The following is a 52,964-nucleotide window of genomic DNA, read 5'->3' on the forward strand; positions in this document are numbered from 1 at the left end:
CAAATATTATTGACCAATGTGTTGCTCAAGGTGTACCTTTTGCACGTGAGTATGGTGGATTATTAGATAATCGTTCGTTTGGTGGAGTACTAGTATCACGTACGTTTTACGCAGCTGGACAAACAGGACAACAATTATTATTAGGAGCATATTCTGCTATGAACCGTCAAATCGGTCGTGGTAAAATCAAAATGTACAACCGTCACGAAATGTTAGACGTTGTTAAGGTTGATGGAAAAGCTCGTGGAATTATAACACGTAATTTAATTACTGGAGAAATCGAAAGACACTCAGCTCACGCTGTGGTTTTAGGTACTGGTGGTTATGGTAACGTTTTCTTCTTGTCAACAAACGCGATGGGAAGTAATGTAACAGCAGCTTGGAAAGCGCACAAACGTGGTGCTTATTTTGCTAATCCATGTTACACACAAATTCACCCAACATGTATTCCTGTTTCTGGAGATCATCAGTCTAAATTAACTTTGATGTCTGAGTCTTTACGTAACGATGGACGTATTTGGGTACCAAAACATATGAAAGATGTTGAGGCTATTAAAGCAGGAACATTAAAACCAAAAGATTTAGCAGAAAGCGATAGAGATTATTACTTAGAGCGTCGTTATCCAGCTTTTGGAAACTTAGTGCCTCGTGATGTTGCCTCTCGTGCAGCAAAAGAGCGTTGTGATGCAGGTTATGGTGTTAATGCAACAGGTGAAGCTGTATTCTTAGATTTTGCTTCGGCAATTCAACGTTACGGTAAAGAAGCTGCTCATGTTAAAGGATTAAATGAAAATGATACTGCTCTTGTTACTAAATTAGGACAAGAAATTATCAAAAATAAATACGGAAACTTATTCCAAATGTATGAGAAGATTGTAGATCAAGATCCATACAACACACCAATGATGATTTATCCAGCGGTTCACTATACAATGGGTGGAATTTGGGTAGATTATAACTTGATGACTAGTGTACCTGGTTTATATGCAATTGGAGAAGCAAATTTCTCTGATCATGGTGCAAACAGACTTGGTGCTTCAGCATTAATGCAAGGTTTAGCAGATGGTTATTTTGTCTTACCGTATACAATTGGTGACTATTTATCTGATGATATTCGTACTGGTCCAATTTCAACTGAAACAAAAGAATTTGAAGAGGCTGAAAAAGAAGTTCGTGAAAGAATTGAGTTTTTTGTAAATAACGAAGGGTCCCATTCTGTTGATTATTTCCATAAGAAATTAGGGAAAATCATGTGGAACAAAGTTGGTATGTCTAGAAACGTTCAAGGTTTAACTGAAGCTATTTCTGAAATCAAAGCTTTAAGAGAAGAGTTCTGGAAAGACGTTAGAGTACCAGGAACTAACGAAGAGTTTAACGAAGAACTTGCAAAAGCAGGTCGTGTAGCTGACTTCCTTGAATTAGGAGAGTTATTTGCTAAAGATGCACTAAACAGAGAAGAATCTTGTGGTGGACACTTTAGAGAAGACTCTGTAGAGTTAGATGGAGAACAAAAAGGAGAAGCATTACGTGATGATGAAAATTACGCATACGTTGCTGCTTGGGAATATAAAGGAGAACCTAGTGATGCTGTTTTACATAAAGAGCAACTAGAGTTTAATGATATCGAATTAAAACAAAGAAGTTATAAATAAGGAGAGCTATGATGAATTTAACACTTAAAATTTGGCGTCAAAAAAACGCAAGTGATAAAGGGAAAATGGTTGATTATCCAATCAGTAACATATCTCCAGATATGTCTTTTCTTGAAATGTTAGACGTTTTAAATAACGAATTAATTGAAAAAGGAGAAGAACCTGTTTCATTTGACCATGATTGTCGTGAAGGTATCTGTGGTTCTTGCTCATTATATATTAATGGTGAAGCTCACGGTCCAGATCGTTTAATAACTACGTGTCAATTACACATGCGCACCTTTAAAGACGGTGAAACTATAACTATTGAACCATGGAGAGCAACTGCTTTTCCTGTTATTAAAGATTTAGTTGTAGATAGAACTGCTTTTGATCGTATACAACATGCAGGAGGATTTATTTCTGTAAATACGTCTGGAAACACTATTGATGCAAATGCTATACCAGTTAACAAACAAGATGCAGATGATGCTTTTTCAGCAGCTACTTGTATTGGTTGTGGAGCATGTGTTGCGTCTTGTAAAAACTCTTCAGCAATGCTATTTGTTGGAGCTAAGGTTTCTCAATTTGCTTTATTGCCACAAGGACAAGTAGAAGCAACAGATCGTGTATTAAACATGGTTAAGCAAATGGATGAAGAAGGTTTTGGTAACTGTACAAATACAGGTGCATGTGAAGTTGAGTGTCCTAAAGGAATTTCTTTAGAAAACATTGCTCGTATGAATACTGAATTCTTAAAAGCATCTTTAAAAGGATAATATTCATATCTCTTATACAATAGAAAAATGCTCAAAAGAAAATTTTGAGCATTTTTTATTTTTTCAATTTCTTAAATCAACTACAACTATGAATCACCTTATTTTTGATAAAAAACGTGTAATCAGTTTTAGTGATGCTATTTTCTCTATAGCTATTACTCTATTAGTTTTAGAAATAAGTATTCCTTCTTATAAATTGATAGAACAACATGGTACTTGGGTAGTTTTACAAAGTAAAATACCTAGCTTTATTGGTTTGGTTGTAAGTTTTTTTGTTATTGCTTTATATTGGGTTACTCATATGAGAATTACCAAATATGTATCAACAGTAAATAATAAACTATTATGGCTCAATATATTTCTTCTTTTGTTTATTGTTTTACTTCCTTTTTCTACTGCTTTTTATGTTGGTAGTTTTAATTTAACTGGACCGTTTATCTTTTATTGTTTTAATCTATCTTCTATAGCTCTTATTAATTATTTAATGATTAAGTATATCATAAAAAAAGAAAATGGTCAAACGGGTTTAAAAAATACTATAGGTAAATGGGAAAAAGCAAGAGCTATGAATAGCTTTTGGGTTTGGATTTTTTCAGGAATAATGGCTTTTATATTCCCTACTACATCTAGATATCTTTTTTTGCTAATATTTCTAATTAATCCATTAATTAATCGTGTTTATATAAAAAAAGGCCTAGATATTTAGTCTTAAGTAACAGTTTTTTAATTATGATAAAATTAACTTGACAGTTTATAACATTATAATGAGCTGTATAAAACACAAAAAAATCTATTTAAATCAAATTAATTGATAGTTAAATTACTTGTCTGTATAGATTTTTTTTAGAAGGTATGAGCATAATTACTACGAAAAACCCTTTAAATAAAAAATAATCTACAGTAAAAGATTTAATTGTTGATAGAAGTGCTTTTGATCGTGTACAACATGCAGGTGGATTTATATCTGTAAACACATCTGGAAACACTATTGATGCAAATGCAACTCCAGTAAATAAAGCTGATGCTGATAAAGCTTTTGAAGCAACAACTTGTATTGGTTGTGGTGCTTGTGTAGTAACTTGTAAAAACTCTTCAGCAATGTTATTTGATGGAGCTAGTGTATCTCAATTTGCTTTATTGCCACAAGGTAAATTAGAAGCTACAGATCGTGTTTTAAACATGGTAAAACAAATGGATGAAGAAGGTTTTGTTAATTGTACTAATACTACAGCTTGTGAGGTTGAATGATCTAAAGGAATTTCTTTAAAGGACATTACACGTGTGAATCGTGAGTACCTTGGCGCAAGCCTAAAAGGATAAGCCTATACTGTATAGCAGTAAATTAAATATTTAAAAACCCATGCAACATAGCTTGGGTTTTTTAGTTACATTTATATTAAATTTAAAGATTATGAGACTCTTTTATATTCTAATGTCAGTACTTTTAGTAAGTTGTAAAACAGATACATCTACTAATAAAATATTTAAAAATACAACGCCTTTAGATATCGTTAAAGACTCTATTACTGGTTATTTCTTTAATACAGAAATACTTTTAGAAGACGTCAAAAACTTATCTTCTGATACTTTTGAAGGAAGAAGAACAGGGACCAAAGGTGCAGCCTTAGCAAGAAATTACGTCATTGATCACTTCACGTCACTAGGCGTAAAACCATTAAATAACACTTTTGAGCAGTCCTTTAGTTTTTCTGATAAAAAAATATATAATGCTGTTAATATTTTAGGTGTCATAAATGGACGAGAAAAAACCGACAAATACATTGTTATATCAGCACATTATGATCATGAAGGTATTAAAAATGGTAAAATTTATAATGGAGCAGATGATGATGCTTCTGGTGTTAGTGCTTTATTTGCTTTTGCGGAATATTTTGCTAAAAATCCACCTAAACATAACGTTATCTTAGCAGCTTTTGATGCTGAAGAATTAGGTTTAAAAGGGGCTTATCATTTTGTTGAAAACAACATTTTAACAAAACGACGCAATATAGTATTAAACTTAAATATGGATATGATTAGCCGAAGTGAAAAACAACAGCTATTTGCTGTAGGAACTAGTCATTACCCAATTTTAAAACCTACAATTGCTAATTTTAAAGATATTGGAGTAGTGGATTTGTTAATTGATCATGAAGGATTAACAAAAGCTGATGATTGGTCTTTTGCAAGTGATCATGCTGCGTTTCATAAAGCAAAAATCCCTTTTGTGTATTTTGGAGTTGCTGATCATGAAGATTATCATGAGCCAACAGATGATTTTGAAAATATTGATCAACAGTTTTATAAAGATGCAGTTCAAACTATAATTTCTGTATTTACTCAATTTGATAATTTAGATTTATAATTATAACTTTTCAAACATCTATGTGAATGTTTTGCAAATAATTTGATTATTTGTTTTTAAATGTAACAGAATTATTTATGTAATGTCCAATTTTTTTACCCTGTTCAAGGCCTAATTTTACAGCAGACATATAGTGAATACCTCCGTAAAACCTGCTTAATGCTGCTTCATTTGCAGCGTCTCTAAATGATGAAAATGTTCTAACTCCTAATCCATAAGGTAATTCTGTAGTATCATCAAACTTAAAATTATCACCAAAAATTTTGGTTAATATTTCAGAGGCTGCACCAGAAACTACAGAGTGACCACTGGTATATTCTGGAAAGGGTGGTGTCTGCAATAATGGTAACCAATTATCGTCTATATAATTATTAATTAAAGTTTCTGGTCGAACTAAATTGCTTCTATATTTTTCATCCCAGCAACTTATAAAAGCATCGTTAATTGCTATGGCTGTTTTCGTGTAAGCATAAATGGTTTTTTCAAAACTGCTATTAGACTCCTTACAAGCTATTTTACATATTCCTATCCAGTGTGCACCTGGTGTTATTTTTTTTTCAGCAAACATAAAATGTCCTTTATTAACAGAAACGTAGGGATTACAATCCCAAAATTTGGCAATATTCAATTTTTCAGAGGTGTTACCTTCTTTTATAATTTTATTTCCAATATTATAAACACCTATTAACTCTTTATAAAAATCACTAGATTTTTCAAAAGATGGTGTTGGTGGCTTTTCAGGCTTAAACTGATCAGCAGATTTCATAATTAATGGTCTGATTTTATTCCAGTGTGGTTCTATTCCAGGCATAAAAGCCGGTGGAGTTGGGACCCAACTAAAAGGGTCTTTTGTTAACACGTTGTGAATAGGCATATTTCTTGTTTCGATGTATTTATCATCATTCATCCATAGTTTTACGTGATTAGCTACTTCTTTTCCAAACATTTTAGCCTCATTAAATTCGTCTTTATTAATGTTAATCCAATTGCTATACAAGCTGTCTTTGTAAGTTATAAGCTTTTGTTTGGAAAAAACTAACTCTTCACTTACTTCCATGTAAGCAATTAATGCTGCTAATTTTTTATTTAAAGTGTTGTTTAACTTTATTTTTGGAAGTGTTTTGAATTCGTTTAATTGCTTAGATAAGGTTTTATAACTTTTATTGTTGTAGCTTAAAACCTCATAAGCTGCTATATTAGGATATACATAAATTCTGCTTGCAACAGGAGGTGAAAATACATCGTGTATCATTATTTTAGTAAGTTGATCCACTGTATTATGTATATGATTTGTTGTTATGTTTATTGATGCTTTTTTTTCTTTACATGAAATAAAAATCAAATTTAACAAAATGATAACTCTAATATGTTTGCGCATAATAATGAAAATATTTATCTAAATGTGTATGTTTTAATAGCTTCATTATTAGTAAGAACAAAAAATAAATTTTTGTTTTTCATTTTAATGACACCGGTTTGTTTTACTTGACCGTTAAATGCATCTATACCATAATTTGATAATTGATTTATTTGATTATCTGTTTCTAAAAACATGCCTTTTAATGCTAAATAGGCGCCATGATATGTCCCTGTTTTGTTAGAATTACCACTTACAACTAATCCCTTTTTGTTATTTATTGTTATTTCTGCAAACGAATTTATTGGAGCTAATTGTAATTGATAATTAAACTCAATAAATGTATTGAAATTACCATTATTATTTTGAATATAACCTGATGATAAAGTTTCAACTTTATAAATTTTTCCTTTTTTCAAAGATTCATATGTTAAAACATCTTCTATCGGTTTAGATGAAAAATCTTTATAGTTTATAAATCTTTTACTTATAATATTCATTTGTGAGGCTAATTCGTCTTTCGAGTTTACTGGATAATAATTATTGTCTTTTTTGTAGGCTAAAACAGTTTCTTTAGTACCATTTGAGTCAAAATCTGAATAGTAAAGTTTTAATGGTGCATCAGATGAGACTTCATTAAAGCGGGTATTTTCACCCCAGTTACCAAGTAATATATCTAAATCCCCATCATCATCAATGTCAAAAGTAGTTATAGATTGCCAAAGTCCATTTAAATGGTTTGGAATGTCTAAGGGTTTTAAATTTCCTTTGTTATTGATATATATTTTTGGAGAATCCCATTCTGAAGCGATAAGTAGATCTTTAATACCATCGTTATTTATATCGCTCCAAGTTGCAGCAGTAGCTTTAATATTTAGGTTGAATTCTTTATCTTTTGAAAAATTACCTTTACCATCATTTATTAAAATATAAGCGCTTGGTTTGTCACCATAACTATTGGGATTAGATAAATTACCTATAAATAAGTCTTGATCTCCATCTTGGTCGTAATCGTAAGCGACTACACTGGAAGTGTTATTAAAGTTATTTGGTATTGTGTTGTTAGATTTTTCAAAACTGTTATTATTGTTAATATATAGACGATCGTTTTCAAAATTCTTTCTTCTGAGTAATTCTATACCAGAACCAACGTATAAGTCTAAATCGGAGTCTCCGTCCGCGTCAAAGAAGGTGGCTACATTATCTTCATACAGTAAATCTTGTTCAATATGAGTAATTTTTTTTTCTTTAAAACTAAAACCATTATTTAAAAAAAGCTTTGCTTTTTTACCAGAAGCATTACCTATAAAAAAATCTTCAAACCCATTGTTGTCTATGTCGGCAATAGCAACAGCTGGTCCCTGAATCGAAACCCTATTTGGTATTAATCTTTCATGAAAGAAATCATCGTAATTATCTTCTGAATGAACAAAATCAAGGATGTTTTCTCTTTTAAAAAAGTTTTTTTCTTTTTTGTTAATGTAAGAATATGGTGTTGTATCAATTTTGTAGTCAACAGTTAGATTGGTGTTTATAGAAACATCATTAATTTTTTGTACTTTGTTATTTGGCCAAATAATGTGTAAAGAGTCAATTACATTTTTTTCTAATCCAAAATGTAACTTCCCTTCTCCAGCAGATAAAAAACCTCTAGTTTTATATAATTGTTTGAACTGTTTTAAGCCATTAGAATATACAATTGCTTTGGTTCCTAATCCCTCTTTATTTGATGGTTTGTAATTAAACTTTATTGATAAATAGTTATTGCTATTATCAGTAGTGTTTTTGAGAATAGTAGCTTTTTCGTTCAAATTGTTTGTTACAATATCTAAATCTCCATCTAAATCTAAGTCTAAGTATATAGCACCATTTGAGAAAGATGGTTTGTCTTCAATCCATTTTCCAGTTTTATCTTCAAAAGACTGGCTATTGCCTTTAAAAATTCTATTTGAAGAAGCTCCGCTGGGCATCTTGTCCAAAGATTTATATAGCCATTTTAAGCTATTATCACTACCATATTGCTTAAAAGTACTAGAAACGTATTTTCTAAAGTCTAGATTGTTTGGGCGCCTTAATATACCATTACTAATAAACAAATCTTGAAACCCATCATTGTCAAAATCAGCAAAAAGGGGACCCCAACTCCAGTCCGTATCTTCTATGTGATTATATGATGCTGTTTCTATAAAGTAAGATCCATTATTATTAATTTGAAGCATATTTCTTGATATTTGATCCTTATAACCAAGTTTTTTAAGCTGTTTTTGCATATTATACATAGCATCATCCCCTTCAGTTTGTTTTATTATAGATTCTTTTTCTGGTAACATATCTAATGTGATAATGTCTAAGAATCCGTCTCCATTAATATCAGCAGAATCACTTCCCATAGAAAATCTACTAATTGTAGAAAATGCTTCGGACATTTTTTCTGTAAAAGTACCATCTTGATTATTTAAGTAATAATAATCATCTTCATGAAAATCATTACAGACATAAATGTCATCCCAACCGTCATTATTAAAATCACCAATAGAAGCACTTAACCCATAGCCATTTGGACCACCAAAAATATTAGAAGTTTCACTTACGTCTATAAATTTTCCATTTGTGTTTTTTAATAATACATCACCTACTAAACCTACTCTTTTTTTTCTATGTGATGCGGGTCCATAAGATAGGTTTGTATGTACAGCGTGATTTACAATATATACGTCTAAATCATCATCCTTATCATAATCAAAAAAATATGATTGAGTAGAATAACCTTTAAAATCTAAACCATAATCTTTAGCTTTTTCTGTAAATGTTCCGTTTCCATTATTAATAAAAAGCTCATTACGTCCTTCGAAATCTAGTATTCCAGATACAGAGCACAAATAAATATCCATAAATCCATCATTATTAATGTCTACCATTGTAGCTCCTGTATTCCAGTCAGAAAGTGATTCGATATTTGCTTTTTTAGTAATGTCTTCAAACTTAAAATTTCCTTTATTAAGGTATAATTTATTCTCACCCTGATTGGATACAAAATACAAATCGGTTAATCCATCATTATTTATATCTCCTGCACAAAGCCCATTTCCATTATAAAAGTAGATGTAATTAATAATACTGTGGTTAGCATCTTCTTTTAATTGATTTGTGAATTTAACACCTGTATTTTCTGGAGACAGTACTTTAAAAAGGTGTTTTTTGGGTGATATATTTTCTTTTATTTGTTTATTGCAACTGAAAATTAAAAAAATTAAAAATAGTATTTTATAAAATATGCACTTATTTAACATTATTATTGCTTATAGTTTATTTAACAAATATATAATATTATTTATTTTCTCATAATTTATGGTAAAATCAAGTGAATTTTATAAAGTTAATATTGAAAATTTAGCTGGTCAAGTTACTGTGCTTCACAAAAAAATGATTAGACTAAGTGTCTCTAGGTTAGTTGTGTTTTTTTTAACCTTTTTATTAATATATTATACATTTAAAGACTGGTTATATTTTACTTTAGTTATAATTTGTGGTGTAACTATTTTTGGATTTATAGTTGCTAACTATACTAAGATTAAAAGATCGTATAAATTAACTGAAGAATTACTTAAGATTAATGAAACCGAATTAAAAATTAATTCTGGAGAGTTTCATGACAGACCACAAGGTTTGAAGTATCAAGATCCATTGCATAATTATGCTTTAGATATTGATTTATTTGGTAAAGGAAGTTTTTTTCAATTTATAAATCGTACTGCGACACAAGAAGGTTCTGATAGTTTAGCTAATAATTTAAAAGCTAATAATATCATGGCTATTAATGGAAGGCAAAATGCTATAAAAGAATTAGCTTCTAAAGCAGATTGGAGACAGAATTTTCAAGCTAATGCTAGTTTAATACAAGTAGAAACTAAAGCAAAAACGATACTTGAGTTTTTAAAATCTCACCAAAGTATATTGCCAAAATTTTTTAAGTTGCTACCCTTAGTAATTTCAGTATTATCAATTTTAATTGTGGGTTTATCTGTTGCAAAAATTATTCCTGCAGCAATCATTGGTTATTGGTTGTTTGTTGGTTTGTTTATTACAGGTCGTTTTCTAAAAAAAGTAAATGTGTTAAGTACAAACACAGATAAGATGAGAGATATCTTTCGTCAATACGCTTCACTTTTAAATGCAATTGAAAATGAAACATTCACATCCAAATTATTAATTGACAAACAGGCTAAAATTCAATTAAAAAATAAAAAGGCTTCACAAATTATTAAAGAGCTTTCAAAAGCAATGGATGCTTTGGATAACAGAAATAATTTAATTTCTGCAATTTTTGGGAATGGCTATTTCTTAACAGATTTAAAACACACTTACACCATCGAAAGATGGCTAGAAAACTATAAAGATAAAGTTGAAGATTGGTTTGAAGTAGTTACTTTTTTTGATGCTTATAACAGTTTAGGTAACTATGCGTTTAATAATCAAGATTATGTTTATCCACAAATTGTTGATAATAATACTGAGACAAGTGTCTTGCAGTTAGGACATCCATTGCTTAAAAGTAACAAACGGGTTGATAATGATTTTAAAATTCAAGATCGACAATTTTTTATTATTACAGGAGCAAATATGGCTGGTAAAAGTACCTTTTTGCGTACCGTTTCTTTACATATTGTAATGGCTAATATTGGTTTGCCTGTTTGTGCAAAAAAATCTATTTACAATCCCGTTAAATTAATTACAAGCATGCGTACTAGCGATAGTTTAACAGATGATAGTAGTTATTTCTTTTCAGAATTAACACGCTTAAAATATATTGTAGATGCGATTAAGCAGGATAATTACTTTATTATTTTAGATGAAATCCTTAAAGGAACAAACAGTACAGACAAAGCTATTGGGTCACGTAAGTTTGTAGAAAAATTAGTGGCTAGTCATGCAACAGGTATTATTGCAACACACGATTTAAGTCTTTGTGAAATTGAAGCACAATTAGAAGAGGTTAAAAACTATTATTTTGATGCTCAAATTATTAATGACGAATTGTATTTTGATTACACTTTTAAAAAAGGAATTTGTCAAAACATGAATGCTAGTTTCTTATTGAAGAAGATGGAGATTGTTTAATTTGAGATGTTTTTATAAAACACAAAAAGAAAAGTAATTTCACTCGAACTAACAATGTGTTACAATAGAAGGATATTGTTTTGTCACTTCGAGTAATTTTTGAGGTACGAGAAAATTGTATCGAGAATGATGAGTTTTTTTACTCTATAATCTTTATAAAAATTGGAGAAGGAGGTTTTATTCTATATCCAGAATTTGATTTTACCTTTAAATCGAAAATAATTACTTTATCTCCAATATTTAATGTTTTTTCTAATTTAATGCTAATATCAGTCGTGATTTGATTACCATCAACTTTAATAGTTTCTGTGTTATTTGCTTTAATTTTAAAACTAGTTACTTTAAAATAGTAAGGATATAAAAAATCATCTAAATCTGATGTTATAAGTGCATTTTTAAATTGATTTTTATTCATTAAAACATCACATTTATTGCCGCATCCAATTTCATTTATTCTTCCAATAAGTTTTCCAATATCCTTTATCCTCAACGTTTTCACATCTGTAATAATTGAACCATCAATCATTTCAGCTTTAATTGTTATATCAACAGTTTTTCCAGAACCAGGAATCATAAGATAATTTCCAATACCTTCTTTTTTACTCAGGCCAACACCAACTGCTTTAATATCTATAGCATTTGGAAATGAAATTTTAATAGGGTTACTAACACCTCTGTAAACAATATTTAAGTTACTGGTCTCTAAAACAGCTTCTAGTTTTGAATTATCAGATACTTTTAAAGCTTCAATTTTAGTTTTTAAAGCTTGATTTCTTTAAGTAATTCTTTTTTACTAAGCCTTGATGTGTTACAACTAAAAAGTAAACTACTTAATATTAATATTATTGAAAGTTTATATTTCATTTTAATGATTTTTCAAATACATAATTATTTCTTTCCATTCTTCATATTTTGTTGATGCAAAATGGTCTTCGTCAATTGGAAGACCTCTAACGTGAAACCATAAAAAAAGAGAATCTTTTTTTGAGAAATCTTTAGATTTATTTTGATGAATTGAATTGGTTGTTGAATGATATAGGTTGTTATTATAAGCGATAGTTTCAGTAGAAGTATTCAATCTATAAACCTTATGTATTAATGAAGGTAGAAAATAGTATCCAAAAATACATAGTACTAGAAAGGTAAACAATTTCTTTTTCATAATTCAAATCTAAATTTAACTAGTCGGAATTACCAAAGCCTCATTAAATATCCATTTTTTAATCAAATCATCGTTTGTAGTAATTTCAGCAAAAACATATAAATTAGATCTATAACATGGTGAGGTTTCAGCCAATTCAATTACTACTCTATTATCGCAATAACTAGAATGTATAAAGTAAATGTCTTTGTCCTTTATTAATACATAGCCAACGTGATTATCTAAACCAACAAAGTGAATACCATCTGTGTAAACAGCGTTTAGTTTTTCTTTTAATTCAGAAAATGTTTTATTGGAGTATGTTTTTAGCTTGTTTTTGGGCTGTAAAGCAATTGCTTCATACAGTCCTGCTTGTTGTGCCATTTTATAACGATTTAGATTAAACCCTAAATGTTTTAAAGTAGTCGATACAAAATAACCACAAGCTATTAAACCATCATTTGGTATGTTTGTGTGACCATTAAAATCCCAAGTAGTACCATACCAATGTGGTATTATATCATTTATTAATTTATAATATAAGTATTTTGAAGCACTATCAATAGCTTTGTTTTTATTGTTAGCATACAAGGTTTTAAAATAGGTTTTAGTGCTTTTTATTTTTGATATTATAGTCTTGTAATCACCTTTAGCCTTAAAATTAATATTCATCTTTACGCTATCAATGCCAGTGTAATAGTCTTCAGTTTTTTTACTTTGTAATTTAGTGTCTTCAGTAGTAATTAATGAGATACTTTCGGTTTTAAGTTTCTTACAACTTATAAAAATTAGAAATAATAATATTAAATGACTGTAATTTTTGATAGTTTAAAGGTGTTGGTTATCAGTGTTATAGCTTTAAAATAGCATTGTTTATTGTAAATAAATAACCTCACAAACTTAATAATTTGTGAGGTGTGAAGTATGGCGAGTTTTAAAGCTATTTAATTGTTTTTTCTAAGATGTGAATAATTTACTTGTTACAATAGACTTATAATTGTTTGGTTTTAATTTTAGCTAGCATTTCAATTGCATTTTTATCATCTGGTTTCAAACTTAAAACCTTATTATAATTTATTTTGGCTTCTTCATAATTACTTGTCAGGTAAAATGCTTCACCTAAACTATCATAAACATTTGGGTTGTATGGAAACATTTTTGTGTTTAAATCAAAAATATATAAAGCTTTAGTATATTGTTTATCTTTTAAATGCCAATAACCTAAAGTGTTTAGCTCTTTGCTTCCTTCTGAGTACTCTGGAAAATAACTCAAAAATTGATTTTCTAAAGTCATCAAATCTTCTATTGGTGTTGTGTTTAGATTATTAAAAGTGATATTAGCAACATAATATTTAGGCAAGTAACGTTTATTGCTTATTATATTATTAATGTCATTTTCAAAAGTTTCAATAGGATGTTCTACAATTCTATTAATTTCTTTTCCGTCTTTGTAAAAAATAATAGTTGGTACACGATGGATGTTATAACCTTTTTCTTCTCCATTTGGTCCTTTTTTATAGCTGTCTTTTGTATTATCTAATGCAAAAACCTCTAATTGTTCCATGTTAAATTCTGCAGACTCTAATACTTTGTAAAAACGCGGTATTTCCTTTTTGCTATCTCCACACCAAGTACCTAAAAACACTTTAATAGTATAATCATTTAACTTTGTTTTAAAAGTTTGTACTAATTTGTCATTGACTATGTAATTGTCATAATTACTATTAAACCATGTTTTATAACCTTCTTTTTGGAGTCCCTTTTTATTAATTTCACCTAATAATTTAGGTTGTCCTTTAGCGTCTAATACTTCATGGTTTAAATTTTGAGCATTTAAAATTAAAGAACAAAAAAGAAGGAGTGTTGTAGTTAAAATAGATTTCATAATATTGATTTTAAGATTGTTTAGAGTTAAAATTATATTGATAATTTTAAGAGTTCTAATTTTTTTAACCAACAACCATTTTAAAAGTATAAACAGCAAAAAAATGTTGTTTGTATAGCTTTTAAGGGCTTTTATACTTTGTTTTTTGATGGTTTTAGCTTTTTGGTTTATTTTGATGATTAATTATGATAGACCTTAAAAAACATACATCACAAATACTGGTTCACATTCTTGGTTGGATGGTATTTATCTTTGTGTCATTATATATCTTTTCTAGATATTATTGGGCCGAAAACCCGTTTTTACAATATTTGTCCATTTTAGGAGTCATTGTATATACAAACCATTTTATATTATTACCTTATTTTGTAAAACGAAAATGGTACGCCTTTTATGGATTGTTATTTATAGCAATTTCGTTTTTTGCAACACAATTATATTGCAATGCTTTTGCACAATGTGGTTGTTCTATAATGAAATGTTTAAGCGACTACCTTTGGCAAACGTTGGTTCCGTTAATTTTTTTCTCATTTATATGGATGTTATTTCGTTTTTTAGACGAAAAAAATCAAAAAGAAATTTTAGAGAAACAACATGTTGAAATGGAATTGAAGTTTTTGAAATCTCAAATCAACCCTCATGTTTTGTTTAATAATTTAAATACAATTTATTCGTATTCAATTGAAAAACCAGACCAAACACCAGAACTAATTTTGATGTTATCAGACAATTTAAAACATGTGTTGTATGAAAGTAATTCTGAATATGTAGATTTAGAAAAAGAGTTGCAGTTTTTAGATAACTATATTAAATTTCAGAAAATTAGAACCGAAGGTATAAAGCAAATAAAATATCATACAACTATTGAAAATATAAACAGTAAAATTGCTCCTTTATTGTTAATTACCATTATTGAAAATGCTTTTAAACATAGTGTAGTTAATAGTAATATTGATGTAAGTATTACCCAAAAAGATAAACAATTAATTTGTGTTTGTACTAATGCTTTTAAAAGTAAATTATCAAATCAAAATCAAGCTAAAATAGGATTAAACAATCTTAAAAAAAGACTGTTGCTATTATACCCAAATAAACATCAACTGTCAATAACAAGTACACAGCAATTTGTTGTTACTTTAAAATTAGATTTATCATGACTTGTATAATTATTGAAGATGAAATACCTGCACAAAATTTACTAAAAAATTATATAAGTAAATTACCAGATATAAACTTAATAGCTACATTTCAAACAGCTACACAAGCTCATGATTTTTTTAAAAATCAGACTACAGATCTAGTCTTTTTAGATATTAATTTACCTGATATTTCTGGTTTAGATTTTATTAAAACCATTAAAAGTCCACCAGCTATAATAATGACTACAGCTTATTCTGAATATGCTGTTAGTAGTTTTGAACTAGATACTATTGTAGATTATTTGGTTAAACCTTACAGTTTTGATCGCTTTTTAAAAGCTATTCAAAAAGCAGCAATCAGAAGTAGTAGCTTTAATACTCAAGAACAGGAGGATTTAATGTTTTTAAATGTAGATAAAACGCTCCATAAAATTGTTTTTGAAGATGTTTTATATCTAGAATCCGATCGTAATTATATTACTGTAATAACAAAAACACAAAAATTATCTTATATAGATTCACTTAAAAACTGGATACAAAAATTACCAGAACAAGATTTTATTCAAATTCATAAATCATTCATTATCAATACTAAATATGTTGATAAAATTTCTGGAAACGAAGTGTTTATAAACACACAACGCTTACCAATTGGTCGTACATTTAAACCAGAGTTACTTAAAAAATTAAGAATTGTTTAATTTGGACTAATCTTTGAGTAATTATAAATGTATATTTAATTTTAAATAAATTTTTAGATGAAATCAAAACAAATCTTATTCTCGTTAGCATTTTTAATTACAGCTAGCGTTACCATTGCTCAAGAAGTCAATCATGATAACCAAGTTTATGTTGTCAAAAACAAAAAAATAACCTTAAATGGTGAAGATGTTTCAAATACTTTGACAGAAGCTCAAACTACACAAATTTTAGATTTAGCTAAGGTTAAAAATAACGAAATTAAAGCGGTTAAGTTAGCAGAAAAAGAAGCTAAGCGAAAAGAGAAACAAGCTAAAGCTGAAGCTAAAGAGCTTAAGGCACAAGAAAAAGAGAGAAAAGCAGCCGAAAAGGAACGTAAAAAGGCGGAAAAAGCTAGGGAAAAGGCAGAAAAGGAGCAGAAAAAAGCTGAAAAAGCAATAGCTAAAAAAGAAAGTGCGAAAAAGGCTTTAGAAAAAGCAAATGACAAGTTTGAAAAAGAGACTAAAAAATTTAAGAAACTTGATGCTAAAGGTAAATTGTCTCCAAATGATAAAATTAAGTGGGAAAGTAAGTTAGAAAAATTACAGGAAAAAATTAATAAAGCAGAACAACGTTTAAATAAATTATAAACTGTGGAAGGCCTTTTAAATGTAGCAATAATTCAGTCTGATTTGGTATGGCACAATCCTGATCAAAACAGACTAAATTTTGAAAGTAAAATTGAAAGTTTAACCAATAATGTGGATTTAATTGTATTACCAGAAATGTTTACTTCTGGTTTTACAATGTCTGCTGCTACTGTTGCAGAAACTATGGATGGAGCAACCATACAATGGATGCTAAATTTAGCAAAAAGTAAGCAGGCAGCAATTGTAGGTAGTTTGGTTATAACCCAAAACGATAAGTTTTATAATAGATTAGTTTTTGTACATCCTGATCAAACTCTAGAGCATTATGATAAACGACATACTTTTACCTTAGCAGGAGAGGACAAAGTATATACTAAAGGACAGCAACAATTAATTGTAAATTATAAAGGTTTTAAAATAAAACCGTTGGTTTGTTATGACTTACGCTTTCCTGTTTGGGCTAGATTACAAGACGATTATGATGTCTTGTTATATGTTGCTAATTGGCCTGAAAAACGCATAAAGGCATGGGATACTTTGTTACAAGCAAGAGCTATTGAAAATATGAGTTATTGTATTGGTGTTAATAGAGTGGGTTTAGATGCAAATAATTATAACTATCCAGGACATTCAGCAGCTTATACAGCGTTAGGTGATTTACTAACTAATTTACCAAACAATAAAGGAGGAGTGCAACAAATAGTGTTAACTAAATCACATATTACTGTGACCAGAGATAAGCTAAAATTTTTAGATGATAAAGATACTTTTAGTCTAAAGTAAAATCAACAATAACTTCCCATCCTGATCTAATTTCTGCTACTTTTTTACTGTAGCTAACACGTTCTGCTTGTCTGTTTTGTAAAAAGCTACCAGGATCAAAAACACCATTTTTATTACTATCAAAAATGACTCTTAAATAGTATTCGCCTGGTTTAAGAAAGAAAAAATCTAAAGGTCGTGCTTCAGTAGTGTATTGTTCATACTTTACTTCTCCTTTTTTATCTACAAACTGAACTATTAATGGGTATTCAGCATTTTTAATAATCACTCTAGCACTACCTAAACTTGCTTCTTTTTCAGTTCTTAATGTGTAATTTAAAGTATCATTAGTCGCTTCAAAAAAATCAGTTATGGTATTTGGTAATAACTGTACTTTATAACCATGATCTTGTGTTTTTTCAAACTGTAATTCTACAGTGTTTTGTAAGGTGTCAAGCTTACTAGTAAAAGCAATGTTTACAGAGTCTTTGTCAATAATCTTAATTTGTTTTTCATCAAATTTAGTAATTGGTATATTGGACCATAATTTTAATGGATCATACATGCCAATAGTGCTAGTTGGACTTGATTTTACTAGTAATGAATCTTTTTTATTGTCCTTAATTCTAACAGTAAAAGTGTCTATGATTTTACGATTTGTTACCTTAAATACTAACGAGTCTACTTCTAGTTTAGGTTTGTAATAGTAGTTTAAACTATCGGTTTCCTGATCTTTAATATATTTATATTCAAAGTCTTCAGGGACATTGGATAGTATATCAATTTTCATTTTTTTGTAATCCTTCCCTTGAAAACCAAATGCTATTTTTTCACCAGAAATTAGCCTAGCATTTTCAGCTTTATAGTCTAAATTTTCTTTAAACAGTTTTAGTTTGTAAAAAGGGGTTGTGTCATTTGATACAGTAATAAAATCTTCATAAAATCCAATTTTATCACTTTTTTGTTCAAAAGTAATATTACTATTATTGTCTTTTATTGCAACCAACTTGTATTTTCCAGCTTTTAAGTTTTCTAATTTAAAATTAGTGGTACTGTCCAGTGTGTTGGTTATATATTTTGGGTTTTCTTTATAAACAATGCTGTCTGTGTAGGTTGTGTCAGCTTCATATAAATTAACAGATATAAATGGGTCTGTTTCTCTTTCTAAAGCATCCATTACACTTCCTTTAACTGATAGTGAATCTATGTAATCTCCTGTTGAGAATACATATCTATAATAAGGATATGGATTTCCTTCATTATTATCTACAATACTATTTCCAAAATTTATAGCAAATGTTGTGTTTGGAGGTAGTGTATCAAAAATCTTGATTTTTATATACTTACTTGCAGTACCTAGAGGTGTGATTTCTGGTTTGGTTTTCATTGGAGGAGATATAACAAGTTGTTTTGTTAAGTCTTTAGTTTTAACATATTCGTTAAAATATATCCTGATTTCATTGCTTTTAAAATTTTTAGAAAAGTTTGGCGGCGTAGAGTATTCAATCTCAGGAGGAGTAATATCCTTCTCGCCTCCAGAAATGGTTCCTCTGTTAGCACAATTAATAAATGTAAGTGCTAAAACACTATAAAAACAAAAATTTAAAAGACGATTTTGCATATAATTTTTAATGAAGTTACAAATTAACAACATATTTATGTTTTAACGAAAAATGCTTTAAGCTATTGCCATAGTTGCAATACTAATTTTAATGTTTTCGGCTTTATTTAATTCTATAATACAGGCTTCTAAAGTGTTTCCTGTGGTAATTACATCGTCAACTAAAAGAATATGTTTGTTTTGTAATAGTTGTGGTTTGGTAATAGCAAAAGCTTCGTTGTTTAATTGCCAACGTTCTAATCTGCTTTTTGTAGCTTGAGATTGATTGCTATTTGTTATCTTAATTAATAATTGGTCGTTAAATTCAGCTTTTAAAGCTTTAGCAATATTTTGACCAAATTTAGTAACTTGATTATAGCCTCTTTTTTTTAGTTTTTTAGGATGTAATGGTACTGGTATTACTAAATCAATATTGTTTTTGTAAAGCTGGTTTGATTTTAATTCTTCGCCAAGCCATAGCCCAAAAAAATTACTAACTTCTTCATTTTTACCATATTTTAGTTGGTGTAACAGTTGCTGTACGATACCTTTTTTTTCAAATCTTAGCAACGCAGTAGCAGCTTCTATTTTTGCACGACCATAAAACACCTTTTTAACAAAAGGGTTGTTATCCAAATGAAAATTTGTTGTTGGTAAACGATGTCTACAGTCTACACATATGAAATGTTCGTTGTCTGATAATTGGTTTTTGCAGGCTGAACAGACCTGAGGGAAAAATAAATCCAATAAAGCATTCTTATTCATAAAATACTATTTTTTAGATTTAATAATTGTTAAATCTGTGTAAAATTTATGTAAATTAACCTGTTTATTTGCATTAAATATTGTTTTGACAGTGTTTTTATTCAAGTTATCGAAAAAATATTAGTTATACAGATATTAAAAATATTTTTGCTTTGTTAAATTTTCCCAAATTGATTGAACACCTAATTAATAGGTGTTTTAGTAACTAACAGATATATGATAATTTTCCCTCATACCTACCATTATAGGTTAATCATTGGTTCGCTATTTGTCGCCTTCATTGCATTAGGTGTTTATAGTTACGTAAGTGTCTCTAAGTTAGATGAATATAATAGTTATGTCTCTCAAGAAAAAAAATTGTTAGAAAACGAATTATCAGAAATGATAATACGTTATGAAAATATTAGAACCGAAGACGAAATTTTAAACGAAAGATTAACCCAATCTAAGGTCAGAATCATTCGTATATTAGACTCGGTTAAAGCTGTTGCTCCAAGTGCATCATTATTATCTTACTATAGAGCAGAAATTAAAGATTTACAGCATGAAAAAGATGAGGTTTTAGACTTGTTAGCCAAATCTCAAGAAGAAAATAAACGCTTACAATTAGCCGCATTGGAAGCTAAATTAAATTTTCAATCTATAAAAAACACAACCAAAAATTTAAAAGTAAAAAATAAAGATTTAGCAGTAGTTAATACAGCGTTGTCAAACAAAATTGATAATGCTAGCTTTTTAGAAATAGAACAATTAGAGGCTCAGGCTGTAAAGCGAATTACAAAAAAACGTATTGTTAGTACTGAAAAATATAAAAAAGCAAATAAACTACATGTTGCATTTACAGTATCTAAAAACAAATTTGTGGATGAAGGAGATAAATATTTATACCTGCAAATATTAAGTCCTAGTAATAATATAGTTGCAGATGAAGGTTCTGTTAATTTTGGTAAAGAGTCTTTAATATATACAAAAAAAATAAAAGTAGCCTATAATAAAGAAGACGTTGAAGTTGAAACTATAGTTACCACAGACGAAGATCAACCCTTTACTAAAGGTATTTATTTTGTTAATGTATTTAATGATAACAAAAGGTTAGGTAGCACTTCTATAACATTAAAATAAAGTTAAAAAATGATTCTGTTTTAACAAAATAATTTTAAAGGGTATAATTTTACTAGTAAGCGATTAAATAATTATCTTATATTCGTTAAAAATTTTACTAAACCACTCTTTTTTTGAACAAAATCAATTTTTTAAAAGAATCAATCAAAAGTTTAAAAACTTCAGGAACATTATTTCCTAGTTCAAGATTTTTAGCTTCAAAATTGCTTAGTGCAATTGATTTTGAAAACGCAAAGCTAATAGTAGAGTTTGGTCCAGGTAATGGTATTATAACCAAACAGATTTTACAGCGCTTAAATCCTAACGCAAAACTAATTACATTTGAAATTAATGATAAGTTTTATAATGCGTTATTAAAAATTGATGATCCAAGACTTATTGTTACTAATCAATCTGCAGATCAAGTCATGGATGTAATCAAGCAATATGGTTTTGATAATACAGATTACATAGTGTCTAGCTTACCATTAACCAATATACCTAAGCCAATAACCAATTCTATTTTAAACAGTGCCTATGCTTGTTTAAAACCACAAGGTTATTTCTTCCAGTTTCAATATAGCTTAACATATTACAATACTTTAAAGCAAATATTTAATTGTAAAGTCCATTTAGGTTTTGAGGCTTTAAACCTTCCTCCAGCTTTTGTTTACACTTGTCAAAAAGACTAATCATTTTTTGGTTGTACACTTTTATTTATCGTTTATCTTTGTACTATTATGGCAAACAACGACGATCAATTTAAAAAAGTAATCTCTCATGCAAAAGAGTATGGTTACGTATTCCAAAGTAGTGAGATCTACGACGGACTTAGTGCAGTATACGACTACGCTCAAAACGGAGCAGAATTAAAGAAAAATATACGCGACTATTGGTGGAAAGCAATGGTGCAAATGAATGATAACATTGTTGGTATTGATGCAGCAATATTTATGCATCCAACCACATGGAAAGCATCAGGTCACGTAGATGCTTTTAGTGATCCTTTAATAGATAATAAAGATTCTAAAAAAAGGTACAGAGCAGATGTTTTAGTCGAAGATTATTGTGCTAAAATTGAAACCAAAATTGAAAAGGAAGTTAAAAAAGCTGAAAAACGTTTTGGCGAAGCTTTTAATAAAGAAGAATTTTTAGCAACAAATGGTCGTGTTTTAGGTTATCAAGAAAAAATTGATACTATTTTAAAACGATTAGGAAAATCTCTTGAAGCTGAAGATTTAGCAGATGTTAAAGCATTAATTGAAGAGTTAGAAATAGCTTGTCCTTTAAGCGGAAGCAGAAACTGGACAGATGTTAAGCAATTTAACCTAATGTTTGGTACAAAATTAGGTGCATCTGCCGAAACTGCAATGGACTTGTATTTACGTCCAGAGACAGCTCAAGGTATATTTGTTAATTTTTTAAATGTTCAAAAAACAGGACGAATGAAAATTCCGTTTGGTATAGCGCAAACAGGAAAAGCCTTTAGAAATGAGATTGTTGCAAGACAATTTATTTTTAGAATGCGTGAGTTTGAGCAAATGGAAATGCAATTTTTTATTAAACCAGGCACACAAAAAGAATGGTTTGATTACTGGAAAGAAACAAGACTAAAATGGCATAAATCACTTGGTTTAGGAGAAGAAAACTACCGTTTTCATGATCATGAAAAATTAGCACATTACGCTGATGCAGCAACTGATATCGAGTTTAAATTCCCGTTTGGTTTTAAAGAGTTAGAAGGTATTCACTCGCGTACAGATTTTGATTTAAAACAACACGAGGAGTTTTCTGGTAAAAAACTACAGTATTTTGATCACGAAGAAAAAGCAAGCTATACACCATACGTTTTAGAAACCTCAATTGGTTTAGATCGTATGTTTTTAGCTGTATTTTCAAAAGCTTTAGTTGAAGAAGAGTTAGAAAACAATACAACAAGAACAGTACTTAAATTACCAGCAGTTTTAGCACCTGTAAAAGCAGCTATTTTTCCTTTAGTAAAAAAGGATGGATTGCCAGAAGTAGCTAAACAAATTGTTGAAGATTTAAAATGGGATTTTAATGTGTTTTATGACGAGAAAGATGCGGTAGGTAAACGTTATAGACGTCAAGATGCAAACGGAACACCATTTTGCATTACTGTTGATCATGATACTTTAGAAGACAACACAGTTACCATTCGTCACAGAGATACAATGGATCAAAAACGTGTTAAAATTGAAGAACTTCGTGATATAATTAAAAAGGAAGTAGACGTTAAAGAGTGGTTAATGAAAATGTAATTAACGCTTTAAATATTTTATATAAAACGCTCAACTATTCAGTTGGGCGTTTTTTTTGTAGTTTTTAAAAATAGGCTTTTAGTTGTACATTTCCAGTGTGTATTGTAGTACTAGTTTCTGTTTTACGACCAAAATAAGTCAAATTTAAATCTAAAAATTTGGTTAGTTTTTTTTGTGCTAATAGTGACCAAGTAAAGTTTTTTCCTGGTTGTAAGCCTTCTAACATTTGGTAGGCCACAGGGCTGTTTGCGTTTCCATCAAAAGCGTTATTAAAAACATTAAACTCTCCAGAAACAGCTCCTATTTGTGCATTATTTTTTGGAGAAAAAGCAAAGGATAATCCGTATTTGTTCTGATCTAAAATTTCTAAGTTATTAATAGTGTTTTCTTTATTTGTTATCTGGTAAAACACATCAAACTGTACGTTATCATTAAGTAAATAAGATAATTTAGGATTAAAGCGTTTGGTGTCTATATCAAAGTTTTTACTGCTAAAATTTTCGCTATTGCTAAACTGTTCTTCTAAAGCAGAGGTTACAGTGACTAACCAGCTATTTTTGATTTTATGTATAAAATTAATTTGATGGCTTTTTAAGTTGTTTTCTATAAATCCAAAACTTAATGTGTTTTCGCTACTGTTCCATAAATACGTGTAAGATGTTGTATAGCGTTGCTTACCACGATTAAAAAATAATACATTTCTAAAATTTAAAGTTAATCCTAATTGGTTGTCTTTGTCTGCACTAAAAGGGTTTAAATCAAAATCAGCATTAGTTTTTTGTATTTTTCTATCAATTAAATAACTGGACTGATTATAAAACTTAGAAAAAAAATGTTTGGTCTTGTGCTCTGTATTGACCCAATTAATTGGGTTTAAAGTCAAGGTCTGGCTTAGTCTATTTTGATGTGTTTTAATATAGACTTGATTGGGTAATAAAACTCGAATATAATCTCCTTGATCTTGGAATTGAGCAATTTCAAATTCTTCAAGCTCCTGAATACCATTTTGGTTATAATCAATCCAAGTGTACGCACCTTGTCCAGATTCTACCTGTACATAGGTAAAGTCTTGTTGTGGTAATGTCCCTGAGTTGGTTTCAAAAGCAGTATTCCAAAGTATTCCGTTTTTTAAAAAACGTTGACTAAATAATAATCTGGAGTTTAATGAGTTTTCATTGTCCTGGTCTTCATCTTCATTTTTTAAAGTTCTGTAATTGACATATAAAGACAAATTGGTTTTTTTGTTTTTAATTAATCTAGAGTCTAAATAATAGGTATTAGAGCTATTGACTCGATCTAGGTTTCCATTTCGTAAGCTATCATTAACACGATATTTATATCCAACTTCAGCATAAATATTTGTACTGTCTCCAATTCCTGTAAAAGCTTCGTAAGCAGTAAAACGCTGAGTCAGATCTGTAAATGCTTTAGTTTCATTAATACGTTCTTTATTTTCTTCAGCCGAAAAACCAACACCAATCCATTGTTTATCTAAATCATAAATACTACGATTATAGGTCCTGAAAAATTGTGAGGAGTTTTGGCTTCCTTTAGCTTTTAATATATTACTATTAGTTGATAATTGTAATTTACCAATATTAATATTAGCATTTATATTGTGCTTGCTTCCAGAAAAATTTTCAGAATAATTTAAGTGCTGAAAACTATAGTTTGCGTAACCTTTTTTAAAATGAAAACTTTTCAGGCCAACCGATACTAAGGCTTGATTACCAAGATTAGTATTTAATAGTTCAGAATTGGTTTGACTTAAATTCCAATCGCGATTAAATTCAGGTTCGTATAGACGTTGTATGGTTTTAAAATCTTGCTGTATATAATCTGTGTCTAAAACTGCAGCTAAGCTCCATGTACTATCATTTTTAATAAGATTTTGCTCAACTTTTAATTTACCAGCAAATCCATTATTATTGTTATCGTCAAGTTCTGAAAATAAATTTAGGTCGTTTTTACTACCTGCAATTTCAAAACCAATTTTTGTTTTATTTGATGGTTGATACACACCATTTACAGTAGCTATTTGTAATAAGGTTGGCGCAGCAAGTTGTACAATTGGTGCGTAATTTCCTTGAGGTACACCTGCAATTGGTTGCACATATTGATAAATATTATTAATAGCATTGCTAGAAGTTATAATATAATCACCTTGATTATCTCCAACCAACGTAAAGGTGACTCCAAACAATGTGTCATCTGGATTGTTTGAAAACACATAAACGTCTTGTCCATTAACATTCTCTTTTTTATATAAAATTCTGTTTTCGTTATACGTTTCTGGGACTTCTGATGAGGCAACCATAAGTTGATTATCATCTCCTGCAGTATTTAATATAGAAACTTGTTCTTCAGATAAATTTTGTTGAAGCGGATTGTTTTTAGAGTCACTTTCAGAGTATACAGAAGCGCTAATATTTAATTTTTCACTGTTATGACTACCTCCTGCAAAAGCTACTATTCTAGAATAATCACGTTCCGAGTACTGAAAATCTACACTAATTCTCATCTCTGATGTTACAGGATAAGTGGCATTAAAAATAATTTCGCCAGCATTATAATCTATGATGTAGTCTTCGTTTTCACCACGTTTTAAAGCGACACCATTTACATATACAGTTTCACTGCCTGAAACAATAAGTACAAATAATTCGCCATTTGGTCCTTGTAGTTTATAAGGACCTTGATCTCCTTCTTGAGCAGTAAATTGGTAATTACTAAATTGTCCTCTAACTAATGCACCAGAAGCAAAAACATTGGTCTGTTGACTTTCGTCACCAAAATTAGCTTTAACCTGTAACCCTTGTACACGTTTACTAAAAGAAGCAAAGTAGGATTGCTCATTAATTAGGTCTATATCTCCTGCACGAATAGACCATTGGTCAGAGAATAATTCTAAAAAAACTTGATCAAACTCGTCCAAACGTTGTGAATAGCCACTTTCTTGTAATGGTATATTGGCATCTTGTATGCTTGCTCTAAGAGATACTTTGTCGTTTAGTTTACCAGTTATCTGTAAGTCAAGCTCGCTATTTAAAACCGAGTTTTGATTGTTTCCAATTGTAACACCACGACTAATACTTCCTGAAGTTGTTAAGCCATCAAAAGGTGTGTAAGTTTGTTTGTTATTTGGTTGTCTTAACTGTATTATCTTGCTAAGATTATCTGTGTTTTCAACAATGATACTTTTATCAAATTGTTTATAGGTTTTTGTTATAAACTCAGGATAATTCTGGTAGCTAATTATGACGCTATCACTTTCTATTGGTTTTAAAAAAGTAAGTGTAGATTTTGCGTAATCTACCTTATAGTAAGAGGAGTTTATTGTGTTTCCTGATTTGGTTTCAACTTTAAAACCATTTTGTTTTATGCTAACATTATCAATTTGTATACTAATGTTTGTAGCAACTGTCTTTCGGTTTGACCCATTAGCTTGTTCTTGCGCAAACGCAAAAATTCCGAAGAAAAACAAAAAACAGGTTAAAGTTAGTTTCATCTACAAGTATAACACCATAATTACTATATTATTTTGTTAATATTTTTTCAGTAAAAACAGAGTGATTTATCTTGTAAAAGTAAACCATTATTTAATTTAGCCGAAACAAATATTTTAAGCTTTAAACAATCTTGTAATAAAGGTTATTTTAATTAAAACAATAAACAAACACTCATGAAAATTATCTCATACAACGTAAACGGAATCAGAGCTGCAATCAATAAAGGATTTATAGATTGGCTACAAAGTGCCAATCCAGATGTTGTTTGTTTACAAGAGATAAAAGCAATGGAAGAGCAGTTGGATTTAAATTTATTTAAAGACGCTGGTTACCATTATAATTATTGGTTTAGTGCTCAAAAAAAAGGCTATAGTGGTGTTGCAGTGTTGTGTAAAACAAAACCCAATCATGTAGAGTATGGTACAGGTATAGAGTCTATGGATTTTGAAGGACGTAACATCCGTGTGGATTTTGATGCACTTTCAGTCATGAGTATGTATTTACCATCAGGTACAAATGCAGCAAGATTAGAACATAAATTTGAATACATGGATTTAATCCATAATTACCTAAACGATCTTACTAAAACATTACCAAATCTAGTAGTTTGTGGTGATTATAATATCTGTCATGAAGCTATAGATATCCATAATCCAAAAATGAAAGGTGTTTCAGGTTTTTTACCAGAAGAGCGCGAGTGGCTTGGTAATTTTATAGACTCAGGATTTATAGATTCGTTTAGATATTTAAATCCAGAGCGTCAAGAATATTCATGGTGGAGCTATCGTGCAAATGCCAGAGCTAATAATAAAGGTTGGCGTTTAGATTACGCAATGGTTAGCCAACCACTACAGCAAAATATTAAAAGGGCAGTTATATTACCAGAAGCAAAACACAGCGATCACTGTCCTATTTTAGTCGAAATAGAATCTTAAACCCCAAATAAATAAAAATGAAAAACAGAGTAACAATCATCCTATTAGTATTAATTGCAACCAGTTGCGTCTCTCCAAAAGTTTACAAAGAGTTAGAAAGTAGCTATGCAGAATTAAAAAAAGAAAACCGAAATCTAAAAGATGAAAATGCTGATTTATTACTACAAAAAAATCAAGCATTAAACGACTTGGCACAATTGCAATCTAAATATGATGACGCAGTAAACCGTCGTGATCAATTAGAATCCGATTATACTGTTGCAAAAAATAAATACGATACATTAAAAGCCTCTTATGATGCATTGGATGCAAATAGTAGTTCTGCAATAGCAGCAAACACAAAAAAAAATCGAGAACTATTAGCGCAATTAGAGGCTAAAGAACAAGCGTTAGCAACCGAAAACACAAGACTAGCACAACTTAAAAAAGAGTTAGAGTCACGCTCACAACGTGTAGCAGACCTAGAAAGTGTTATAGCAGCAAAAGAAGCCGAAATGACAGCCTTAAAAAACGCTATATCTAGTGCATTAACAGACTTTGAAGGTAAAGGATTAACCGTTGAGCAACGTAATGGTAAAGTGTATGTATCCATGGAAAACAAACTATTATTCCAATCAGGTAGTTGGGCAGTTGGGACACAAGGTCGCAAAGCAGTAAAACAACTTGGTACAGTATTAGGAGATAATCCAGAAATATCAGTGTTAATAGAAGGTCACACAGACAATGCACCATATTCACCAAAAGGTAACATAAGCAATAACTGGGATTTATCTACCAAACGTGCTACTGCAATAGTAAATATACTACAAGAAAACAGTAACATAAAAGCCGATAATTTAACAGCAGCAGGACGTGGAGAGTATGCACCAATAGCCACAAATACTACAGCAGAAGGAAAAGCTAAAAACCGTCGTATAGAGGTGATATTAACACCAAAACTAGATAAAATCACCAATCTTTTAAATAATTAATTGGGCGTTACCACAAGGGTCAGGCTATCCGTTATATCTTTTTTTGCCATATATGGCAGCAAAAAAAGGATGCCACTACTATCCTTAACGCATAATTAGACACACATAAAAAAGACCTTTAGTTATAAATAATAACTAAAGGTCTTTTTATATTTGTTAAATAACCAAAATTTCAAATCGATGAAATACACAACACTACCAAATACAGATATAAAAGTTAGTAAAATTTGTTTAGGCACAATGACCTTCGGAAATCAAAATACCGAAGCACAAGGTCATGCACAATTAGACTATGCAGTACAACAAGGTGTTAATTTTATTGACACAGCCGAGTTGTACCCAGTACCTGCAACAGCAGAAACATCTGGTAGAACAAGTCAGATTATAGGATCTTGGTTAAAACATCAAAAAAGAGAAGATTTAGTAATTGCATCTAAAATTGCAGGAACAGGAGATTATACAGCACACATACGTACAACAGGTTTTGCAGCTAATGCTATAAAAGAAGCTGTAGATTTAGAGCTTAAAAGGCTACAAACAGATTATATAGATTTATATCAATTACATTGGCCAGAACGTCAAACTAATACCTTTGGTGTTAGGGACTATAGTCACAATCCTAATGATCCTTGGGAAGATAATTTTAAAGAAGTTTTAGAAACCTTAAACGATATTAAAAAACAAGGTAAAATAAGAGAGATTGGTTTGTCAAACGAAAAAGCTTGGGGAACAATGCGTTATCTAGAAGAATCTAAAAACAATAATCTACCAAGACCAGTTACGATTCAAAACGCCTACTCGCTAATAAATCGTGTTTTTGAAGGTGATTTAGCAGAGGTCTCATTAAGAGCGAATATAGGTTTATTGGTATATTCTCCTATGGCATTTGGCGTACTTTCTGGAAAATATATAAAAGGCACACAGGATGAAAACTCAAGATTAAACTTGTTTCCAAGGTTTGCAAGATACAGTAGTGAGCAATCAACTTTAGCAACAAAAAAGTATTTAGAATTAGCAGAAAAGCACAATTTGTCTCTAGCTCAAATGGCTTTAGCCTTCGTAAATGAACAGCCATTCGTGACCTCAAATATCATTGGAGCAACTAGCCTGAATCAGCTAAAAGAGAACATAGATTCTATAAATTTAACATTAAGTAAAGATATATTGCAAGCTATTAATGCAATTCATTGCGTTATTCCAAATCCTGCGCCATAAGCAATGTAAGCATTTACTTCACTTTTAACACAATTTACCGATGAAAATTGCTTTTTGTCTATAATAATATTTTTAACAGTTTTACAACACGTTTTTTTTATAGTTTAGGAAATTAATTAACTAACGATTTCTCAAAATAATGAAAAAAACTACGTTCTTTTTAGCGTTGCTATTCCTATTAGTTGGGTGGCAAGCTAACTCACAAATTTATTTACAAGAAAGCTTTGATACTTCAATACCTGCTTCATGGACAATAACTGATGCAGGAGATGCGACAGGTGATTCATGGACCTCAGGTCAACAAGGTACAAGTAGTCTAGATGGTACCAATGCAGCTCTAGTTGATAGTGATGCAGCAGGTAGCGGAACACTTTTACAAGAGACTCTAACAACACCTGTGTTTGATGCTTCAGCAGCTACAACATTATTTCTAGATTTTGATCAATACTTCAGAAATATTGGTTCTGACACCGGAACTGTTGAAGTTTGGGACGGAACCGCTTGGGTTGCTGTATTAACTCAAACTGCAAGTGCAGGAGGTTTTAATAGTCCTGATCAGCAACATATAGATATTACTGCTTATGCTAATGCAGCAATGCAAGTAAGGTTTATATATGATGATGCAAGTAGTTGGGCTTGGTATTGGTTAGTAGATAATGTTCTTATCTATAATGCAACATGCCCTAATCCCTCAGCATTAACTGTTGATGCTTTAACTGCGACATCAGTTGATTTATCATGGACAGCTGGTGGTACAGAAACTGCTTGGGAAATTGTTGTGCAGCCTTCTGGAACAGGAGTGCCAACAGGTTCAGGCACGGGAACACCCACTAACACACCTTACAGTGACAATACATTAAGTCCAGCAACAGATTATGAAGTCTATGTGAGATCAGACTGCTCTGGTGATTTTAGTGTATGGTCAGGTCCAATTTCATTTACTACAGATTGTGATATATTTACTCCAGATTATTTACAAGATTTTACTACAATTCCGGCTAATTGTTGGGAAGTGGCAGATAGTGGAGATGCAACAACAGGACCTAGTGATATTGGTACATCATCATGGACTACTGATGGGTATTTAAATAATGGTACTACTGGCGCCTATAAAATTAATCTTTGGGTAGCATCAAAAAGTGATTGGTTATTAACTCCAGAATTTGATTTAACAGGAGACCCTTTTCAAGTTGAATTTGATTTAGGAGTAATGACATTTGGAAGTACTACTACAGCAGGGACTTTAGGGTCTGATGATATTGTTGAGTTAATGATAACAACAGATTCTGGTACGACTTGGACTGTATTACAATCATTTGACGCTTCAACAGTATTTACGTCTGCTGGCATGCATGTGGTTGAAAATTTATCGACATATTCAGGAGCAACTGCTCAGTTTAGTATAAGAGCATCAGAAGGTGTTATTGATGACCCAACCGACAATGATGTTTTTGTAGATAATTTTCAAGTAAGATCTGTGCCTTCTTGTTCAGACCCTTTATCTATAGTAGCAATAGCAACAGGAGATACAACTGCGGACATCACTTGGGATGCTGGTGGAACAGAAACAGAATGGCAAGTTTGGGTACAAACTGCTGGAACAGGAGAACCTACAACAGATGGAGTAGTTACTACAGCTAATAATCCTTATTCTGTAATAAACTTAACGCCAAGTACTGCTTATGAAGTATACGTTAGATCTAATTGCGGAGTAGATGGATATAGTGCTTGGGTTGGACCTGTTAACTTTACAACACTAAATACACCTCCTCCAGCTCCTGTAGGAGTAGCTTGTGCTGCAGGTAGCTCCACATTTATATTTACTGAAGATTTTGGTAATGATACTAATTACGTGCCGTCAGGATGGACAGGTACTGCATTTACAGATACTAATGGAGATTGGGATATCACTACAGAAAGTGCTAATTCATCTTCAACAGGACCAGACATTACATGGGACGGCAATCCAGGAACCCATTTAGAATATGAAGGTTCTGGTAATACAACAAATGTAGCCTCTGCAATTACACCTGCAATAGATTTATCTTCAGCATTGGATGGAGCAGAGTTGTCATTCTACATGCATGCTTTTGGTGGTGATATGGGAACATTAAATATTGGTGTAAGCACTTCACAAACTGGACCTTTTACCTCTGAATATATTTGGACAGGTGATTATCAATCTACAGCAGATGAAGCTTGGGTGCCAATTGGTGTAAATTTAGATGCCTATTTAGGGCAAGTTATATATATTGAAATTAGCTATGTTGGAACAGGTGATACCTGGGAAAGTGATATGGCTATTGATCAAGTACGTGTTGAAGCTTGCGGGACATTTTGTATTGCTCCAACTGCTATTACAGTAACATCTATTACAGAAACATCAGCAGATATTTCTTGGACACCAAGTGGTTCTGAAACAGAATGGAATTATGTACTACAACCTGCTGGAACTGGTGTCCCAACTTCAGGAACAACTGTTACAACTACAACAATTTCAGAAATAGGATTAAATCCAGCAACAGATTATGAGGTTTACGTTCAGTCTATTTGTGGTACTGATACAAGTACTTGGGCTGGACCATTTAATTTTTCAACATTACTTCAATTTAACTTCACTTTTGATTGTGCTACAGATGGACCTCAAACAATTGATTATTGTTATGATAGTAGTGATACAAATGTGTTTACATTTTCTTCTACAGATGGAACACCTTTAAACTTAACTATTAATGCAGGTCAAGTTGAAAATAATTTTGATGAAGTTGTTGTATTAGATTCTGATGGAATTACTAATTTAAATGCGGTTACACCTTATGGTAATGCAGGTCAAATTGGAGGATTAACCTTTCAATCTACAGGAGATACAATTTCATTTGCAATAGAATCTGATGGAAGTGTTAGTTGTCAAAGTAGTGGATATACTTCTGTAAACTTAACAGTTACATGTGCTACATGTATCAATCCAACAGCAACTTTTGTTGTGGTTGACGATTGTGATAATGGGGATCAATTTTTAGTTGATGTTGACATCACTTCATTAGGTGATGCAACGTCTTTATTAATTGAGGATAATCAAGGTACGACTCCTGTTAGTGTTACTACAACAGGTGTTCAGCAATTTGGACCTTATCCATTTAATGTTGATGTTCAGTTTTCAGTCTCAAATGAGCAAGACGCTAACTGTATAATTAATAGTGATTTAATTTCACTCGCAGCTTGTCCTCCAGTAAACGACAATCCATGTAATGCGACAGTCGCCTCAGTAAATGCAGATGAAACTTGTACAATAGTTAATGCTGGTACTTTGTTGGAAGCTACAGATTCTGGTGTGCCAAGTGGGTCCTGTTCTACTAGTACAGATGATGACGTTTGGTATGAATTTACTGCTTTAGGTGACCAACAAATCATTCAAATTCAAAATGTTGTTGGAGGGTTTAATGTTGATCATGCAGTCTACGAGGGTACAGATTGTAACAATTTAACAGAACTTTACTGTACAACAGATGATAACAGTTTGACGCCATCTTTAACCGTTGGTAATACTTATTATATTAGAGTGTTTTCTGCAGGAACAACAGCAACTACAATAACTTTTGACCTATGTATTCAAACATTGGGTGTGCCAACTTATTGTACAGATGCATTGCCAATATGTGCTGATCCTACAATTTTCTATCCTAGTATAGTAGGAGATCAAGTTGCTCCACCTTATATTGATTACGATTGTTTAGGAAGTCAACCAGATCCACAATGGAATACAATTCAATTTGATGATCCAGGAGATTATGTTTTCCAATTAGCACAAACAAATGCTAGTGGAACAGGTTTAGATATAGACTTTTTAGTTTGGGGACCATTTACAGGGCAAGACTCTGGATGTTTTGAATTGTTGCCTTCAAGTATTGCAGACTGTAGTTTTTCTGCTACAGCAACTGAAACAATCACATTATCTAATGTGCCAGCTAACTCAACTTATATTATATTAATAACCAACTATTCTCAAGAGTCTGGTACCTATGTTTTTACTCAAGAATCAGGCCCTTTAGATGGAACTAATTGTGATGTTGTTTGCGACGTTGCATTAGATTATGATGGTATTGCAATTGAGCAAGGTGCTACTGCAGCAGAAGGTTATAGCGATGATATTAATTTATGTGGATATACATCTGTTACTTTAACTGCAGAAACTGCTTATGCTGTGGATAGTTATGATTGGTATGTAAATAATATTTACCAAGATGGAGTTACAGGATCGACATTTGAAGCAACTGAATCTGGGCAGTACATGGTTATTGTTGGAGGTGGAATTTGTGATGATTTTACATCATCATTAATAACAACAATTAATTTCTTAGATAGTTCAACAGCAAATCAAGCTTCTGATTTAGAGGTTTGTGATAACGGTTCAGGTAGTGGTGTTTTTGATTTAGAAAGCCAAACAGAAACAATTTTGGGAGCACAAGATCCAGCTGAATTTATTGTTACTTATCATGAAACTTTATCGGATGCACAATTAGGTGTCGATGCTATAATTTCTGAGTATACAGCTACTCATGGTACTACTGTTTTTGTCAGAGTTGAGGATGTTGATGCAGTAGGATCTAATTCTGGTTGTGCTTCAACTAATACTAGTTTTAATTTATTATTAGAAACTTGTATCATACCTCAAGGTATTTCACCAAATAATGATGGGTATAATGATGCTTTTGATTTAAGTAGTTTTGATGTTCAAAGTTTAGAGATTTTTAATCGTAATGGACGTAAAGTATACTCTAAAACTAATTATACAAACCAATGGGAAGGACAATCTGATAACGGAGATATGCTACCAGTAGGAACATATTACTATGTTATGAAGTACCAAGGTACCAAAACAAAAGCCGCATGGGTATATTTAAACAGATAAACTAACTAGAAAACAAAAAAACAACAGATGAAAAAAATAGTATATATTGTATTCCTAGTGTTTATAGGTGTACAAGCCCAACAAGATCCACAATATACACAGTATATGTATAACATGAATGTGGTAAACCCAGCCTACGCAGGCTCAACAGAAAGTGTATCAATAGGTGCACTTTACAGAAGTCAATGGGTTGGTTTAGAAGGTGCGCCAACAACAGGTACTCTAGCTATACATTCTCCAGTAGGAAGCAATGTAGGATTAGGTTTCTCTTTAATTAGTGATGAAGTTGGACCTGTACAAGAAACCAATGCTTATGTAGATTTCTCGTACACAATACCAGTAGGAAACACAACTAAATTGGCTTTTGGATTAAAAGCAGGAGCAACCTTTCATGATATTGGATTAACAGGATTAGAACTTACAGATCCAGACGATCCATTTTTCTCAGAGAATATAAATGAGACGACACCAAATATTGGAGCAGGATTATATTTTTATAAGCCAAGTAAGTATTACATCTCAGCCTCTATGCCAAACATATTAAGTTCGGTACATTTAGATGCTAATGGTTACAAAATAGGATCAGAAACACAACACTTTTTTGGAGCAGCAGGATACGTATTTGATTTATCAGAAAACTTTAAGCTAAAGCCACACGCTTTAGCTAAAGTTGCTTTTGATGCACCAGTAAGTTTTGATGTCAATTTAAACCTGTTTATGTATGATGTTGTAGAAGTAGGAGCAGGTTACCGTTTAGACGATTCTTTTAGTGGTATGATTAACTTTTTAGTTGCACAAAATTTAAGAATAGGTTATGCTTATGACAGTATCCAATCACAATTAGATGTTGTAACCAATTCTTCACATGAGATTTTTATCAATTTTGATATTAATTTACCAAGAAAAGTATCACGTTCACCACGTTATTTCTAATCCATTAAGTTAACCAAGACAATGAAAAAAATACAACTATTTATATGCGCTATCTTATTAAGCAGCACTTGTGTGTTTGCTCAAAGTGATGCGACCAAAAAAGCCGATAAATATTTTCAAAAATTAGAATTTGTAGATGCAATAAAGGCCTACAATAATTTAGTAGAAAAAGGTGAAGGAAACGCTTATGTGTACTCTCAATTAGCCGAAGCAAACTATAACACTTTTAATACTGTTGAAGCCGAGAAATGGTATGCAAAAGCATTAGAAACAGGAGCTTCAAAACCAGAAATGCTTTACAAGTATTCTGAAATGCTAAAAGCTAACGGTAAATATGATGCTTCAAATACACAGATGAAAAAGTTTGCCTCTATGTATCCTAGCAATGATAAGGCAGTTGCCTACAATGCTAATCCTAATTATTTAGATGATATTTTAAAAACGGAAGAAAAATTTACAGTAAAAAATTTAGATATTAACACAGTAGCTTCAGATTTTGGAGGTACTTTTAAAAATGGAGTTCTATATATTTCATCTTCTAGAAATGACTCTAGACGTAATTACGGTTGGAATGATCAACCATATTTAGATATTTATCAATTAAATAAGTCTGAAGATGGTAGTTTTTCTGAAGCAAATTTAATTTCAGGTAAGATAAATACAAAACACCATGAAGGTGTTGTTTCTGTTACACCTGATGGTAATACGTTATATTTTTCTAGAGAAAGTTTTTTTGAGAATATGTATGAAAAGCTAGAGGGTGATAATACGAAAATTAGTGTTTTACAGTTGTTTGAAGCTACTAAAGATGGTGATTCTTGGACTAATGTTCAGTCATTAAACATTAATACAAATAGTTATTCTGTTAAAAACCCTTCTGTTAGTAAGGATGGTAAAACATTATATTTTGCTTCTGACATGCCAGGTGGTTTTGGTAAATATGATATTTACAAAGCAACTATTCAATCTGATGGTATGCTTGGCGAACCTGAAAATTTAGGTGATAAAATTAATACTTCAGGTCAAGAAATGTTCCCATATGCTGGAGACGATGAGTATTTTTATTTCTCTTCTAATGGTCATTTAGGTTTAGGTAATTTAGATGTTTTTTATACTGAATACACAGGTAATACTGTTGTGAAGAATATTGGAGCTCCAATAAATAGTAAAGCAGATGATTTTGCTTTTACTATAGATGAAGATAAAAATGGTTACGTTTCTTCTAATCGTGAAGGAGGTAAAGGAAGTGATGATATTTATGCTATCAAAGAAATTAAGCCTTTATGTCAAGTTGATATGATCGTTACAGTTGAAAACGCTGAAACAGGAGAGGTTTTATCAAATTCTGAAGTAACTTTATATGATTCTACAGGTTCTGTTTTAGCTACTCAAACAACAAACGCAGCTGGTGTAGCTACATTTACTACTGATTGTGAGATAGAGACTAGTCTTAAAATTACTAAATCTGAATTTGAAGATAATTCTGTTACAGTTAGCGGTACTAGAAATGAAAAACAAAATGTAAGTGTAGACTTAACACCTATCAAGAAAATTATTATAGCTGATAAAGTGGTGTTAGATCCAATTTATTTTGAATTTGATAAATCTGATATCACTCCTCAGGGAGCTTTAGAATTAGACAAGTTAGTTTTAGTGATGACTAAGTATCCAGAAATGGTAATTTATGCTACTTCTCATACAGATAGTAGAGGTAAGGATAGTTACAATTTAAGTTTATCAGATAGAAGAGCTAAGTCTACTGTAGCTTATGTTGTATCAAAAGGAATTGATCAAAGTAGAATAAGTGGTGATGGAAAAGGAGAGACAGAACATTTAGTGGATTGTAAATCTAAATGTACAGAAGAAGAACACCAATTAAACCGTAGATCTGAGTTTACTATAGTTAGTGGTGGCCCAGAACAACAATAGATTATAGATTTAACAACCAAACCAAAAACCAAAAAAATAGCCTTACAATTTGTAAGGCTATTTTATTTTTTGGCATTCTCTGTATGATATTTAATATCACTTAAATTCAATTGTCTATCTATCGTTCAAAAATAATTTAAAGTAGCTTAAATAGTTTAATTTGATGTTTAAAACTAGTTTTTTAGGCATAAAAAAAAGCCTAACTATTATATAGTAGGCTTTTTTTATTATTTAATTTGTTTACCATTTTTATCAAAAAAATGATATTCAAGGTATGTGTAAGCATCTCTTGGTTGTATTTTTACCCATTTTTTGTGTTCAACAAACCATTTTGAACGTATAGATGGAAAACCTTTGGTTAAAAAGGCTGCTATAAAAGGATGTGTGTTTAAGGTCACCTTCTTATAGTCTTTTTTTAATAATTGTTCTAAGTCATGAGTTATTTTAGGCACAATATTAATTGGCGCTTCGACCTCTTCTCCATTAAAACTGTTAGGATTTTCCTCTCTGGTTTTAATATTCATTTCTGGTCTTACTCTTTGACGTGTAATTTGAATCAATCCAAACTTACTAGGAGGTAGTATTTTGTGTTTGGCACGATCATCTTTCATTTCGTCACGAAGATGATTAAATAGTTTTTTTCTGTGTTCAGCAGTATTTAAATCAATAAAGTCCACTACAATTATTCCACCCATGTCTCTAAGTCTTAATTGTCTAGCAACTTCTGTTGCAGATATAAGGTTGACTTCTAGAGCGGTGTCTTCTTGTGAGTTTGATTTATTTGATCTATTACCACTGTTTACATCAATAACGTGAAGTGCTTCGGTATGTTCTATAACAAGGTAAGCACCTTTAGCCATAGACACTGTTTTACCAAATGCAGTTTTAATTTGTCTTTCAATCCCAAATTTTTCAAAAATCGGAACATTAGACTGATGTAATTTTACAATTGATTCTTTTTTTGGTGCAATTTTTTGCACATAATCTTTTACCTGTACATGTAACGCTTCATCATCTACGTGAATCCCAGTAAAGGTGTCATTAAATATATCTCTTAACATTGAAGAGGCTTTATTTAATTCGCCTAATACCTTGGTAGGATGGTGCGCTTTATGTAATTTTTTACACATTGCAGTCCAACGACTTAGCAAATTTTGTAAATCTTTGTCTAGTTCGGCTACTTTTTTGCCTTCTGCTACTGTACGTACAATAACTCCAAAACCTTGAGGAGTTATACTTCTCACTAATCGTTTTAAACGCTCTTTTTCTTCTTTACTTTCTATTTTTTGAGAAATAGAAATACGGTCAGAAAAAGGTACTAAAACAATATATCTACCAGCAATAGATAGCTCTGAGCTAATCCTTGGGCCTTTTGTAGATATAGGTTCTTTTACTATTTGTACTAAAATAGACTGATTTGATTTTAAGACGTCATTAATTTTTCCGCCTTTATCAATATCTTTTTCAAATGGGTAATTTTTTAAAGAAAAATCTTTTAGTTTACCTGTGCTTACACTTTTTGTGAATTTTAAAACAGAAGATATTTTTGGTCCTAAATCATGATAATGCAAAAAAGCATCTTTTTCATAACCTACATTAACAAATGCAGCATTTAAGCCAGGAACAGCTTTTCTTATTTTGGCGATAAACACATCACCAACTGAAAAGTTGTTCCCATCTTCTTCTTTATGTAATTCAATTAATTTTCCATCTTTTAATAAGGCAAAATCAACAGCATCTGGACTAGATCTAATAATTAATTCTTTATCCATTTAGGTTAATTTTTATCCATACTTTATAGTATAGATGGATTATACATTATATTATAACTTAAAATTAGTCATAATATTTCACAGGATTTTTAAATCCGGTTGAGTTTAATAATTACGCAAGGTTATACGAATTATAAATAAACTCTGTTTTCAAAGAACGATAATTCTAATAAACCAAAAAAGTAGTTAAAAAACTACTTTTCTGAATTATTTTTTCTTTTTGTGACGATTAGCGCGTCTACGTTTTTTACGCTTATGCGTTGCAACCTTGTGTCTTTTACGTTTCTTACCACTTGGCATAGGGTTAATGTTTTTAAATTAATAATTCGTTTATAATAATAAATTTACTTTACGTCTACGTTAGTTTTTACACCCTCTACAAATACTTTTGCAGGTTTAAACGCTGGTATGTTATGAGCAGGAATCTTGATAGTCGTATTTTTTGAAATATTTCTTCCTGTCTTTTCTGCTCTTGTTTTAATGATAAAGCTACCAAAACCTCTAAGGTATACATTATCACCACCTTCTAAAGATGTTTTAACTTCTTCCATGAAAGTCTCTACAGTTGCCTGAACATCTCCTTTTTCTATTCCTAATTTTTCAGAAATCTTTGTTACTAAATCAGCTTTAGTCATTTTCTTTTCTTGTTTGCGTTATTAATTTTTCTAAGGGTTGGCAAATATAGTCATTTAATATTCAATATTTCAAACCTAATTCATTAAAATTTAATGCGATAAACTTTACTTTTGCTTTTCTTACTTTTTTCTACTTAATGAACATTTCTAAACAACTAATTAATTGGTATACAGATAATAAACGAGATTTGCCTTGGCGAAACACCACAAACCCTTATTTTATTTGGCTTTCCGAAATCATTTTACAACAAACACAAGTTGTACAAGGTCGTCCTTATTATGATAGTTTTACCGCTACTTTTCCTACTGTTTTTGACTTAGCTAATGCCGAAGAACAAGAAGTGTTAAAATTGTGGCAAGGACTAGGATATTACTCTAGAGCAAGAAATTTACATGCTTCAGCCAAATATATTGTTAAAGAATTGGATGGAAAATTTCCTGATACCTTTGATCAAATTATAAAATTAAAAGGTGTAGGTGATTATACAGCTAGCGCAATAGCATCTATTTGTTTTAATCAAGTTACTGCTGTTGTGGATGGAAATGTATACAGAGCATTGTCTAGAATTTACGGAATTGATACTCCTATTAATACAAGTAAAGGTTTTAAAGAATTTAAAACTTTAGCACAACAACTAATAGATCCTAAACAACCTGCAACTTTTAATCAAGCCATAATGGAGTTTGGTGCAAGATTGTGCAAACCCAAAAATCCAGATTGTAATAGTTGTCCTTTTAATACTATATGTGTAGCACTTCAAAAAAATATAATAAGTGATTTACCAGTCAAGCTGAAAACTGTAAAGGTTAAAAAAAAGTATTTTAATTTTATTGTGGCCTTGTCCAAAGACAATAAAACGATTTTAGAAAAGCGTACAGGAAGTGGTATTTGGCAAAACTTATATCAATTTCCGTTAATTGAAACAGATAAAAGCGCATCACATACTATAATAGAGTCACAGGTTAAAAATCTTGATTTATTTAAAGGTCATAATATAACGTTGTCATTATATAATGATAAGGCAATTATTCATAAACTATCGCATCAACATTTATATACTAAGTTTTGGATTGTTAATTTAAATGACGATTTGGAGTCAGGTATATTGTTTGATGAAATAACAAATTATCCTGTTCCTATATTAATAGGTAATTTTATAGAAAAATTTAATTTTTAAAACCTTAACAGGTCTGACTTGGTTATTTTTTCTTAAATTTATTTACATTGACGTGTAAAGCTGTAATTTTGTATCAGTAAAACAATTAATTTATGTCAGGAACATTAAATAAAGTAATGCTAATTGGGCATTTGGGAGATGAAGTTAAAATGCACTATTTTGAAGGAGGTGGTTGTGTTGGACGTTTTCCGTTAGCTACTAACGAGACTTATGTTAGCAAACAAACCAACCAGCGTGTTACTAATACAGAATGGCATAATATAGTTGTCCGTAATAAAGGTGCAGAGGTGTGTGAAAAATACCTTACCAAAGGAGATAAGGTATATGTTGAAGGACGTATAAAAACCAGAAAATGGCAGGACGAGTCAGGTAATGACCGTTATAGTACAGAAATACAAGTATCCGATTTTACGTTTTTAAGTACAAAACGTGATCCAGAAGCAGCACCACAACCTAATACAACACAGCAAACCCAACAAAATACACAAAACGTATCGCCAAAACCTGCTTCCAGTGACGACGATCTTCCGTTTTAATAATTAATTATGGACCCAGAACCCACGAGTTTTTTAGCATTTATTCAAACAGATAACCTAAATATTATATTTGGATTTATACTTTTAATAGTATTATTAATTTGTTCTGCAATGATATCTGGAGCAGAAGTAGCATTGTTTTCGTTAACAAAATCAGATCTAGAAGACGAAAACCTACAGGATAAAAAACAAATACAAATATTATCTAAATTATTAGCTCGTCCCAAAAAACTATTAGCCACCATTTTAGTTGCAAATAACTTTATAAATATTGGTATAGTAATATTGTTTGCCTTTTTAGGTAATTATATGTTTGCTAATATTACTTCACCAGTAGCTAAATTTATACTAGAAGTGGTTGTAGTAACCTTTTTAATATTGCTTTTTGGCGAAATTTTACCCAAAATATATGCTAGTCGTAATAACTTAAAGTTTTCAACTTTTATGGCTTATCCATTACGCGTGTTAGATGTATTGTTTGCTCCTTTAAGTTTACCCATGAGAAGTATAACCTTAGGCATACATAATAGGTTAGGAAAACAAAAGTCAAATATTAGCGTAGACCAATTATCACAAGCCCTAGAGTTAACAAGCGAGTATGATACTACTAAAGAAGAACAAAAAATACTGCAAGGTATTGTTAGCTTTGGTAATACAGATACAAAACAAGTCATGCAACCACGTATTGATGTATTTGCTTTAAACGTAGAACAGCCTTATGACCAAATTATACCAGATATAATAAGTAATGGTTATTCTAGAATACCTGTTTATAAAGAAAATATGGACACCATAATAGGTGTGCTGTACGTCAAAGACTTATTACCGTACATAGATCAGAAAAACTTTGACTGGACAGCTTTATTAAGAGAACCGTTTTTTGTTCCAGAAAATAAAAAATTGGATGATTTGATGGCAGAGTTCCAAGAGAAAAAAGTGCATTTAGCTATGGTGGTTGACGAGTATGGAGGAACCTCTGGATTAGTGTCTTTAGAGGATATTATTGAAGAAATTGTTGGAGATATTAGTGACGAGTTTGATGATGAGGATTTAATTTATTCCAAATTGGATGATAAAAACTATGTTTTTGAAGGAAAAACAGCTTTGAAAGACTTTTATAAAATTATAAAACTTGAAGACGATACTCTTTTTGAGGATAATAAAGGTGAAGCTGAAACAATAGCTGGTTTTATTTTAGAAAATTCTGGTGGTTTTCCTAAAAGAAACAGTAAAATAAATTTTGAAAACTACATGTTTACTATTGAAGCTTTAGATAAAAAACGCATCAAGAGAGTTAAAATAACATTACCATAAAAATATAAAGCTACATTAAGTTGCTTGGTCTTATCTATGAAAAACATAATTCTATTCTTATTAATTTTTGTTACATTAACTAGTTGTGGTAATGATCCATTACCAAAGCCAAAAGGCTATTTACGCTTAGAGTACCCTAAAGCAGAATATACAAGTTACAGTAAAAATTTACCATTTACTTTTGACAGAAATACCTTAAGTGATACCATCAAGTTTAAAAACTTACAAGATAATGTAACAAGTTTTGGTTTAAACATCGAGTATAAAAAATTAAAAGGAACCATTTACCTGACTTATAAAGCTATTGATGGTCAAGAACGATTGATTAAATACCTTAAAAATGCACAAAACTTTACACAAGAGCATACTAAAAAAGCTGATGCCATAGAGGAGGTTGTTTGGGAAAATCCAGAAAATAAAGTTTACGGAATGTTTTATGAAGTAGGAGGTAATGCAGCATCACAATCACAATTTTATATAACAGATAGTATCAATCATTTTTTAACAGGATCGCTTTATTTTTATGCAAAACCTAATTATGACTCGATATTACCAGCAGCAAATTACTTGCAAAAAGATATCAAACGTATTATGGAAAGTGTAAGGTGGCAATAAATAAGTTGTATTGTATTTTACGATAGGTATTTGTGCCACACAGTCTATGTAAATTGCTTTATTTGAGGCAAAAGATTTAGGGCACATAATTCCATTGCTATATAGTCTTGTTCTGTTGTAATTTCGTTTCCTTATCTACCTTGATAACGATATTCTTTATTTAATATCAGTAATGTATGCAATATTTTATCGAATATTCACAGCAACATAGCTTCCTTAAGGTGTCGAAGTTTCTGGAAGTCCTAGATTCAATTTATTAAGATTTTTTTAGATTCATATTTTGTGGCTTGGTTTTATTCTTTTCGTTTAAAGTTGTTTCAGTGTCTTATTTTTCGTGCACGTTTTTTGATTGATTTTAACAACTCAAAATAATTTCTAATGGACAAATAAAAATTCTAATTCTTTAACGTTTGTTCAGCTTTAGTTGGTAAGCTTAAATTGCTCATCAGGTTTTGTGTGTGATTTCTTTATGTGTTTAAGCACTGAATTTAGCAAAAAAATCAAAGATAGAAAGTAATAGAGGACTATTAGTAAGTCGGCAAGAAGTTGGTCAATCAAATATGCAATCCTTAATGTTATGCGCTTAAATTATTATGTTGTTTATTAGTGTTAGTCTTTATTGACTAGTTATTATTATATTTTAATAGTGCTATAACTATTCTATAACTACGTTATAATCATGCTATAACCACGCTATAACCTCTTTTAAAATATTAAGTAAACTGTTGTTTTACAGGTGTTTATATCTAAATGTGGTGTTGTGGCAAAATTGACCTGAATTATTACTTAATTAGGGCATTTTATTGCCTGTAGATATAATAGATTTTGTCTAGTAATAGTCCTCAAATGGAAGCGCAAAAAGTTAGCACTGATAGTTGCATATACTAAGCTACTAAAACAAGCTTTTACAATAACAAAATCAGGACTAACTTATGATAATAATTATAGAAGTGTTTTATTGAAAAATTAATGAGTTTTTACTTGTTTTTTACCACAGTACTTTGTTGTGTGTAGGCTTTTATTCCAGTCGAATATAAAATTGGTGCACTTCACCTTTTTCCTCATCAAACAGTACTGTAACTAATTCCGATTTAGATAATGAGATAATTTCTGCGTTACTTTCTCCCAAGTCATCTGTTCCTAATTCCTTTTTCCAATATTCATTATCAATGTCATAATGAATCATTAAATCTTTCTTGTCAGAGAATTTCCATTTTCCAGTTTCGTTCCAAACGCATTGATTAGAAATATACTTTCCGTTGGATAAATATTGAATCGTATCTCGACATTTTAATCCAGTGTATTCTTTTCCGTCTAATGTGCGGTTTATTTTGTTAACCCATTTACCAACAATTAATTCATTCCAATCAGTTTTTGACGAGTCTTTTTGACCAAATGCGAGATTCGCAAATAGAGCACAAAAGATTATAATTCCGATTTTTATTTTAAAGTTCCTCATTTTTTAGCTGTCTCGTCCTGAAATATGGCTACAGGTTAAAATTTATTTTTAAGCTGATAATTTATATACCATATTCGGTGTTTTATAACCTAAAGATAAGTGTAATCTTATTTCGTTGTATAAATTAATTGCATTTTTTGCAGCTCTCTTTGCGTGAGCTTTGTTATCAAAGGTTTGGTCGAGATAAAACTCATCTTTTAGAATTCCATTTATGCGTTCTGCCATAGCATTTTCGTAACAATGATTTTCTTCAGTCATACTAATATTTATCTTTTTTCTTTTAAGTATTTGTGTATATACATTGCTACAATATTGTATTCCTCTGTCTGAATGATGAATAAGTTGTTTAATGTTTTTAGCTTGATAAATGGCTTTGTTCAAAGCTCTTACACAGCCTTTTAATTCTAGGCTGTCACTAAGGTCGTAACCAACGATTTTCCTGGAATGCATATCAGTTATTAAGGCTAAGTAACAAAAACCTTTTACTGTTCTAATATAAGTTATATCACTAACCCAAACTTGATTAGCTCTAGTAACCTCTAAGTCTTTTATGATGTTATTATACTTATAAAAACGATGATACGAGTTAGTAGTTCTAGCACTTGTTTTCTTTCTAAGAGTTAGCATTTGGTGTTTTCTAAGGACATTAAACAAAGTGTCTCTACCCACCTTAATATTGGCTTTAGTAAAATTTATATCTAATGATTTCACAAGTTTTCTCACACCTTCTCTAGGAAGGGATTTACGTCTTTTACTAACAATTTCAATAATCTGTTGTTCTAGTTTTAAACGATTATCAGCTCTAGATTTGTATTTATAATACGCATCACGTTTAAGTCCAAAACAATGAGTTATAGTGGTTAAAGAGGCAAATCCCTTAGATTTTTCTTTGGCTTTGGTTAAGGCTTTATACTTAGCTTTTTTTTAATTCAGCAACAGATTTATAGCCTAGATCTTCAGCAGCTACTTCAAGATAGGAATCTAATACCATGGTATCTAGATCCTTTTTAAGTAATAGTTTTTTAAGTTGCTGAATCTCTTTTTGAAGTGCTTTAATTCTAGATATTTCGTCTTTTGTTTCCACTTTTACTCTGGTGTTCATTAAGTCTTTACGATTATACTTTTTAATCCACTCATTAATCGTTGTGGGTGCAATAGAGTAGAGCTTACAAAGTTCGCTTTTTGTGTGTTTACCTTTACTGAGTTCATCAAGAATTTTTAGTTTAAAAGGTTCTGAATACCGTCTAATTACTTTGTCATTTTTGTACATAATGTTTAAAATTATGTAGCCTTTATTCAGGACGGGTCAAAACGCATGCCAACGGTAACGTGTATGGCTTGTTGCGGTGTAAACTAGCTTTTTCTTTCGATTTAGTAAGAGCAAGTACAGCGGTTTTATCCTTATAAACTATCTGGTTGGTAAACCTGATAATAAAATCTATAATTCTAAACTGCTGTACTTGCGGTACTATTGCAAATAAAAACTGACCTTTGTCTTAGCCATTAGCCGCAATTGGCTATACACTATGTTGTGGTTAGTTATTGTTTAATCAATACAATATTTTCCATTTTCCAAGGTAATGTTGGGTCTGGTAATTCACCACTTACATCTCGTAAATAATTCATTGAAATATTGACTTTTAAAACCTCTTGTCCATTAATTGTTCTTTTAAATAATCTTAAATCTCCTATATGTCCTTCTAAAGGAACATCTTTTATGGATAAGTGTAAATTCTTTTCCCCATCTACACAATCATCAACAGGTGAGTATTTACAATTATTATATATATTATTTCCTTCTATGCTAGCATTATCACCTAAATTTAGATTGTCGGCATCGGTAAGTGTATTTATTTTTTCTACACCATTTTCTATGTACTGATAACCGCCAATTAATAAATCTTCATAATATTTACCATTGAAATGCTGGGTACTTTTTGCTAATATTATTTTTAAAGTGTTATTACCATTGGTATAAAGCCATGTGCCTTCAAAATTATTTAATATGTTATTTGCATCTTTATAATAAGCATTAATAGGAACATCACTACTGAAGGTTGTTTCTATATTTAACACTGGACTTTGTGCTTTACAATTGTAAAAAAATAATCCAATTGTTATTATTAATATTATTTTTTTCATGATTTTAAGTTTTAATTACAAGGGGTTTCGTTTACTGTTTCGTTGTCATTTTCATCTAACTCTAATCGTTTCCAATTACTTAAATTAGCATCTGTGGCTTCATATAATGATATGCCATAGTCACCATAAAGTTCTAAAAATTTTTGTTCTAAGTTGTTACTCTCTGTATACTTTTCTGCCATTCCTCTCATGATGTTTTTTCTTTTTTCATCATCATTACTTCCTTTAGCATTTTGCATATCGGCACCAATTTTATCAATAAGGGTTTGAATATTATTTACTCTTAAGGTATACGTTATATTGTTTGGCGCTACAGCCATAATAAATATTTCATCATTAAAGTCATTGTTAGAGTCAGTATGAACTAATTTAAGAGCTCCGATATCTAGCCAAGAAAAGATATTAAACTTTCCTTCAGGGTGTGAATGTATAAAACCAACCCATGTGTTACCATAATTAAAAGGTGAGCGTTCATCTGAAGGACCTTCTTGTATACCATCATCATCAGGTACATTTTTTCTACCATCTTCTGACCACACATTTTTATAATTTATAGACCATTCGTTATTACCTGCAATTAGTTTGGTTCTTAATTGGTTTACCACAGGTAATATATTTGAGCCTAAACCTTCGGTTTGTACTAATGTGTTCAATCGTTCACATTTTATATCTTCTTGGCATTCAATAAGCGTGCCACCATCAGCCACGCAATCACAGATTTCTTGGCTATTACCTTGTAAAAGACAGCTTTCATAAGCGTTTAACTGACAATCGCCATTTAAATCGCCAGGTGGTGGATTTTCACATTCTTCACCAGGCGGAATAAGTACAGTTATTGGTGTGTTGTCAGGTGGTGTACCACCACCATTTCCTGAACTGCCTCCACCACCTCCTGTATTAGAGTTTCAAGTATTATCCCTTGGGTCAGGGCCATAATCGGTCTCATCACAATAGTAATAAGGGATGTCTACATAATATCCTGGGCTTGAACAATTAGTGCATCCTCCTGGTAAATGTCTAGGCGTTACACATTCACAGCGTACTGCAATGGTTTCATAAGTAACTACTACTACACCATCGCAATCTGTTGGGTAGTAGGGACTTCCTTGTGGGTCAGGCGGATAACCACTTCCTGTACCTCCTATACCTATGCTAGTATCCGTCCCTCCACCTCCATCGTCAGGCGGTATATGGGTAAAGTCATTAAGGCTAATTGTAGATATGTTTCCTTCAAACCTTTCATTTTGATTGTTAAGCCAGCTTTGTGTTGGTGTGTATTGGGTTACAAACATATCAGATTGCCCATTCTTGTCTTCAAGGGTTAGATTATAAAATTTACTGATTTGATTAGTTTCAGAAGCAATTTTCATAGTGTAAGATTTATAATCACCTAAGTTAACTTCTTTAATGACATTTGTATAAACAGTTATACCTAATGTGTCTTGTGTAGTTCTAGTTTGCAGGTTTTTCTGCTCTAATGGTAAGTAACGCTCAATTTGAAACCTAGAGGCTAAATTATGGAATGTTTCTCCTGCATTTTCTTTAGATAGTGTTTTTATGATCGGTGCAACAACATTATTGTTTTCTTCCAATATTTGTTCATCAGAGATGTCTTTTTTCGCAGGAATTATTCAAAAGTACAATTCCAAATAGTATTATTCCAAGTTGAAGGTAATTTTTCAATTGTTTGTGTTTCATACCGTTGGTTTTAAAGTTAATAATTTAAATTTAGTTTTAGTCAATCACTTTTCAATTCTCAAATGAGTAAACTCTATTTTTGGATTAGGCAACTGTCATTCTGTTTGAGCGAGTAATTAACCACAACGGTCTCGTATAACCGTCAGTTACGGGTTTTAAGTGACTATTTTTCGATTAAGCACTGACGCTCGCAATTCCGAGTGGATTCGGACGTAGTCGAATCCGCCGTAATTGCGTTTATACATTGTTGGCAACAGTTTTTTTACTCAATAATATAATTCCAAAAATCACATATTTTAATATCGGAATGAAAGCAATATAGCCTTGTAATTCATAATTTCCCTTTCTTCCGTCAATATATGAGTCAAATTCCGTTGGATATTTTTCCATCAAATAATCTGTTCCGAAATATGTAAATAAAAACTGCAATGTGATAATTCCGAAAAACATTCCAATTAGTTTAATCAGAACTTTTCGAGTATTAATTTCAGTTGGATTATTAAACTTGTTTATTAACCATACAATTAGAACCAAAAATATGATAAGGCTCACTATTTCAGGAAGCCATAAAATCATTATTGAGTCCGTTTTATTTATTATCAGAATGTTTCTAAAAATATATTCGATTAAACCACAGAATTCAAGTATTGAGAAAAATGCAAAAGCACCTATTCCTAAATTATTGATAAAGTCAGATTGTATTCTTTTCAAATCTAGTGTGGTTTAAATTGTTGCCAACGTGTTTGTGTATGATTTCGTTGCGTGTTTAAGCACTAAAGTTAGCAAATAAATCACAGATAGAAAGTCCGCGAGGACTTTCGTAAGTAGGCTATAACTAGCAATGAATTATACACGGTGTTGGTGGTAGTTATTTTATTTTATCGATAAATTTGTTTATTACATTAATTCGTTCTTTCATTCGAGAGTCATTGTCGAATTCAGTAATTAATGTTTTAAGTTCCTTATTTTCTGTTATTTCGTAATAATACTCCATTAAGTCATCAATTCCTGAATATGGCTCTTTTCGAAGGCCAATTATAAATTCTTTTAAGATTGTTTTTAACCTCTCGTCCTTATATTTTACGAGAATTGAAACTATTCCTTCATTGTCGTAATCATAACGGTCAAAAGATTTAATTACATCGTAAAGTCCATTCCTTTGTTCAGTCGAGAACTTTAGTATATTCAGTTTAGAATATATTGGTTCTTGTTCAAATGTTATGTTATTATTTAAGAGTTCAAAAAGATCTTTGTTTTTCGCAGTTTGACAGAACCAATTTGTGAAATTTGCCGAATTTATATCTGATTTGATTATCTCATATTCAGTCAAAGCTTTGGCAATTTGAATTGGGCTTTCATTCATACTACCTATCTGAAAGATACTATCGTTTTTAATTTTTCCGAAAATTATTGTTTTTTCACTTTCTACGTTTTCATATAGCACTGGTGCATATCCACAACCATTGAAAATATCTTTGTAATAAATTTTAGTTTTATCTGTGTTTCCTTTCACTTTTGACATAGAAGTCAATGTTATACTTTTTAATGGCATTTTGAAAGGCGAAGTTTTTGTAGTGTTTTGCTTGAGATTTTCGATTTTAGTAATTACACCGATTAAAACAACATCGCTCTGTTCGTATAAATCAACAAAGTTTTCATTTCCAATCCAATTTTGCGATTGAATTTGAATTGTAAAAAATAAAATAAATAATATTATTAAGTTCTTCATTTTAATTACTACCAACGTGTTTGTCTAAGATTAGTTGCGTGTTTAAGCAACTAATTTAGCAAATAAAAACCGAATAGAATATTCCGCAGGAATATTCGTAAGTAGACTAGAACTAGCAATTAATTTTACACGTTGTTGCCATTAGTACTTATTTCCATTCCCAATTCAGTTCGTCAACATATTCAGCTCCTAATTCAGTCACACGTTTTTTAAATTCCGTTTGATTCTCAATCGAGTGCTTTGGTACAATCAGAGATAGGTCAGTTGTTAGTTTTATAAAGAAGTGGTCTTTTGTTTCAATCAATTCCTTTAGTTCAGTTCCGTTTATTTTACTTTCAGATGTAAAGTCTTTGGCATTCACAGAATTTTCATCAAAGTCAATTTCAACTGGTTTATTAATCCGATTTTTATAATTTTCCTCAACGTGTTTTTGAAAATGTCTTTTATATCTCCATTTGGAATACATTGGATAAAATAGAAACCATAAAATTGCAAATACAACGAATCCAATTCCAATTCCGTATTTTCCGTTTTGATTCGTGAAAATAATTCCAAGTACTATATAAATTATTGGAATTACTATTCGAGAACGAAATCGTCTTTTTTTATGTAATTCAGATTTTGAAGAAGTATAAAGCTGATACTCTAAAAAATCCGAATTTGTAAGTTGATAGTTTATGTTCATCGTATTAATGGCAACGATTTTGTGTATGATTAGTTGCGTGTTTGAGCAACTAATTTACTAAATTAAGCACGAACGGAGAAATTCCGAAGGAATTTCCCAAGCGAGCCAAAACTAGCAATTAATTATACACGTTGTTGTATGCAGTGTTTTTTTATTTATTCAGTTTTATAAATATCAGAATTGCACAAAAAAATTGCCAAGAACCAAAACAAATATCCATATGCTCTTATTTTTTCAGCTTGTCGATATTTCTTTTCAAAACCATACTTTTCAAATCGTTCCATTTCAGATTCAGTAAAATGTTCTTCTCTCCATCTTGGTTTTGTCGTGAAAAATGGCAAAATAAAAAAAGACCACCATTCCTCATTGGTTAAAGGTTTGTCTTTTCGCTCATTTAGGAATTTCTTGTATTTCAGGTAATCAGATTCAATTTCCGATTTTTGTTCCTTTGTTAAATTCCGAGAATTAAATTCAGATTCCGCTTTTTCAGTTTCAGTTTTGTCTGTTCCGTTTTTTATGATGTCAAATAATTCGACATTAGAATATCTGTTAATCTTTTTATGAATCATAAAGGTTCAGTTCACATTGCATACAACGGTCTAGTGTATGATTTCGTTGCGTGTTTAAGCACTAAAGTTAGCAAATAAATCACAGATAGAAAGTCCGCGAGGACTTTCGTAAGTAGGCTATAACTAGCAATGAATTATACACGGTGTTGCCCACAGTATTTTTATTCCGCTATCCATTTTTCATTTCTTTTTTCTTGGTCGTTTAGCAATAAATAATGTATTGCTAAAATCAGTTGGATATTTGGGTTATTTAAGTCAAAATGTTTTTTGTCATTTAGTACATTCCAATATTGAATGTCTAATCCGTTAAAATCTCCAGAAGCATTAATTCTTTCCGCATATTTGGCAATTCTTGGGTTTTGATTTCCTAAATTAGAAAGGTATTTATAATATTTACCAGTTGAATTAGCACACAGACTTTTTGTTTCTTTTCCAGTTTTATACTCTGTTGATTTGCAAAACATCCAAATTTCGTTAAATGTTGATTTTGATATTTGTTTGTAAAGTTCTTGTTGTTTTTCAAAGTCAATATTTGTCCAAAATCCTTTTCCAGTCGCTTCCAAATATTCGTGAGGAATTCGCTCATAACAATTTTTAAAATCAGAGTCCATATTTAGACACATTTGATTTTTAAAAAAGTCAGAGATTTTATTCAGGTCAGAAATTTGTTCAGTCGTAAAATTGTCATTTAAATCAGTCGCATAATATTGAGTTTTACAAGAGAAATTCAATTGTAAAATTATAATTCCAAATATCAATATTATCGCTTTTTGTATTATACTGATATAGGTTGACTCTTTTTAGTTAATATTTAGACGTTCAAAAGTTTTTTTTTAGCCGTTTAGAATGCAAAAAAAAAGTTTGAACTAGGTTTGTTCTTAAATTGTAAGTTCAGGTAAATTTACATTATTTTTTCGGTACGACTTGTATTTGATGTTTGGATTGAGATGGACTTCAGCAGGTTTTCTGAGATCCAGG

The 52,964-nt window shown here is 30.8% G+C and carries 43 protein-coding genes and 2 pseudogenes (1 of these 45 only partly in view); 23 read left to right on the plus strand and 22 right to left on the minus strand.

What is annotated here, in order from left to right:
- The 5 genes and pseudogenes from JAO71_RS12745 to JAO71_RS12765 form a co-directional block, all read left to right on the plus strand.
- Positions 1-1,652, plus strand: the 3' portion of a protein-coding gene (locus JAO71_RS12745; RefSeq protein ID WP_116823912.1) for a fumarate reductase/succinate dehydrogenase flavoprotein subunit. 361 nt of this gene lie to the left of the window's left edge; 1,652 of the gene's 2,013 nt are visible here — the last part of the coding sequence; its start codon lies off the left edge, out of view; its stop codon occupies positions 1,650-1,652.
- An 11-nt stretch (positions 1,653-1,663) separates the two neighbouring features.
- Positions 1,664-2,410, plus strand: a complete 747-nt coding sequence (locus JAO71_RS12750; protein WP_054852148.1) for a succinate dehydrogenase/fumarate reductase iron-sulfur subunit — start codon at positions 1,664-1,666, stop codon at positions 2,408-2,410.
- Positions 2,411-2,498: 88 nt separating this feature from the next.
- Complete coding sequence (locus JAO71_RS12755; protein ID WP_054852147.1) at positions 2,499-3,116, plus strand: TMEM175 family protein; 618 nt, start codon at positions 2,499-2,501, stop codon at positions 3,114-3,116.
- 194 nt (positions 3,117-3,310) lie between these two features.
- Positions 3,311-3,730 (plus strand): annotated as a pseudogene (locus JAO71_RS12760) (succinate dehydrogenase/fumarate reductase iron-sulfur subunit); the annotation flags it as partial.
- Between the two features lie 112 nt (positions 3,731-3,842).
- Positions 3,843-4,775 (plus strand): M20/M25/M40 family metallo-hydrolase, encoded by a 933-nt coding sequence (locus JAO71_RS12765; RefSeq protein ID WP_116823913.1) that lies wholly within the window; start codon positions 3,843-3,845, stop codon positions 4,773-4,775.
- A 46-nt stretch (positions 4,776-4,821) separates the two neighbouring features.
- Here JAO71_RS12765 and JAO71_RS12770 read toward each other — a convergent pair whose 3' ends face one another.
- Together JAO71_RS12770 and JAO71_RS12775 are read right to left on the minus strand one after the other, a co-directional pair.
- A complete protein-coding gene (locus JAO71_RS12770; RefSeq protein WP_317193483.1) occupies positions 4,822-6,027 on the minus strand; it encodes a vanadium-dependent haloperoxidase in 1,206 nt (401 codons plus the stop codon).
- A gap of 140 nt (positions 6,028-6,167) precedes the next feature.
- The gene (locus tag JAO71_RS12775) at positions 6,168-9,422 is read right to left on the minus strand and encodes a CRTAC1 family protein (protein ID WP_116823915.1); all 3,255 of its coding nucleotides are present in this window, start codon (positions 9,420-9,422) and stop codon (positions 6,168-6,170) included.
- 58 nt (positions 9,423-9,480) lie between these two features.
- Here JAO71_RS12775 and JAO71_RS12780 point away from each other — a divergent pair, with 58 nt between their 5' ends.
- Complete coding sequence (locus JAO71_RS12780) at positions 9,481-11,250, plus strand: MutS-related protein (protein ID WP_203001160.1); 1,770 nt, start codon at positions 9,481-9,483, stop codon at positions 11,248-11,250.
- Positions 11,251-11,389: 139 nt separating this feature from the next.
- Here the strand turns inward: JAO71_RS12780 and JAO71_RS12785 are convergent, their stop codons facing one another.
- From JAO71_RS12785 to JAO71_RS12800, 4 genes are all read right to left on the minus strand, one after another.
- Positions 11,390-12,001, minus strand: coding sequence for a GldM family protein (locus tag JAO71_RS12785; protein WP_203001208.1), 612 nt, complete (start codon positions 11,999-12,001; stop codon positions 11,390-11,392).
- A gap of 114 nt (positions 12,002-12,115) precedes the next feature.
- The gene (locus JAO71_RS12790; protein ID WP_028608186.1) at positions 12,116-12,412 is read right to left on the minus strand and encodes a hypothetical protein; all 297 of its coding nucleotides are present in this window, start codon (positions 12,410-12,412) and stop codon (positions 12,116-12,118) included.
- Between the two features lie 15 nt (positions 12,413-12,427).
- Entirely contained in the window at positions 12,428-13,063 is a 636-nt protein-coding gene (locus JAO71_RS12795) for a hypothetical protein (RefSeq protein ID WP_203001162.1), read from the minus strand.
- A gap of 319 nt (positions 13,064-13,382) precedes the next feature.
- Positions 13,383-14,276, minus strand: coding sequence for a thioredoxin family protein (locus JAO71_RS12800; RefSeq protein WP_116823919.1), 894 nt, complete (start codon positions 14,274-14,276; stop codon positions 13,383-13,385).
- 185 nt (positions 14,277-14,461) lie between these two features.
- Between JAO71_RS12800 and JAO71_RS12805 the strand changes: the two genes are divergently transcribed.
- Genes JAO71_RS12805 through JAO71_RS12820 form a run of 4 tightly spaced genes read left to right on the plus strand, consistent with a single transcriptional unit; the run spans position 14,462 to position 17,526 of the window.
- On the plus strand, positions 14,462-15,433 hold the full coding sequence (locus JAO71_RS12805) for a sensor histidine kinase (RefSeq protein WP_236011275.1): 972 nt from the start codon (positions 14,462-14,464) through the stop codon (positions 15,431-15,433).
- Positions 15,430-16,116 carry a LytR/AlgR family response regulator transcription factor gene (locus tag JAO71_RS12810; RefSeq protein ID WP_203001164.1) on the plus strand — a complete coding sequence of 229 codons (687 nt, stop codon included), beginning with the start codon at positions 15,430-15,432 and terminating at the stop codon, positions 16,114-16,116. Before JAO71_RS12805 ends, JAO71_RS12810 begins: the two co-directional genes overlap by 4 nt.
- Positions 16,117-16,173: 57 nt before the next feature.
- Complete coding sequence (locus tag JAO71_RS12815) at positions 16,174-16,743, plus strand: hypothetical protein (protein ID WP_203001166.1); 570 nt, start codon at positions 16,174-16,176, stop codon at positions 16,741-16,743.
- 3 nt (positions 16,744-16,746) lie between these two features.
- Positions 16,747-17,526 (plus strand): nitrilase family protein, encoded by a 780-nt coding sequence (locus JAO71_RS12820; protein ID WP_203001168.1) that lies wholly within the window; start codon positions 16,747-16,749, stop codon positions 17,524-17,526.
- On the opposite strand, the gene JAO71_RS12825 is transcribed toward JAO71_RS12820, so the two are convergent.
- Both JAO71_RS12825 and JAO71_RS12830 read right to left on the minus strand, forming a co-directional pair.
- On the minus strand, positions 17,513-19,126 hold the full coding sequence (locus JAO71_RS12825) for an Ig-like domain-containing protein (protein WP_203001170.1): 1,614 nt from the start codon (positions 19,124-19,126) through the stop codon (positions 17,513-17,515). The genes JAO71_RS12820 and JAO71_RS12825 overlap by 14 nt on opposite strands.
- Positions 19,127-19,183: 57 nt before the next feature.
- Entirely contained in the window at positions 19,184-19,870 is a 687-nt protein-coding gene (locus JAO71_RS12830) for a ComF family protein (RefSeq protein ID WP_028608193.1), read from the minus strand.
- A gap of 216 nt (positions 19,871-20,086) precedes the next feature.
- Between JAO71_RS12830 and JAO71_RS12835 the strand changes: the two genes are divergently transcribed.
- The 3 genes from JAO71_RS12835 to JAO71_RS12845 all read left to right on the plus strand — a co-directional run bounded on the left by JAO71_RS12835 (position 20,087) and on the right by JAO71_RS12845 (position 23,253).
- Positions 20,087-20,992 (plus strand): hypothetical protein, encoded by a 906-nt coding sequence (locus JAO71_RS12835; RefSeq protein WP_203001172.1) that lies wholly within the window; start codon positions 20,087-20,089, stop codon positions 20,990-20,992.
- Positions 20,993-21,105: 113 nt separating this feature from the next.
- Positions 21,106-21,663: a class I SAM-dependent methyltransferase gene (locus JAO71_RS12840; RefSeq protein ID WP_203001174.1), complete on the plus strand. Its 558-nt coding sequence runs from the start codon at positions 21,106-21,108 to the stop codon at positions 21,661-21,663.
- Between the two features lie 48 nt (positions 21,664-21,711).
- Complete coding sequence (locus JAO71_RS12845; RefSeq protein ID WP_054852138.1) at positions 21,712-23,253, plus strand: glycine--tRNA ligase; 1,542 nt, start codon at positions 21,712-21,714, stop codon at positions 23,251-23,253.
- 64 nt (positions 23,254-23,317) lie between these two features.
- Here the strand turns inward: JAO71_RS12845 and JAO71_RS12850 are convergent, their stop codons facing one another.
- Entirely contained in the window at positions 23,318-26,761 is a 3,444-nt protein-coding gene (locus tag JAO71_RS12850; protein WP_203001175.1) for a hypothetical protein, read from the minus strand.
- 174 nt (positions 26,762-26,935) lie between these two features.
- Here JAO71_RS12850 and JAO71_RS12855 point away from each other — a divergent pair, with 174 nt between their 5' ends.
- The 6 genes from JAO71_RS12855 to JAO71_RS12880 all read left to right on the plus strand — a co-directional run bounded on the left by JAO71_RS12855 (position 26,936) and on the right by JAO71_RS12880 (position 37,654).
- The gene (locus JAO71_RS12855; protein ID WP_116823926.1) at positions 26,936-27,697 is read left to right on the plus strand and encodes an exodeoxyribonuclease III; all 762 of its coding nucleotides are present in this window, start codon (positions 26,936-26,938) and stop codon (positions 27,695-27,697) included.
- Positions 27,698-27,714: 17 nt separating this feature from the next.
- A complete protein-coding gene (locus JAO71_RS12860; protein WP_054852135.1) occupies positions 27,715-28,668 on the plus strand; it encodes an OmpA family protein in 954 nt (317 codons plus the stop codon).
- A 180-nt stretch (positions 28,669-28,848) separates the two neighbouring features.
- Complete coding sequence (locus JAO71_RS12865; RefSeq protein ID WP_203001178.1) at positions 28,849-29,883, plus strand: aldo/keto reductase; 1,035 nt, start codon at positions 28,849-28,851, stop codon at positions 29,881-29,883.
- A gap of 139 nt (positions 29,884-30,022) precedes the next feature.
- Positions 30,023-34,792, plus strand: coding sequence for a T9SS type B sorting domain-containing protein (locus tag JAO71_RS12870; RefSeq protein WP_203001180.1), 4,770 nt, complete (start codon positions 30,023-30,025; stop codon positions 34,790-34,792).
- 27 nt (positions 34,793-34,819) lie between these two features.
- Complete coding sequence (locus JAO71_RS12875) at positions 34,820-35,725, plus strand: PorP/SprF family type IX secretion system membrane protein (RefSeq protein ID WP_116823669.1); 906 nt, start codon at positions 34,820-34,822, stop codon at positions 35,723-35,725.
- Between the two features lie 21 nt (positions 35,726-35,746).
- Positions 35,747-37,654 (plus strand): OmpA family protein, encoded by a 1,908-nt coding sequence (locus JAO71_RS12880; protein WP_203001182.1) that lies wholly within the window; start codon positions 35,747-35,749, stop codon positions 37,652-37,654.
- 227 nt (positions 37,655-37,881) lie between these two features.
- Here JAO71_RS12880 and JAO71_RS12885 read toward each other — a convergent pair whose 3' ends face one another.
- Both JAO71_RS12885 and JAO71_RS12890 read right to left on the minus strand, forming a co-directional pair.
- Positions 37,882-39,426 carry an Rne/Rng family ribonuclease gene (locus JAO71_RS12885; RefSeq protein WP_028290716.1) on the minus strand — a complete coding sequence of 515 codons (1,545 nt, stop codon included), beginning with the start codon at positions 39,424-39,426 and terminating at the stop codon, positions 37,882-37,884.
- Positions 39,427-39,770: 344 nt separating this feature from the next.
- Positions 39,771-40,061, minus strand: coding sequence for an HU family DNA-binding protein (locus JAO71_RS12890; RefSeq protein ID WP_028283181.1), 291 nt, complete (start codon positions 40,059-40,061; stop codon positions 39,771-39,773).
- Between the two features lie 137 nt (positions 40,062-40,198).
- Here JAO71_RS12890 and mutY point away from each other — a divergent pair, with 137 nt between their 5' ends.
- The 4 genes from mutY (at position 40,199) to gldD (ending at position 43,704) form a co-directional block, all read left to right on the plus strand.
- Positions 40,199-41,239, plus strand: a complete 1,041-nt coding sequence (gene mutY, locus JAO71_RS12895; RefSeq protein ID WP_203001184.1) for an A/G-specific adenine glycosylase — start codon at positions 40,199-40,201, stop codon at positions 41,237-41,239.
- 92 nt (positions 41,240-41,331) lie between these two features.
- A complete protein-coding gene (locus JAO71_RS12900) occupies positions 41,332-41,775 on the plus strand; it encodes a single-stranded DNA-binding protein (RefSeq protein ID WP_116823932.1) in 444 nt (147 codons plus the stop codon).
- 9 nt (positions 41,776-41,784) lie between these two features.
- A complete protein-coding gene (locus JAO71_RS12905; protein ID WP_203001186.1) occupies positions 41,785-43,089 on the plus strand; it encodes a gliding motility-associated protein GldE in 1,305 nt (434 codons plus the stop codon).
- 36 nt (positions 43,090-43,125) lie between these two features.
- Positions 43,126-43,704 carry a gliding motility lipoprotein GldD gene (gene gldD, locus JAO71_RS12910; RefSeq protein WP_116823934.1) on the plus strand — a complete coding sequence of 193 codons (579 nt, stop codon included), beginning with the start codon at positions 43,126-43,128 and terminating at the stop codon, positions 43,702-43,704.
- A 1,018-nt stretch (positions 43,705-44,722) separates the two neighbouring features.
- Here gldD and JAO71_RS12915 read toward each other — a convergent pair.
- The 11 genes and pseudogenes from JAO71_RS12915 to JAO71_RS12965 all read right to left on the minus strand — a co-directional run bounded on the left by JAO71_RS12915 (position 44,723) and on the right by JAO71_RS12965 (position 52,597).
- Complete coding sequence (locus tag JAO71_RS12915) at positions 44,723-45,163, minus strand: hypothetical protein (protein ID WP_116823936.1); 441 nt, start codon at positions 45,161-45,163, stop codon at positions 44,723-44,725.
- Between the two features lie 48 nt (positions 45,164-45,211).
- Positions 45,212-46,039 (minus strand): annotated as a pseudogene (locus JAO71_RS12920) (IS3 family transposase); the annotation flags it as partial.
- Between the two features lie 37 nt (positions 46,040-46,076).
- Entirely contained in the window at positions 46,077-46,433 is a 357-nt protein-coding gene (locus JAO71_RS12925) for a transposase (RefSeq protein WP_203001188.1), read from the minus strand.
- Between the two features lie 269 nt (positions 46,434-46,702).
- Positions 46,703-47,305: a DUF6705 family protein gene (locus JAO71_RS12930; RefSeq protein WP_203001190.1), complete on the minus strand. Its 603-nt coding sequence runs from the start codon at positions 47,303-47,305 to the stop codon at positions 46,703-46,705.
- 11 nt (positions 47,306-47,316) lie between these two features.
- Positions 47,317-47,958, minus strand: a complete 642-nt coding sequence (locus tag JAO71_RS12935) for a hypothetical protein (protein WP_203001192.1) — start codon at positions 47,956-47,958, stop codon at positions 47,317-47,319.
- 252 nt (positions 47,959-48,210) lie between these two features.
- On the minus strand, positions 48,211-48,897 hold the full coding sequence (locus JAO71_RS12940) for a hypothetical protein (RefSeq protein WP_203001194.1): 687 nt from the start codon (positions 48,895-48,897) through the stop codon (positions 48,211-48,213).
- 343 nt (positions 48,898-49,240) lie between these two features.
- Positions 49,241-49,714: a hypothetical protein gene (locus tag JAO71_RS12945; protein WP_203001196.1), complete on the minus strand. Its 474-nt coding sequence runs from the start codon at positions 49,712-49,714 to the stop codon at positions 49,241-49,243.
- Between the two features lie 157 nt (positions 49,715-49,871).
- On the minus strand, positions 49,872-50,732 hold the full coding sequence (locus JAO71_RS12950; RefSeq protein ID WP_203001198.1) for a hypothetical protein: 861 nt from the start codon (positions 50,730-50,732) through the stop codon (positions 49,872-49,874).
- A 148-nt stretch (positions 50,733-50,880) separates the two neighbouring features.
- Complete coding sequence (locus tag JAO71_RS12955) at positions 50,881-51,198, minus strand: YcxB family protein (RefSeq protein WP_203001200.1); 318 nt, start codon at positions 51,196-51,198, stop codon at positions 50,881-50,883.
- Between the two features lie 374 nt (positions 51,199-51,572).
- Positions 51,573-51,986: a hypothetical protein gene (locus tag JAO71_RS12960; RefSeq protein WP_203001202.1), complete on the minus strand. Its 414-nt coding sequence runs from the start codon at positions 51,984-51,986 to the stop codon at positions 51,573-51,575.
- 161 nt (positions 51,987-52,147) lie between these two features.
- Entirely contained in the window at positions 52,148-52,597 is a 450-nt protein-coding gene (locus tag JAO71_RS12965; RefSeq protein ID WP_203001204.1) for a hypothetical protein, read from the minus strand.
- Positions 52,598-52,964 lie beyond the last annotated feature (367 nt).

Source organism: Olleya sediminilitoris, from assembly GCF_016785945.1.
GTDB classification, from domain to species: Bacteria; Bacteroidota; Bacteroidia; order Flavobacteriales; family Flavobacteriaceae; genus Olleya; species Olleya sediminilitoris.

Coding starts and splice junctions, on each gene's coding strand:
- JAO71_RS12750 (WP_054852148.1), top strand. CDS start 1,664: ATGAATTTAACACTTAAAATTTGGCGTCAAAAAAACGCAAGTGATAAA.
- JAO71_RS12755 (WP_054852147.1), top strand. CDS start 2,499: ATGAATCACCTTATTTTTGATAAAAAACGTGTAATCAGTTTTAGTGAT.
- JAO71_RS12765 (WP_116823913.1), top strand. CDS start 3,843: ATGTCAGTACTTTTAGTAAGTTGTAAAACAGATACATCTACTAATAAA.
- JAO71_RS12770 (WP_317193483.1), bottom strand. CDS start 6,027: ATGATACACGATGTATTTTCACCTCCTGTTGCAAGCAGAATTTATGTA.
- JAO71_RS12775 (WP_116823915.1), bottom strand. CDS start 9,422: ATGTTAAATAAGTGCATATTTTATAAAATACTATTTTTAATTTTTTTA.
- JAO71_RS12780 (WP_203001160.1), top strand. CDS start 9,481: ATGGTAAAATCAAGTGAATTTTATAAAGTTAATATTGAAAATTTAGCT.
- JAO71_RS12790 (WP_028608186.1), bottom strand. CDS start 12,412: ATGAAAAAGAAATTGTTTACCTTTCTAGTACTATGTATTTTTGGATAC.
- JAO71_RS12795 (WP_203001162.1), bottom strand. CDS start 13,063: ATGAATATTAATTTTAAGGCTAAAGGTGATTACAAGACTATAATATCA.
- JAO71_RS12800 (WP_116823919.1), bottom strand. CDS start 14,276: ATGAAATCTATTTTAACTACAACACTCCTTCTTTTTTGTTCTTTAATT.
- JAO71_RS12805 (WP_236011275.1), top strand. CDS start 14,462: ATGATAGACCTTAAAAAACATACATCACAAATACTGGTTCACATTCTT.
- JAO71_RS12810 (WP_203001164.1), top strand. CDS start 15,430: ATGACTTGTATAATTATTGAAGATGAAATACCTGCACAAAATTTACTA.
- JAO71_RS12815 (WP_203001166.1), top strand. CDS start 16,174: ATGAAATCAAAACAAATCTTATTCTCGTTAGCATTTTTAATTACAGCT.
- JAO71_RS12825 (WP_203001170.1), bottom strand. CDS start 19,126: ATGCAAAATCGTCTTTTAAATTTTTGTTTTTATAGTGTTTTAGCACTT.
- JAO71_RS12830 (WP_028608193.1), bottom strand. CDS start 19,870: ATGAATAAGAATGCTTTATTGGATTTATTTTTCCCTCAGGTCTGTTCA.
- JAO71_RS12835 (WP_203001172.1), top strand. CDS start 20,087: ATGATAATTTTCCCTCATACCTACCATTATAGGTTAATCATTGGTTCG.
- JAO71_RS12845 (WP_054852138.1), top strand. CDS start 21,712: ATGGCAAACAACGACGATCAATTTAAAAAAGTAATCTCTCATGCAAAA.
- JAO71_RS12850 (WP_203001175.1), bottom strand. CDS start 26,761: ATGAAACTAACTTTAACCTGTTTTTTGTTTTTCTTCGGAATTTTTGCG.
- JAO71_RS12855 (WP_116823926.1), top strand. CDS start 26,936: ATGAAAATTATCTCATACAACGTAAACGGAATCAGAGCTGCAATCAAT.
- JAO71_RS12860 (WP_054852135.1), top strand. CDS start 27,715: ATGAAAAACAGAGTAACAATCATCCTATTAGTATTAATTGCAACCAGT.
- JAO71_RS12865 (WP_203001178.1), top strand. CDS start 28,849: ATGAAATACACAACACTACCAAATACAGATATAAAAGTTAGTAAAATT.
- JAO71_RS12870 (WP_203001180.1), top strand. CDS start 30,023: ATGAAAAAAACTACGTTCTTTTTAGCGTTGCTATTCCTATTAGTTGGG.
- JAO71_RS12875 (WP_116823669.1), top strand. CDS start 34,820: ATGAAAAAAATAGTATATATTGTATTCCTAGTGTTTATAGGTGTACAA.
- JAO71_RS12880 (WP_203001182.1), top strand. CDS start 35,747: ATGAAAAAAATACAACTATTTATATGCGCTATCTTATTAAGCAGCACT.
- JAO71_RS12885 (WP_028290716.1), bottom strand. CDS start 39,426: ATGGATAAAGAATTAATTATTAGATCTAGTCCAGATGCTGTTGATTTT.
- JAO71_RS12890 (WP_028283181.1), bottom strand. CDS start 40,061: ATGACTAAAGCTGATTTAGTAACAAAGATTTCTGAAAAATTAGGAATA.
- mutY (WP_203001184.1), top strand. CDS start 40,199: ATGAACATTTCTAAACAACTAATTAATTGGTATACAGATAATAAACGA.
- JAO71_RS12900 (WP_116823932.1), top strand. CDS start 41,332: ATGTCAGGAACATTAAATAAAGTAATGCTAATTGGGCATTTGGGAGAT.
- JAO71_RS12905 (WP_203001186.1), top strand. CDS start 41,785: ATGGACCCAGAACCCACGAGTTTTTTAGCATTTATTCAAACAGATAAC.
- gldD (WP_116823934.1), top strand. CDS start 43,126: ATGAAAAACATAATTCTATTCTTATTAATTTTTGTTACATTAACTAGT.
- JAO71_RS12915 (WP_116823936.1), bottom strand. CDS start 45,163: ATGAGGAACTTTAAAATAAAAATCGGAATTATAATCTTTTGTGCTCTA.
- JAO71_RS12925 (WP_203001188.1), bottom strand. CDS start 46,433: ATGTACAAAAATGACAAAGTAATTAGACGGTATTCAGAACCTTTTAAA.
- JAO71_RS12930 (WP_203001190.1), bottom strand. CDS start 47,305: ATGAAAAAAATAATATTAATAATAACAATTGGATTATTTTTTTACAAT.
- JAO71_RS12950 (WP_203001198.1), bottom strand. CDS start 50,732: ATGAAGAACTTAATAATATTATTTATTTTATTTTTTACAATTCAAATT.
- JAO71_RS12955 (WP_203001200.1), bottom strand. CDS start 51,198: ATGTATTCCAAATGGAGATATAAAAGACATTTTCAAAAACACGTTGAG.
- JAO71_RS12960 (WP_203001202.1), bottom strand. CDS start 51,986: ATGATTCATAAAAAGATTAACAGATATTCTAATGTCGAATTATTTGAC.
- JAO71_RS12965 (WP_203001204.1), bottom strand. CDS start 52,597: ATGGACTCTGATTTTAAAAATTGTTATGAGCGAATTCCTCACGAATAT.